The 56,400-nt window shown below is 64.7% G+C and carries 42 protein-coding genes and 2 rRNA genes (1 of these 44 running past the window's edge); 26 read left to right on the top strand and 18 right to left on the bottom strand.

All coding sequences use genetic code 11. The features are described from left to right. Together QM707_RS10545 and rrf are read left to right on the top strand one after the other, a co-directional pair. Window positions 1–2,827 (top strand): 23S ribosomal RNA (locus QM707_RS10545); the annotation flags it as partial. Window positions 2,828–2,997: 170 nt separating this feature from the next. Continuing rightward, a 5S ribosomal RNA gene (rrf, locus tag QM707_RS10540) occupies window positions 2,998–3,110 on the top strand. A gap of 367 nt (window positions 3,111–3,477) precedes the next feature. Here the strand turns inward: rrf and QM707_RS10535 are convergent. Next, a complete protein-coding gene (locus tag QM707_RS10535; RefSeq protein ID WP_415001804.1) occupies window positions 3,478–4,416 on the bottom strand; it encodes a carbohydrate kinase family protein in 939 nt (312 codons plus the stop codon). A 175-nt stretch (window positions 4,417–4,591) separates the two neighbouring features. On the opposite strand from QM707_RS10535, the gene QM707_RS10530 reads away from it, so the two are divergent. From QM707_RS10530 to QM707_RS10495, 8 genes are all read left to right on the top strand, one after another. After that, the gene (locus QM707_RS10530; RefSeq protein ID WP_415001803.1) at window positions 4,592–5,629 is read left to right on the top strand and encodes a rod shape-determining protein; all 1,038 of its coding nucleotides are present in this window, start codon (window positions 4,592–4,594) and stop codon (window positions 5,627–5,629) included. A 109-nt stretch (window positions 5,630–5,738) separates the two neighbouring features. Continuing rightward, a complete protein-coding gene (gene mreC / locus QM707_RS10525; RefSeq protein WP_415001802.1) occupies window positions 5,739–6,680 on the top strand; it encodes a rod shape-determining protein MreC in 942 nt (313 codons plus the stop codon). After that, the gene (gene mreD, locus QM707_RS10520) at window positions 6,677–7,156 is read left to right on the top strand and encodes a rod shape-determining protein MreD (protein WP_415001801.1); all 480 of its coding nucleotides are present in this window, start codon (window positions 6,677–6,679) and stop codon (window positions 7,154–7,156) included. Before mreC ends, mreD begins: the two co-directional genes overlap by 4 nt. 9 nt (window positions 7,157–7,165) lie before the next feature. After that, the gene (gene mrdA / locus QM707_RS10515) at window positions 7,166–9,091 is read left to right on the top strand and encodes a penicillin-binding protein 2 (RefSeq protein WP_415001800.1); all 1,926 of its coding nucleotides are present in this window, start codon (window positions 7,166–7,168) and stop codon (window positions 9,089–9,091) included. Continuing rightward, entirely contained in the window at window positions 9,088–10,185 is a 1,098-nt protein-coding gene (gene rodA, locus QM707_RS10510) for a rod shape-determining protein RodA (RefSeq protein WP_415001799.1), read from the top strand. The genes mrdA and rodA overlap by 4 nt, the downstream gene beginning before the upstream one ends. 67 nt (window positions 10,186–10,252) lie before the next feature. Continuing rightward, a complete protein-coding gene (gene mltB, locus QM707_RS10505; protein ID WP_415001798.1) occupies window positions 10,253–11,359 on the top strand; it encodes a lytic murein transglycosylase B in 1,107 nt (368 codons plus the stop codon). After that, the gene (locus QM707_RS10500; protein ID WP_415001797.1) at window positions 11,359–12,345 is read left to right on the top strand and encodes a septal ring lytic transglycosylase RlpA family protein; all 987 of its coding nucleotides are present in this window, start codon (window positions 11,359–11,361) and stop codon (window positions 12,343–12,345) included. Before mltB ends, QM707_RS10500 begins: the two co-directional genes overlap by 1 nt. A gap of 58 nt (window positions 12,346–12,403) precedes the next feature. Continuing rightward, a complete protein-coding gene (locus tag QM707_RS10495) occupies window positions 12,404–13,627 on the top strand; it encodes a D-alanyl-D-alanine carboxypeptidase family protein (protein ID WP_415001796.1) in 1,224 nt (407 codons plus the stop codon). Window positions 13,628–13,696: 69 nt separating this feature from the next. On the opposite strand, the gene QM707_RS10490 is transcribed toward QM707_RS10495, so the two are convergent. From QM707_RS10490 to QM707_RS10460, 7 genes are all read right to left on the bottom strand, one after another. Further along, window positions 13,697–14,752 (bottom strand): NADP-dependent oxidoreductase, encoded by a 1,056-nt coding sequence (locus QM707_RS10490; protein WP_415001795.1) that lies wholly within the window; start codon window positions 14,750–14,752, stop codon window positions 13,697–13,699. Window positions 14,753–14,777: 25 nt separating this feature from the next. Next, entirely contained in the window at window positions 14,778–16,211 is a 1,434-nt protein-coding gene (locus tag QM707_RS10485) for a DUF1501 domain-containing protein (RefSeq protein WP_415001794.1), read from the bottom strand. An 8-nt stretch (window positions 16,212–16,219) separates the two neighbouring features. After that, a complete protein-coding gene (locus QM707_RS10480) occupies window positions 16,220–17,923 on the bottom strand; it encodes a DUF1800 domain-containing protein (RefSeq protein WP_415001793.1) in 1,704 nt (567 codons plus the stop codon). Between the two features lie 163 nt (window positions 17,924–18,086). Continuing rightward, window positions 18,087–19,202: a hypothetical protein gene (locus QM707_RS10475; protein ID WP_415001792.1), complete on the bottom strand. Its 1,116-nt coding sequence runs from the start codon at window positions 19,200–19,202 to the stop codon at window positions 18,087–18,089. A 150-nt stretch (window positions 19,203–19,352) separates the two neighbouring features. After that, window positions 19,353–21,527: a putative bifunctional diguanylate cyclase/phosphodiesterase gene (locus tag QM707_RS10470; protein WP_415001791.1), complete on the bottom strand. Its 2,175-nt coding sequence runs from the start codon at window positions 21,525–21,527 to the stop codon at window positions 19,353–19,355. A 21-nt stretch (window positions 21,528–21,548) separates the two neighbouring features. Next, window positions 21,549–22,340 carry a substrate-binding periplasmic protein gene (locus tag QM707_RS10465; RefSeq protein WP_415001790.1) on the bottom strand — a complete coding sequence of 264 codons (792 nt, stop codon included), beginning with the start codon at window positions 22,338–22,340 and terminating at the stop codon, window positions 21,549–21,551. 126 nt (window positions 22,341–22,466) lie between these two features. Next, window positions 22,467–24,674 carry a M3 family metallopeptidase gene (locus tag QM707_RS10460; protein ID WP_415001838.1) on the bottom strand — a complete coding sequence of 736 codons (2,208 nt, stop codon included), beginning with the start codon at window positions 24,672–24,674 and terminating at the stop codon, window positions 22,467–22,469. A gap of 212 nt (window positions 24,675–24,886) precedes the next feature. On the opposite strand from QM707_RS10460, the gene QM707_RS10455 reads away from it, so the two are divergent. The 5 genes from QM707_RS10455 to QM707_RS10435 all read left to right on the top strand — a co-directional run bounded on the left by QM707_RS10455 (window position 24,887) and on the right by QM707_RS10435 (window position 30,050). Continuing rightward, on the top strand, window positions 24,887–25,159 hold the full coding sequence (locus QM707_RS10455; RefSeq protein ID WP_415001789.1) for a DUF493 family protein: 273 nt from the start codon (window positions 24,887–24,889) through the stop codon (window positions 25,157–25,159). Further along, window positions 25,147–25,830 (top strand): lipoyl(octanoyl) transferase LipB, encoded by a 684-nt coding sequence (gene lipB, locus QM707_RS10450; protein ID WP_415001788.1) that lies wholly within the window; start codon window positions 25,147–25,149, stop codon window positions 25,828–25,830. Before QM707_RS10455 ends, lipB begins: the two co-directional genes overlap by 13 nt. Before the next feature lie 7 nt (window positions 25,831–25,837). Further along, a complete protein-coding gene (gene lipA, locus QM707_RS10445) occupies window positions 25,838–26,848 on the top strand; it encodes a lipoyl synthase (RefSeq protein ID WP_415001787.1) in 1,011 nt (336 codons plus the stop codon). Window positions 26,849–26,939: 91 nt separating this feature from the next. Further along, entirely contained in the window at window positions 26,940–29,111 is a 2,172-nt protein-coding gene (locus tag QM707_RS10440; RefSeq protein ID WP_415001837.1) for a carboxy terminal-processing peptidase, read from the top strand. Between the two features lie 96 nt (window positions 29,112–29,207). After that, window positions 29,208–30,050, top strand: coding sequence for a methylated-DNA--[protein]-cysteine S-methyltransferase (locus QM707_RS10435; protein WP_415001786.1), 843 nt, complete (start codon window positions 29,208–29,210; stop codon window positions 30,048–30,050). A gap of 3 nt (window positions 30,051–30,053) precedes the next feature. On the opposite strand, the gene QM707_RS10430 is transcribed toward QM707_RS10435, so the two are convergent. Further along, a complete protein-coding gene (locus tag QM707_RS10430) occupies window positions 30,054–30,548 on the bottom strand; it encodes an Lrp/AsnC family transcriptional regulator (protein ID WP_415001785.1) in 495 nt (164 codons plus the stop codon). A gap of 112 nt (window positions 30,549–30,660) precedes the next feature. Here QM707_RS10430 and QM707_RS10425 point away from each other — a divergent pair, with 112 nt between their 5' ends. Continuing rightward, on the top strand, window positions 30,661–31,182 hold the full coding sequence (locus QM707_RS10425) for a DinB family protein (protein ID WP_415001784.1): 522 nt from the start codon (window positions 30,661–30,663) through the stop codon (window positions 31,180–31,182). A gap of 34 nt (window positions 31,183–31,216) precedes the next feature. Further along, window positions 31,217–32,113, top strand: a complete 897-nt coding sequence (gene yedA, locus QM707_RS10420) for a drug/metabolite exporter YedA (protein WP_415001783.1) — start codon at window positions 31,217–31,219, stop codon at window positions 32,111–32,113. A 54-nt stretch (window positions 32,114–32,167) separates the two neighbouring features. On the opposite strand, the gene QM707_RS10415 is transcribed toward yedA, so the two are convergent. From QM707_RS10415 to QM707_RS10385, 7 genes are all read right to left on the bottom strand, one after another. Next, a complete protein-coding gene (locus QM707_RS10415; RefSeq protein ID WP_415001782.1) occupies window positions 32,168–33,349 on the bottom strand; it encodes an ABC transporter permease in 1,182 nt (393 codons plus the stop codon). 10 nt (window positions 33,350–33,359) lie between these two features. Beyond that, window positions 33,360–34,520 (bottom strand): ABC transporter permease, encoded by a 1,161-nt coding sequence (locus QM707_RS10410; protein WP_415001781.1) that lies wholly within the window; start codon window positions 34,518–34,520, stop codon window positions 33,360–33,362. A 28-nt stretch (window positions 34,521–34,548) separates the two neighbouring features. Next, the gene (locus QM707_RS10405; RefSeq protein WP_415001780.1) at window positions 34,549–35,241 is read right to left on the bottom strand and encodes an ABC transporter ATP-binding protein; all 693 of its coding nucleotides are present in this window, start codon (window positions 35,239–35,241) and stop codon (window positions 34,549–34,551) included. A gap of 56 nt (window positions 35,242–35,297) precedes the next feature. Then, window positions 35,298–36,536, bottom strand: coding sequence for an efflux RND transporter periplasmic adaptor subunit (locus tag QM707_RS10400; RefSeq protein WP_415001779.1), 1,239 nt, complete (start codon window positions 36,534–36,536; stop codon window positions 35,298–35,300). A 188-nt stretch (window positions 36,537–36,724) separates the two neighbouring features. Continuing rightward, window positions 36,725–38,119 carry a leucyl aminopeptidase family protein gene (locus QM707_RS10395; protein WP_415001778.1) on the bottom strand — a complete coding sequence of 465 codons (1,395 nt, stop codon included), beginning with the start codon at window positions 38,117–38,119 and terminating at the stop codon, window positions 36,725–36,727. Next, window positions 38,116–38,829, bottom strand: coding sequence for an HAD family hydrolase (locus tag QM707_RS10390; RefSeq protein WP_415001777.1), 714 nt, complete (start codon window positions 38,827–38,829; stop codon window positions 38,116–38,118). Before QM707_RS10390 ends, QM707_RS10395 begins: the two co-directional genes overlap by 4 nt. 36 nt (window positions 38,830–38,865) lie before the next feature. Beyond that, complete coding sequence (locus tag QM707_RS10385; RefSeq protein WP_415001776.1) at window positions 38,866–39,990, bottom strand: AI-2E family transporter; 1,125 nt, start codon at window positions 39,988–39,990, stop codon at window positions 38,866–38,868. Window positions 39,991–40,109: 119 nt separating this feature from the next. On the opposite strand from QM707_RS10385, the gene QM707_RS10380 reads away from it, so the two are divergent. Genes QM707_RS10380 through QM707_RS10370 form a run of 3 tightly spaced genes read left to right on the top strand, consistent with a single transcriptional unit; the run spans window position 40,110 to window position 44,493 of the window. Next, window positions 40,110–40,730: a hypothetical protein gene (locus tag QM707_RS10380; protein ID WP_415001775.1), complete on the top strand. Its 621-nt coding sequence runs from the start codon at window positions 40,110–40,112 to the stop codon at window positions 40,728–40,730. Then, window positions 40,682–42,442, top strand: a complete 1,761-nt coding sequence (locus QM707_RS10375; RefSeq protein ID WP_415001774.1) for a di-heme-cytochrome C peroxidase — start codon at window positions 40,682–40,684, stop codon at window positions 42,440–42,442. Before QM707_RS10380 ends, QM707_RS10375 begins: the two co-directional genes overlap by 49 nt. After that, a complete protein-coding gene (locus QM707_RS10370) occupies window positions 42,439–44,493 on the top strand; it encodes a patatin-like phospholipase family protein (RefSeq protein ID WP_415001773.1) in 2,055 nt (684 codons plus the stop codon). The genes QM707_RS10375 and QM707_RS10370 overlap by 4 nt, the downstream gene beginning before the upstream one ends. Before the next feature lie 27 nt (window positions 44,494–44,520). Here QM707_RS10370 and QM707_RS10365 read toward each other — a convergent pair whose 3' ends face one another. Further along, on the bottom strand, window positions 44,521–46,182 hold the full coding sequence (locus tag QM707_RS10365) for a di-heme-cytochrome C peroxidase (RefSeq protein ID WP_415001772.1): 1,662 nt from the start codon (window positions 46,180–46,182) through the stop codon (window positions 44,521–44,523). A 120-nt stretch (window positions 46,183–46,302) separates the two neighbouring features. On the opposite strand from QM707_RS10365, the gene QM707_RS10360 reads away from it, so the two are divergent. Beyond that, complete coding sequence (locus QM707_RS10360) at window positions 46,303–47,994, top strand: 7TM diverse intracellular signaling domain-containing protein (RefSeq protein WP_415001771.1); 1,692 nt, start codon at window positions 46,303–46,305, stop codon at window positions 47,992–47,994. A gap of 27 nt (window positions 47,995–48,021) precedes the next feature. On the opposite strand, the gene QM707_RS10355 is transcribed toward QM707_RS10360, so the two are convergent. Then, window positions 48,022–49,464: a Do family serine endopeptidase gene (locus tag QM707_RS10355; protein WP_415001770.1), complete on the bottom strand. Its 1,443-nt coding sequence runs from the start codon at window positions 49,462–49,464 to the stop codon at window positions 48,022–48,024. A 454-nt stretch (window positions 49,465–49,918) separates the two neighbouring features. On the opposite strand from QM707_RS10355, the gene QM707_RS10350 reads away from it, so the two are divergent. The 5 genes from QM707_RS10350 to QM707_RS10330 all read left to right on the top strand — a co-directional run. Beyond that, window positions 49,919–52,081, top strand: a complete 2,163-nt coding sequence (locus QM707_RS10350) for an adenosylcobalamin-dependent ribonucleoside-diphosphate reductase (protein WP_415001769.1) — start codon at window positions 49,919–49,921, stop codon at window positions 52,079–52,081. 169 nt (window positions 52,082–52,250) lie between these two features. Then, window positions 52,251–52,694: a hypothetical protein gene (locus QM707_RS10345; protein ID WP_415001768.1), complete on the top strand. Its 444-nt coding sequence runs from the start codon at window positions 52,251–52,253 to the stop codon at window positions 52,692–52,694. A 301-nt stretch (window positions 52,695–52,995) separates the two neighbouring features. Then, window positions 52,996–53,805: an NrdJb gene (locus QM707_RS10340; protein ID WP_415001767.1), complete on the top strand. Its 810-nt coding sequence runs from the start codon at window positions 52,996–52,998 to the stop codon at window positions 53,803–53,805. A 304-nt stretch (window positions 53,806–54,109) separates the two neighbouring features. Beyond that, window positions 54,110–55,669, top strand: a complete 1,560-nt coding sequence (locus QM707_RS10335; protein WP_415001766.1) for a DUF262 domain-containing protein — start codon at window positions 54,110–54,112, stop codon at window positions 55,667–55,669. Between the two features lie 149 nt (window positions 55,670–55,818). Beyond that, a protein-coding gene (locus tag QM707_RS10330; protein WP_415001765.1) for a hypothetical protein crosses the window boundary here: on the top strand, window positions 55,819–56,400 show its 5' portion. It continues 441 nt past the right edge of the window; the window shows 582 of its 1,023 coding nt (coding positions 1–582); the start codon lies at window positions 55,819–55,821; its stop codon lies off the right edge, out of view.

Raw genomic sequence — 56,400 nt, 5'->3', positions numbered from 1 at the left:
GAAGGACGTGGCAGCCTGCGAAAAGCTCCGGGGAGTCGGCAACAGACATTGATCCGGAGATGTCCGAATGGGGAAACCCACCTCGCCGAGAGGTATCCCGTACTGAATACATAGGTGCGGGAGGCGAACGCGGTGAACTGAAATATCTAAGTAACCGTAAGAAAAGAAATCAACCGAGATTCCCCCAGTAGTGACGAGCGAACGGGGAGCAGCCCTTAAGTCATTGTGGTTTTAGCAAAGCGGTCTGGAAAGGCCGGCCATAGACGGTGATAGCCCGGTATGCGAAAGGGCCACGATGATGAAAATGAGTAAGGCCGGGCACGAGAAACCCTGTCTAACATGGGAGGACCATCTTCCAAGGCTAAATACTCCTGACCGACCGATAGTGAACCAGTACCGTGAGGGAAAGGCGAAAAGAACCGCGGAGAGCGGAGTGAAATAGACCCTGAAACCGTGTGCGTACAAGCAGTGGGAGCCGCAAGGGTGACTGCGTACCTTTTGTATAATGGGTCAGCGACTTATTGTCTGTGGCGAGCTTAACCGTCTAGGGGAGGCGAAGGGAAACCGAGTCTGAATAGGGCGAATAGTCGCAGGCAATAGACCCGAAACCGGGTGATCTAGCCATGCCCAGGGTGAAGGTGCGGTAACACGCACTGGAGGCCCGAACCCACTCCTGTTGCAAAAGTAGGGGATGAGGTGTGGCTAGGAGTGAAAAGCTAATCGAACCCGGAGATAGCTGGTTCTCCTCGAAAGCTATTTAGGTAGCGCCTTATGTGAATCCTCTCGGGGGTAGAGCACTGTTATGGCTAGCGGGGCATTGCGCCTTAGCAAACCATTGCAAACTCCGAATACCGAGACGGAATGCATAGGAGACACACGGCGGGTGCTAACGTCCGTCGTGAAAAGGGAAACAACCCAGACCTACAGCTAAGGTCCCCAAATCATGGCTCAGTGGAAAACGATGTGGGAAGGCATAGACAGCCAGGAGGTTGGCTTAGAAGCAGCCATCCTTTAAAGAAAGCGTAATAGCTAACTGGTCGAGTCGGCCTGCGCGGAAGATTTAACGGGGCTAAGCCATGTACCGAAGCTTAGGGTGCATACACGTTGTGTATGCGCGGTAGAGGAGCGTTCCGTAAGCCTGCGAAGGTGGATTGAGAAGTCTGCTGGAGGTATCGGAAGTGCGAATGCTGACATGAGTAACGATAATGCGGGTGAAAAGCCCGCACGCCGAAAGCCCAAGGTTTCCTTGCGCAACGTTAATCGACGCAGGGTGAGTCGGCCCTAAGGCGAGACCGAAAGGTGTAGTCGATGGGAAGCTGGTTAATATTCCAGCACCTCGCGTGACTGCGATGGGGGGACGGAGAAGGTTAGGTGTACCGGCTGTTGGTTGCCGGGGAAAGGCGGTAGGCATGAGGCGTAGGCAAATCCGCGTCTCTTTATGCCGAGCACCGAGACGAGCCCTATCGGGCGAAGTCACTGATACCACGCTTCCAGGAAAAGCCTCTAAGCTTCAGGTCACGCAGACCGTACCGAAAACCGACACAGGTGGGCAGGATGAGAATTCTCAGGCGCTTGAGAGAACTTGGGTGAAGGAACTAGGCAACATGGCACCGTAACTTCGGGAGAAGGTGCGCCGATCTTGGTGGCAACGTGCGTTGCTCGGCTGAGATCGGCCTCAGAAACCAGGCCGCTGCGACTGTTTATCAAAAACACAGCACTCTGCAAACACGAAAGTGGACGTATAGGGTGTGACGCCTGCCCGGTGCTGGAAGGTTAATTGATGGGGTTAGCCGCAAGGCGAAGCTCTTGATCGAAGCCCCAGTAAACGGCGGCCGTAACTATAACGGTCCTAAGGTAGCGAAATTCCTTGTCGGGTAAGTTCCGACCTGCACGAATGGCGTAACGACAGCGGCGCTGTCTCCACCCAAGGCTCAGTGAAATTGAAATCGCTGTGAAGATGCAGCGTTCCCGCGGCAAGACGGAAAGACCCCGTGAACCTTTACTATAGCTTTACATTGAACGTTGAGTTCGTCTGTGTAGGATAGGTGGGAGCCTATGAAGCGTTGGCGCTAGCTGGCGTGGAGGCAACCTTGAAATACCACCCTGATGTGCTTGACGTTCTAACCTGGGTCCGTAATCCGGATCGGGGACCATGTATGGTGGGTAGTTTGACTGGGGCGGTCTCCTCCCAAAGAGTAACGGAGGAGCACGAAGGTACGCTCAGCGCGGTCGGACATCGCGCACTGTGTGCAATGGCATAAGCGTGCTTGACTGCAAGAGCGACGGCTCAAGCAGGTACGAAAGTAGGTCATAGTGATCCGGTGGTTCTGTATGGAAGGGCCATCGCTCAACGGATAAAAGGTACTCCGGGGATAACAGGCTGATACCGCCCAAGAGTTCATATCGACGGCGGTGTTTGGCACCTCGATGTCGGCTCATCACATCCTGGGGCTGTAGTCGGTCCCAAGGGTATGGCTGTTCGCCATTTAAAGTGGTACGCGAGCTGGGTTCAGAACGTCGTGAGACAGTTCGGTCCCTATCTGTCGTGGGCGTTGGAGATTTGAGAGGGGCTGCTCCTAGTACGAGAGGACCGGAGTGGACGAACCTCTGGTGTTCCGGTTGTCGTGCCAACGGCACAGCCGGGTAGCTATGTTCGGAAGCGATAACCGCTGAAAGCATCTAAGCGGGAAGCGCGCCTCAAGATGAGATCTCCCGGGACACAAGTCCCCTAAAGGAACGATCAAGACTAGGTCGTTGATAGGCGCGGTGTGTAAGCAGGGCAACCTGTTGAGCTAACGCGTACTAATGATCCGTGTGGCTTGACCATATAACCTCAAGTTGCCTTACCTCGACGTCACGTCGATGACAAACGAAACAATCGCTCGCTACTGACCCAATCCAATTTGCTGATGCGATACAATCGCATCAACACCAAACGTGAGAGCGTGCGCGACTCGATCAATGCACCGATCGGAACCGCGACCCTCCAACCGTCTCCCTGGTGACCATAGCGTTGTGGAACCACCCGATCCCATCCCGAACTCGGAAGTGAAACGCAACCGCGCCGATGGTAGTGTGCACAAGCATGCAAGAGTAGGTCATCGCCAGGGGCTTTTTTAAAGACAAACCCACCTCGAAAGAGGTGGGTTTTGTCTTTAAAGGCTTCGGCTTTTGCTGTTGTTGCGTAGGCGCCGTAGTCGCATTACGTGCACCGCAAGCAAACCCTTGTCGCTCAACGACAAGCTGCCTCGCAGACATGGGTCATCGCCAGGGGCTTTATCCAAAACGCCAGTCGAGCCATCGGCTGGCGTCTTGCTTTGGCGCGTAGCGCGTCGGCCACAGGTCGGGACAGGCGCGTCATCCCAAACACCCGCCTTGAACCCAGCGCGTGCGCCTCTTTGCCGACATCAAAAGCCCGCGCTTGCGCCGGCTGCTTCGCTCGGAAGCCCCCACCCTGGACCGCGATCGGTGGTGGGCCTATCGCAGCGCGTATCCGAACTGCTGCCGGAACTGTTCCGCGAACTCGTCGTAGCTGAAGCGCTGGTTCTGCGGGCCCAAGTGTTCGATCTTCAGCGCCCCCATCAGCGAGGCGATCCGGCCGGTCGTAGCCATGTCCATGCCATTCATCCAGCCGAAGATCAGGCCGGCGCGATAGGCATCGCCGCAACCGGTCGGGTCGACCACGCGCATCGCCGTCGCCGCCGGAATCTGCAGCATGCCCTTGCGCGTGTGCACCTCGGAACCCTTCGGCCCGCGGGTGATCAGGTAAGCCTGCACACGCTCGGAAATCTGCTTTTCGCTCAGGCCGGTGCGTTCCTGCAGCAGGCTCGACTCGTAATCGTTGACGGTGACGTAGGTGGCCTGTTCGATCATCTGCGTCAGTTCCTTGCCGTTGTACAAGGGCATGGCCTGGCCGGGGTCGAAGATGAAGGGAATGCCGGCGCCGGCGAACTCTTCGGAGTTCTGCAACATGGCCTCGTAGCCGTCCGGGCCGACGATGCCGAACGCGACGTCCTTCACGTCCTTCACGTGGTTCTCGTACGACCGCATCATCGCGCCGGGATGGAAGGCGGTGATCTGGTTGTCGTCGAGATCGGTCGTGATGAAGGCCTGAGCGGTGTAAAGGTCGGCGATTTCCTTGACGTGGTCGAGCGGGATGCCGATCGCCTGGAAATGTTCGCGGTAGGGGCCGAAATCCTGGCCGACCGTGGCCATCGGCATCGGATTGCCGCCCAGCAGCTTGAGGTTATAGGCGATGTTGCCGGCGCAGCCGCCGAATTCCCGGCGCATGCGGGGCACCAGGAAGGAGACATTGAGGATGTGCACCTTGTCCGGGAGGATGTGGTTCTTGAACTGGTCGGGGAACACCATGATGGTGTCGTAGGCCAGGGAGCCGCAGATCAGGGCGGAAGGCATCGTGGATCCTCGGAATGGGGTACGGCGATTGCTGCACGAAACGTGAATGGTAGCGCAAAGCGGGCGAGGGGCAGTGCGCACCAGCACTGGAAATCGGCGATATTCCTTGCCCATGGGAGGGGGCGTTGATACCCTAGTCAACCTCCCGAAACCCCCTATTTTCAAGGCTTCCCTGATGTTCAAGAAGCTCCGCGGCCTGTTCTCGAACGATCTGTCGATCGACCTCGGTACTGCTAATACCCTCATCTACGTCCGCGGCCAGGGCATCGTCCTCAACGAACCCTCCGTCGTGGCCGTTCGGCACAACAACGGCATCCGTGAAGTCGCCGCCGTCGGCGCCGAAGCCAAGCGCATGCTCGGCCGTACGCCCGGCAACATCACCACGCACCGGCCGATGAAGGACGGCGTGATCGCCGATTTCACCCATACCGAGGAAATGCTCAAGCAGTTCATCCGCAAGGTGCATACCTCGCGTTTCCTGCGCCCGAGCCCGCGCGTGCTGATCTGCGTGCCCTGCGGTTCGACCCAGGTCGAGCGCCGCGCGATCAAGGAATCGGCCGAAGAGGCCGGCGCCCGCGAGGTCTACCTCATCGAGGAGCCGATGGCGGCGGCCATCGGCGCCGGCATCCCGGTCGATGAAGCCCGCGGCTCGATGGTCATCGACATCGGCGGCGGTACCTCCGAGGTCGCGGTGATCTCGCTCAACGGCATCGTCTATTCGCAGTCGGTGCGCATCGGCGGCGACCGCTTCGACGAAGCGATCATCAACTACGTGCGCCGCAGCCATGGCACGCTGATCGGCGAAACCACGGCCGAACGCATCAAGCTCGAGATCGGCAACGCGTTCCCGCAGTCCGGCGTGCGCGAGATGGAAGTCTCCGGCCGCAACCTCGCCGAGGGCGTGCCGCGCATGATCGCCATCAACACGACCGAAGTGCTCGAGGCCTTGCACGAGCCGCTCGCCGGCATCGTCAGCGCGGTCAAGCATGCGTTGGAGCAGACTCCCCCCGAACTCTGCGCCGACGTCGCCGAACGCGGCATCGTGTTGACCGGTGGTGGCGCGCTGTTGCGCGACCTCGACAAGCTGATCTCGGAGGAGACCGGCTTGCACGTGCATGTCGCGGACGACCCGCTGACCTGCGTGGCGCGCGGCGGCGGTCGTGCGCTCGAGTTGATCGACATGCACGGCCACGGATTCTTCTCCGCGGAGTAAAGCGATGATGCCGGAAGGAACCAGGAGGGTTTCTTTCCGGCAGGCGACACACGGCAATTCCCCCCTATCGCCGGGAAGCAGTTCCCGGCCTCATGCCGAGTCCTAGCGCGTGGCCTATCCCGCCTCGTCCGCCTCCCGCAACAGCGACAACGTCCTGTCGACGCTGCCCTTGCTGGCCTACGTCGCGCTCGCCATCGGCCTGATGGTTTTCGACCATCGCAGCGGTTACGGTGCGATGGTCCGGCAACGCCTCTCCGTGCTCGGCGAACCCTTCCGATGGGTGGCGGCCGCGCCGGCGCGATTGTTCTCCTCGTCCCGGGACAACTTGGCGTCGCGCGATCGCCTGCAGGCCGAGAACACGAAGATGCGCAACGATCTGGCGCTTGCCTCGGCGCGGCTCAATCGCCTCGACGCGGTGTCGGCGGAGAACCTGCGTCTGCGGCAGATGCTGGGCGGTTTGCGCGGATACCGATTGAAGATGAAGCTGGTCGGCATCCTCGACGTCGACCTCGATCCCTATCGGCAGCGCATCGTGCTCGATGCCGGCAGTCGCGATGGCGTCGAAGTCGGGCAGGCGTTGATCGATTCCGGCGGCGTGCTCGGGCAGGTGATAGAAGTCAGCGGGCATCGCGCGGTCGCCCTGTTGCTGACCGATCCCGATCACGCCATTCCGGTGCAAGTGGCGCGCTCGGGCCTGAGGACGACCGCCTTCGGCAACGGTCAACGCGATCGGCTGAGCTTGCCCAGCATTCCGCAAAGCGCCGACGTCAAACCGGGCGATGTGTTGGTGACGTCGGGCATCGGCGGGCGCTTCCCGGCCGGTTTCCCCGTCGGCGTCATCACGGCGCTGCATCCCGACAGCACGAGCCTGTTCGTCATCGCCGATGCGCGACCTGCCGCGCATCTCGATCGCGGCATGGAGGTGCTGCTGGTGAGCAACCTGCCGATGGACCTGGATGTCGGTCCACCCGCGCCCAGGCGTCCGCCGACCGAGGCGGAGACGCCGGCGACGGATGCCGAGGCATCGCCGGCACAGGGAGGTGCGCGATGATCCGTGCGCCTTCGCGCTGGTTGTTGTTCGGTACCCTGTTGTTCGCGATCGTGTTCGCCCTGATCCCGATGCCGGTTTCCTTCTCGGCCATGCGGCCTTACCTGCTCGGCATTTTCTTTGCCTACTGGATACTGGAGTCGCCGGCGTTGCTCGGATTGGGATCGGCCTTCCTGATCGGATTGCTCGCCGACCTTGCGCTGGCGACGCCGCTGGGCGAGCAGGCGATGCGACTGGTGGTGATGGTCTATCTCGTACAACGCTTCCGGGCGCGACTGCGCTTCTTCCCGCTCTGGCAACAGGCCATCGCTGTCGGGTTGCTGCTGTTCAACGATCGCGTGATCGCAACGGTGCTGCATCTGGCCATGGGCCTGCCGCTGCCGCCTTGGGGTGCGTGGCTGTCGCCCGTCGTCGGCATGTTCCTCTGGCCGTGGATCTTCATGCTGCTCGACCTGGCGCGACTGCGCGCCCGCAACTGAGTTCCCGCGATGCTGCCGGCGAGCCGTCGAAAACCGATGAAGAACCCGGCCGCCGAGGCCGACCAGTTCCAGCGGCGCGCCGCTGTCGGTTTCCTCGGTATCGCTGCGGTGATGTTCGGTCTTTGCCTCGGCTATTTCCGATTGCAGGTCTGGCAGCACGAGGAATACAAGACACGCTCCGAAGCCAATCGCATCAAGCTGCGTCCGGTCGTACCGGCGCGAGGTTTGATCTACGACCGCAATGGGCGCTTGCTCGCGGACAATATCCCGGCCTACCGGCTGGAAATCGTTCCCGATCAGGTGGACGACGTCGATGCGACGGTGCAGTTGCTGGCGCGCCGCGTGAGCCTGAGCAAGGAGGACCTCGAACAGTTCAGGCTCGCTCGGCGCGCGACACGGGGGTTCCGGCCGCTGACGCTGAAGTTGCGCTTGAGCGAGGAGGAGCGCGCCCGCCTGGCGGTGGATCGCCATTTGTTTCCCGGCGTCGATGTCGTGCCCTACCTGACCCGGCGCTACCCGCTGGAGAGCGCTCTGGCGCATGTGATCGGCTATGTCGGCCGGGTCGACGCACAGGACCTTGAGCGACTCGGCGACAGCAAGTACTCGGCGCTCACCCATGTTGGGAAATCCGGCATCGAACGCTACTACGAAGATTCGCTGCGTGGCGAAATCGGATACGAGCAGGTCGAGCAGAACGTCGAAGGCCGCAGCCTGGGCGTGGTGGGCCGGGTTCCGGCGAAACCGGCTCCGGACCTGCAACTGAGCATCGATGCCGATCTGCAGCGCGCGGCGGAAAGCGCGTTCGGCGACATGGACGGGTCGGCGGTGGCGGTGGATCCGCGAACCGGCGAAGTACTGGCGATGGTGAGCTTGCCGAGTTTCGATGCCAACCTTTTCGTCAACGGCATTTCGCACAAGGACTATCGCACCCTGACCGAAAACCCGTCGCGTCCGCTGTTCGATCGCAACCTGCACGGCGGCGGCCCACCGGGGTCGACGGTGAAACCTTTCGTCGGGCTCGCCGGCCTCGAGTCGGGCATGCGCACGCCCGAGGACAAGATACTGTCCACGGGCGAGTTCCATCTGCCGGGCGTCGCGCGGGGATTCCGCGATTCGCACGCTGGCGGCCACGGTTGGGTAGACCTGCGCGAGTCGATCGCGCAATCGGTCAACACCTACTACTACAAGCTCGCCATCGACATGGGCATCGGCAAGTTCGACGAATACATGTCGCGATACGGCTTCGGCAAGCCCACCGGCATCGATCTGCGCGGCGAGAGTTCGGGCGTGCTGCCTTCGCCGGAATGGAAGTTGAAGCGCTTCAAGCAACCCTGGTATCCGGGCGAAACGGTGAACTCGGGCATCGGCCAGGGCTACTGGGTGGTGACGCCGCTGCAGCTGGCGGAAGCGACGGCATCGATCGCCAATGGCGGTCTGCGCCGGCCGCTGCACTTGGCCAAGGCCCGGCGACACGGATTCAACGAAGCCTGGACGCCCTTGCCCATGCCGGCGTCGCAGCGCATCGCCGCCAACGGCCCGAACATGAAGGCGGTACAGGAGGGCATGGTCGGAACGATCTATGGCTCGCACGGCACCGCCCGCGCCATCGGCGTCGGCGCGCCTTACCTGATCGCCGGCAAGACCGGCACGGCGCAACGCGTCAGCCGCAAGGGCAATGTCAGCGTCAATCCGCATCAGTTGCCTCTGCACCTTCGCCACCGCGCTCTGTTCATCGGTTATGCGCCGGCCGACAATCCCACCATCGCCGTCGCAGTCGTCGTCGAACACGGCGGATTCGGCTCCAGCACCGCTGCACCGATCGCTCGCAAGATCATGGACGCCTGGCTGTTGCCGAAGATCGCGACTTCCCCCGCGCTGATTCCGCAGTCGGCGCCAGCGCCCGCCGCGCCGACTGCGCCGGAGACCGTCCGATGATCGGCTGGTTGCGCGATTGGTTGCTCGACTTCGTCGACAAGGTCGATTGGCCGCTGTTGTTCGCGTTGGTTGGGGTCATGGTGGCGAGCCTGGTGGTGCAGTCCAGCGCGGGTGGCGGCGAGACCCGCGTCGTCGTCGCGCAGGCCGCGCGTTTCGGCGCCGGCATTTTCGCCATGCTGATGATTTCGCGCATTCCGCCTTCGCGCCTGCGCCGCTGGACGCCGCTGGTCTTCGTTCTCACGCTGGCCTTGCTGCCGATGGTGTTCGCTTTCGGCTCCGGGCGCAGCGCGCGACTGTGGATCAACCTGGGCCTCTTCTATCTGCAGCCGGGCGAACTGTTGAAGCTCAGCGTGCCGATGATGGTCGCCTGGTACCTGCATCGCAGCATCCTGCCGCCGCGTTGGGGCACCTTGGCGGTGTGCGCCATGATCATCGGCATTCCCGTCGGGCTGATCATCCTGCAGCCCGATCTCGGTACCGGCATGCTCGTTGCCGCGTCCGGCGCGTTCACCGTCTTCCTCGCCGGCATCGCCTGGTGGCGCATCGGATTGTTCGCAGGCCTCGGCCTGGGTTCGTTGCCGGTCGCCTGGTTGTTCCTGATGGACTACCAGAAGAACCGCATCCTGACTTTCCTGAATCCGGAATCCGATCCGCTCGGTACCGGTTGGAACATCATCCAATCGAAGATCGCGATCGGTTCCGGCGGATGGTTCGGCAAGGGCTGGGGACAGGGCAGCCAGGCGCACCTGGATTTCCTGCCGGAGCACACGACCGATTTCGCTTTTTCGGTGTTGGCCGAAGAATGGGGATGGGTCGGCGTGACCGTACTGTTCGCGCTCTACCTGTTCATCGTCGGCCGCAGCCTGTGGATCGCCGCCAATGCGCGTGATGGTTATTCGCGCCTGCTGGCCGGTGCCCTGGCGATGACGTTCTCCGTCTACGTGATCGTCAACGGGGCGATGATCGCCGGCCTCTTGCCCGTGGTCGGCGTGCCGATGCCCTTGCTCAGCTATGGCGGCACATCGGCCGTTTCGCTGCTCGCCGGCTTCGGCATGGTGATGTCGGTGCATGCGCATCGCAAGCTGATGTCGTGACGCGGGCGCTCCGCCAGTGCCTCGAACCGCCGTGCTACATTGTTCCCGCCCCAAGCACAGGATCGCCATGCGCTCCCGACTGATTCCGTTCTCCCTTTGCTTCGCCACCGCGTTGGCGGCCTGTTCCACCCCGGTCAAACCGGCGACGCCGCAGGCGACGAACAACACCGTTCCGATGCGCGTCCCGGCGCCATCGCCGGCGCAGGGCACGACGGTCGCTGCGCCCGTGGTGATTCCGGCGGTCGAAGCACCGATTCCTGTACTCGCGGCCGATCGTCGCGCCGTGTTCGTCGCCGAGACCGCGAAGGCCTATGGCCTGGACCCGAAAGAGATAGAGGCCGGGCTCGCGCAGGCGATCTACAAGCAGAGCATCATCAACGCCATCACGCGACCGGCGGAAGGCAAGCCGTGGAAGGACTATCGGCCGATCTTCCTGACCGAGGCTCGCATTCGCGGTGGCCGCAAGTTCCTCGCCGAACATCGCGAGGAATTGATGAAGGTGCAGGCCGACACCGGCGTGCCGGCCGAGATGATCGTCGCGATCATCGGCGTCGAGACCCAGTACGGCGGCAACACCGGAAGCTACCGCGTGCTCGACGCGCTCTATACGCTGGGTTTCTTCTATCCCAAGCGCGAGGAATTCTTCCGCAGCGAGCTCGGCCATTTCTTCGCGTTGACCAAGCAGGAACGTCTGGATATCGGCGCGTTGAAAGGCAGTTACGCCGGCGCCATGGGCTGGGGCCAGTTCATGCCGTCCAGCTATCGCAACTACGCGAAGGACGGCGACGGCGACGGGCGCCGCGACCTGTTCAATTCGCCGCGCGACATCTTCGCGTCGATCGCCAACTATTTCATCGGTTATGGCTGGCGCAAAGGCGAACCGGTCGCCGTGCCGGCCAAAGCCGATCCGGGCGCGGCGCCGTGGGTGCCGGAGAACTACGAAGCGAAATACGCATTGGATGAAATCGCGGCGCGCGGTTATCGCCCGGTCGACAACGCGGCTCCTGCCTTGCCGGCGACGCTGCTGAATTACGAGGGCCCGACCGGTCCGGAGTACTGGATCGGTTACCAGAACTTCTACGTCATCACGCGTTACAACCGTTCGCCGATGTATGCGTTGGCGGTTTACCAGTTGTCGCGCGAAATCGCCGCGGACCCTGTCGCTTCGCCCTGATGCGCTTTGTCGTGGCGCTGCTGCTGTGCGCGGGCCTGGCGGCTTGCGGTCATGCGCCGAAGCGGACGGGGCCGGCGCCGGTCTCGTCTGCGCCCGCAATCCGACCCGCGCCGTCGACATCGAAAGCGATCGGCGCGAACGAAGAGCGCGCCGCGATCAATCATTGCCTGCCGACGCGCCAGCATGACGAGCGCGATTACACAGCGGGCGGCCTGTACGCGCCGGGCGTGGCGGATGCCGGGCCGGCAGGCGAAGTCGATATCAGCGGCGTGGCGGAACCGGTGCCGCGCGACGAACCCAAGTCGCGTTATGGCAATCGTTCGCCCTACACCGTGTTGGGCAAGAACTACTACGTGCGCGAATCGGCCAGGGGATATTCCGAGCGCGGCGTGGCCTCCTGGTATGGCGCCAAGTTCAACGGCCGTAGTACGTCGAGCGGCGAGATCTACGACATGTGCGCATTCACCGCCGCGCACAAGACGCTGCCCTTGCCGAGTTTCGTGCGCGTCACCAATCTTGACAATGGGCGCAGCCTCATCGTTCGCGTGAACGATCGCGGCCCTTTCCACGCCGGTCGCGTGATCGACCTGAGTTATGCCGCCGCCGTCCGCCTGGGCGTCGATCGCACCGGCACCGCGCGGGTCGAACTGCGTGCGATCACCGGCGACGGCGAGACCGAGGCGCCGGCAACGGCTTCGACATCGCTCACCAACGCGTCCGCGCGAGCCGCGGTCCGGCAAGACGCCGGCGATGCGGAACGACGTTGGTTGCAGCTCGGCAGTTTCGCCGAGAAGGACAATGCGCAGCGACTGGTCGATCGCCTGGACGATGCCGGCATCGAGGACGCCGACATCGATCGGGCCGAGGTGGGCGGTCGCGATGTCTGGCGCGTGCGCATCGGTCCGCTGAGCCTGTCGGAAATCGAGTCCCTGGCGGAAAGAATCCGCCAGCTGGGCCTGCCCAGCCCGCGAGTATTCAGCGAATAGGCACTACAATCCGCTTCTGTTTTCGGGCGGCGCGCCGTCCTTCCCTCTGGAGTTCCGCATGCGTTTCCCCCGACTGATGTTCGCCGCGTTCGCCACCGCCGCCATGACGGCCGCGATCGCGCAAGTCCCTGTTCCCCAACCCGGTACTCCTGCCGCGCCCGCCGCCGTGCCGGTGCCGCCGGCGCCCGTGCCGGTGGGCGCCAAGGCCTGGTTGCTGATGGACTACGGCACCGGCCAGGTACTCGCCGGCGAGAACTACGACGAACGACGCGAACCGGCCAGCATCACCAAGGTGATGACCGCCTATGTCGCCGCGGCCGAGATGAAGGCGGGCAAGATCAAGCCCGACGATCTCGTGACCATCAGCGAGCGCGCCTGGCGCGAGGGTGGCGCCGGCACGGATGGCAGCTTCAGCGGCTTCGAGCTCAACAGCCGCGTCAAGCTCAGCGAACTCGAAAAGGGCATGGCCGTGCAATCGGGCAACGATGCCGCGATCGCCATCGCCGAACATGTCGCCGGCAGCCAGGAGGCTTTCGCCGCGCTGATGAACAGCTACGCGCAGCGCATCGGCATGAAGAACAGCCACTTCGTCAATGCGCATGGTCTCAGCGCCGAAGGGCACTACACCACCGCCTACGACCTGGCCCTGCTCGGCCGCGCCCTGATCCGCGATTTCCCGCAGACCTATGCCTACAACAGCATCAAGGAAATGACGGTCGGCAGCATCCCGCAGCACAACCGCAACACCCTGTTGTGGCGCGAGGGCAGCGGCATCGACGGCATCAAGACCGGGCACACGAGCAATGCCGGCTACTGCCTGCTGGCTTCGGCCAAGCGCGGCGAGCAGCGTTTCGTGTCGATCGTGATGGGGATCGACAGCAAGTCGCAGTCCGAAGGTTTCCGTCTGCGCGAAACCGGCAACCTCAATCTGCTCGAATGGGGCTTCCGCTTCTTCGAGTCCCACCAGCTGTACGCCGGCGGCGCCAAGATCGCCACGCAGAAGGTCTGGAAGGGTTCGGAGGAAACGGTGAATCTCGGTCTCGCCCAGCCCTTGCAGATCGCCGTGCCGCGCGGCCGCTACAACGAGCTGAAGCCGGCGATGGACGTGCCCAAGACCCTGATCGCGCCAATCAAGAAGGGCCAGGCCATCGGCAAGGTGCGCGTGAGCCTGGACGGCAAGGTATTGGCGGAGCGCCCGCTCGTCGCGCTCGATGCCGTCGAAGAAGCGGGTTTCTTCGGCAGGCTCTGGGACGAATTCTGGATGTGGTGGGAGTCGGACTGATCCTGGACGTTTCGCGCAACACGCAACGGGCCGGCGCAAGCCGGCCCGTTGCTTTCCTTCCCTGGAATCTCAGGCGAGAGCGACGCGCAGTACGACTTTTCCGCGCGCCCGTCCCTGTTGCAGGTACTCGCAGGCGGCCACCAGTTGTTCGAATTCGAACACGCGATCGATCAGCGGGCGTATCTCGCCGGACTCGATCAGGGGTACCAGCGCCTCGAGCCGCGGTCCGTCCGATTCGGTAAGGAAACGGAAGTAGCGCACCTGCTTGTTCTTCGCTGCGGCATGGACCTCGCGCGCCATCGCCTGCATGCCCCAGCGCACGAGGAAGTTCGGCGCCTTCGCCGCCATTTCCCGATCCGGCGGGCCGGCCACGCTGACCAGCACGCCGCCGCGTTTGATAACATTGAACGAGCCCAGCGTGTGTTCGCCGCCGAGCGTATCGAACACCATGTCGTAGCGATCCAGGCGATGGCGATAATCTTCGCGGTCGTAGGCGATGACCTCCTGCGCGCCGAGAGAAAAGGCCAGCGCGCGGTTGCGTTCGCTGCACGTGGTATGCACCGTCAATCCCAGGTGGCGCGCGTACTGCAGGGCGAAGCTGCCCAAGCCGCCGACGCCGGCATGGACCAGGATGCTCTGGCCGGGCTGGGCATGGGCACGATCTTCCAGTGCCTGCATCGTGGTCAATGCGACCAGTGGCAAGGAAGCGGCCTGGCTCGCGTCGAGGTTGCGCGGCGCGTGCGCGACGAAGGCCTGCGGTTGCATCGTGATTTCCGCGAAGGCGCCGAGGGTGTCGCGACTGCCGCGCACGAAGACGCGGTCGCCAGGTGAGAAACGCGTCGCGCCGGGGCCGCACGCGATCACCGTGCCGGCGGCGTCGAAGCCCGGCGTCGCCGGAAAACGCAGTTTCTGCAATCGGCGCAACTGGCCCGCCAGCAGTTTGTAGTCGATCGGGTTCAGCGCGGCCGCTTCGACCCGGATGGCGACCTCGGCGCCGACAGGCGCGCGATACGCCAGCTCGCCCAGTTGCAGCGCTTCGGCGGCGCTGCCGTAGCGCGTCGCCTGCCAGGCACGATAAGTGTCCAGCTTGGCGGCTTGCACCGCCGGTTCCCTGGAGTCGGCCATATGTATTCCCCTTGCGGCAGGCATATCAGCTCATGAAACCGAGGTCGGGGTGGGCGAAACGTCCCAGGTTCGGAACCACCAGAGGCAGGTCGCTGGACGCGACGCCGAACCATTTCGCCAGCGTGCCGGCGTACTCGTCCACCGAGGTGGAGGGCAACAACTGTCCCTGTTGTTCGACCGTATCGGGCCCGGTGATCGACAGATTCGGGAATCGTCCGTACAGGTCGCCGCCGCGCACCGCGCCGCCCATGACGAAATGGTGCGAACCCCAGCCGTGGTCGGAGCCGGTGCCGTTGCTCTTGAGCGTTCGTCCGAAGTCCGACCCGGTGAAGGTGGTGACGCTGTTCTGTACTCCCATGCGCTCCGTCGCCTGGTAGAACGCGGCGAAGTTGTCGGCGATGACGCGCAAACGATCGGCATGGTCGTCGAGGCTGTCGTGGTTGTCGAAGCCGCCGAGGCCGATGAAATAAACCTGTCGGCGGTGGCCGAACTGCGCGCGCACGTCGATCATGCGCGCGACCATGTGCATCTGTTCCTGGACGCGCATGTAGTCCTCCACCAGGCCGGGATTCAGATCGGCCGGCACGCTGCCGAACAGGTCGGAGAAATCGCGCGCGCCCGCCAATGCGGTCTGCATCAGCTCCTGCGCCGCCAGCGTACGATTGAAAATGGCCGATGCCTGACGCTGCAGCATGTTGGCGCGTGCGATCTGGTTGAGCTGCACGGCGGCATCGCGTCGGCGGTTGTCCCAGAACGACCAGAACTCCGAGGCGCCGGTCTCCGAGTTGACCGGGTAGGGCAAGGCATAGTCGCCGACCTGCCAGACATTGTTGCCCGAGAGCGAAACGCACATCGATACGGCACTGGCGTTGTTGGCGGCGGCGAGCAGGTCGGCCATGCGTCCGCCCCAACCGGTGCGGGCCGAGTAGCTGGGAACGCCCAGTTGCCAGAACCGCTGGTGATCGGAGTGCGAGAACAACTGCGGCGGCAGTTCAATCGTTCGGTTCTCGTATTGGCTGCGCGTCGTCGGATAGGACAACACGCCGACGTTGGGAACGACCGCGACCTTGCCGCCGTCGTACAGGGACTTGAGTTTCGACATTTCCTTGGGCAGGCCGATCTGGCGACCGTCGTTGAGCGAAGGCGCGATCAGGGGCAACAGGTCGTTGCGCAGGCGCGTGATGCCGAGCGGACGCGACAGCGAGCCTTCGCGGCCCAACACATAGTTGTCGTAGCCGGCCTGGTCGTAAGGGATCAGCGTATTGCCGTTGTCGTTGCCGCCGAACAGGAAAAAGCATACGAGGGCGCGGTAGTCGGTCGGTATCGCGCTGCCCACCGCACTGGCGGCCGCGAAAGATTGCAGGCTGACGCCGAAGTTGCCGAGCGCGCCCAATCCGGCGACGCTGGCGGCAGACAAGAGGAAGCGACGGCGGGAACGAAGCAGGGGGGGCTTGTTCATGTCTGGCCTCATCTCTGGATCTTGTAGTCGGGAGCGATCTCGAACAGCATCAATGCCATCTTCACCCGCTCCCTGCGCTCATTCGCCGGGACGCGATTGACCGCGTCGATGATGATCGTGCGCGCCTGCGGCGACAGCGTCTTGTAGGTCAGCAGCAGATCGAACTTGTCGACCAGGGTGGTGGCGTTGCCGGCCAGCGCCTCGAACGGCGCGTAGTTGTGGCGGTAGCCGGTGATGCCGTCGAACTCGGTCTGTACCCAGTACTCCATGAAGTTGTAGCCATCGACTTCGGTGGCTTCGTGCAGGATCTGGAACTCCGGACCGACCACGCCGTTCTGCGTCATTTCGCCCGGCGCCGAATAGAAGGGGCTGTAGAAGTTGAACACGCTCGGAGAGCTTTGCGGACGCTGCGCGAAAGCCTCCTGCATCCACCAGGGGTTGTAGTTGAAGCGACTGGCGCTGGGCGGAACGGTGAACAGGCGGAAGTATTGCGCCAGCATCACCACCGGCTCGCGCAGTTTGCCGTCCGCAGGGCCTTGCGCGAGGTTGATGTCGCGGGCTTCGGCATCGAGCAGGATCGCCTTCAGCACGGCCTTCATGTCGCCGCGCACGCCGCGGCCGTTGTTGTTGAAGACGGCGGTGACTCTTGCGATGTACTGCGGCGAAGGATTGCTCTTGACCAGCCGCTGGATTAGCTGGCGACCGATGAAGGGCCCCACGTTGGGATGATTGGCCAGCGTATCGAGCGCGGCTTTCAAGTCCGACTTGGCCGTACCGCCCGCCGGGATCACTTTGCCGCCGAGGATGCGTTTTTCCGTCTTGGAATGGTAGGCCTCCAGCGGCGTCATCGGTTTGGTGACGTCGTCGTACTCCATGTAGTAGCCGGCACGCGCGGCGTCGAAGCAGTACCAGTATTCGGTCGTCGGATTGCAACCGTTGTAGCTCCATCCGGTCAGCACCTTGGCCAGGCCGCGGATGTCTTCCTGCGTATAGGTCGGAATCGGGCGACCGGCGCTATCGAGCACCCGACTGCCATCGGGGTTGAGCTGCCAGAGGCCGATGCTGAAAAGCTGCATCACCTCGCGCGCGTAGTTCTCGTCCGGCAGCCGGCCGGTCGCCGGGTCCTCCTTGAGATTCCCGATATGCGACAGCCATAGCCCCATCGCCGGCGACAGGGTGACGCCCTCGAGCAACTGGCGATACGTGCCGAAGGCATTGCTGCCGAGCATGTCGTAGTAGGCGGAGTTGCGGATGCTGTCCACATCGCCGACGACGAAGATCTGACTGAGGGCCCAGGTCGTGCGTTGGCGCAACTGGTCCGGTCCGGTGATGGCCTGTTTCCAGAACGACTCGATCGCATACTGGTTGGTGAAATCGTCGACGTCGATGCCCTGGTCCTTCAGCCAGAGCACATGCGAATAGTGCGAGCTTCGCGGCATCGCGAACTGGTTGTTGAGCCAGCTGTCGTAGGTGGTCGCCGTAAGCGAGGTGATCTCCGCTTCGGTGGGTCCGAAGCTGGCTTGCGACAGGAAGCGGGAGGCCTGTTCTGGCGTGGGTTTGCCGCCGGGCGTCGGCGTGGGAGGCCGCGGTCGCAAGGCCTCGGCGCCCGCGACCGATTCTTCGGCGCCTCGCTCCGTTGCGGTGCAGCCAGCCAGACACGTGACCAGTAGCGCCGACAGAAAAGCGGCTCGATGCAAACCGAAGGCATGCATGGGGGCTCCTTCACGGCGCCCGCTCGGGGGAGCGGGCTGGCGCTGGACGGGGGGAGGAAGCTACGCCGTGCCGTGCGTCACTAATATGCCCCTATGGCGGGCGGAATGTGTGACGACCATCACAATTGCGGCGCGTTACCGCGACGCAGACGATTTCGGACGCTCAGGGCGCGGGCTTGCCGGCGCTTTGGCCATCCGCTGCTTCGCCGCTGGCGGAAGTTTGCGCGCGATCGAACTCGGCCAGCGGGCTCTCGGCGGGGCAGGTGCGATCCGGGAAACCGAAGTCCTTGCGCAGGTCCAGGCCGCAATCGTTCAAGCCCCCGAGCTGGTCTTGCGAACCCCGGCAACGGCGGTCGAAGGCGAGCACGAAGGCATCGCGACGATTGACGAAATCCTCGCCGCATTTGCGCATCAGGCGCAGTCGGTCGAGATCGTCCTGGGCCGGATTGGCGCCATCGAGTCCATAACGCTTGAGCTCGTCGGCGGTCAGCAGGCGCAGGCTGCGATTGGGTACGGCCATCATCAGGTCGGCCACCGCCACGGCGGCGCCGTTGCGTTCGAGATAGGCGCGCACGCGATCGTAAACGACGCGCAACTCGGCATTGAGCTCGGCACGCGTGCTGGCGGTGGAGCTCATGCGAATGATGCGGTGGATGCCGACGCGCCCGGCGATGCGACGGGTGTCGCCGGCGCTGAGGATGAACACGCAGGCGCTGTGGCACTGCGAACCTTCGCGCACCCAGATCGTCCAGCGCGACTCGGCGATGAAGTCGCCGGCGCGGATGGCGTCTTCCACCTGGCCGCCGGTCGAATCGATGTCGAGCACGCGCTTGTCGATGTCCAGCTCGTCCGCCAGGCGCGTGACGCGTTCGATCAGCGCGGTGAAATCGGCGCCGATGTGGCCGTGGTAACGAAGGCGCAGCACGCCGGGCTCGCGACAGGTCTGCAAGGCGGCGGTCAGGGCCTTGCGATCGAGCGAAGCCAGCGGCGCGCCGTCGCCCTTGGTCTCATAGTCCAGCTCGCAGCTGAGCCAGGCCTGATCTTCCTCCGGCAGCGTCATCGGCGACCAGTCGATACGCGCGTTCTGGCGCGAAACCGCGGCGTAGGGGGCGCTCCCGTTCCTGACCGGCGCGGTGCTGATGGCGCCGCCTTCGAGCGTGTCCGATTCGACGATCTGGGTCGGCGTCTTCTTCTTGGGCGGCGGCGGTGGCTCGGGCTGGCAAGCGGTCAGCGCCAGCACGGCGAGCAGGGCAGGAGCGAAATGGCGAAGGCGGATCATCGGCGAGGGCGGCAGGACGACAACGAAGGCGCGACCGGCGGTCGCGCGATTCTTGCAGCATACCGGCTTGCCGCCATCCCTGCGCTCGCGACCACCCCGGAGGTTGCACGATGTTCAGTCGCTGCGCGCGTCCCTGCGCTCGCGTTGCGCCTAGCCTGCCGAAGACGAAGCCGCGGGATCGCCGCCGATCGCGCCGGAACCCTTCGCCGTGCGCTGCAGGTACAGGTGCCGGAAGGATTCCGGATCGACAGGGCGTCCTAACAGATAACCCTGGAACAGATCGCAGCCGAGCCCGCGCAGGAACTGCGCCTGCGCGTCGGTCTCCACGCCCTCGGCGACGACGACGAGGCCGAAGCGGCGACCGATGGCGATGATGGCTTCGACGATGGCGGCGCTGTTGTCTTCCTGCTTGAGGTCGCGGATGAAGCTCTGGTCGATCTTCAAGCCATCCATCGGCAGGCGCTTGAGATAGGCCATCGAGGAGTAGCCGGTGCCGAAATCGTCGATGTAGACGCGCAGCCCATGCTGGCGCAGCGCGTCCATCGTCCTGATGGTCTGCTCCAGATCGCCCAGGACCACGCCTTCGGTGATTTCCAGCGCCAGTTGGCGCGGATCGACGCCATGCCTGCGGCAGGCGCGCAAGATGTTGTCGACGAAGTCCGCACGACCGAACTGGTGCGGACTGATGTTGACCGACACGTAATGCGATACCCGCATCAGGCCGGCATCGGTCCAGGCGCGGATCTGCGCGGCGGCGCGATCGATCACCCAGTCGCCCAATCGGACGATCAGGCCACTTTCTTCGCAAATCGGGATGAACTCGCCCGGCGGAACCATGCCACGGGTCGGATGCTTCCAACGGATCAGCGCTTCGGCACCGCAAAGTGCGGCGTCGCTGTCGAACAGGGGCTGGTATTCGAGGGTGAACGCGGCCTCGGCCAACGCGGCGCGCAGCTCCAGCTCCATTTCATGACGGGCCGCCAGGGTCGCATGCAGATTGGCCTGGAAGAAGCGCACGCTGTTGCGTCCTCCGGTCTTGGCGTGGTGCATGGCGACATCGGCCTGCTTGAGCAGGCTTTCGATCTCGTCGCCGTCGGCAGGGAACAACGCGACGCCGACGCTGGCGGTCAGGTGATGCGTTTGTCCATCGATCTCGATGGGGGCGGCGATCTGCGCGCGGATCTGTTCGGCCGCCGATAGCGCGGCGGCGGCGGCCTGGTCGGCGCTTTCGCTGGTGCTGCAGAGCACGACCACGAACTCGTCGCCGCCCAGGCGCGCCACCAGGTCCACTTCGCGCATGTTCCGGGCCAGGCGACGCGATACTTCGACCAGCAATGCGTCGCTCAGCGAATGGCCGCGGGCATCGTTCAAGGCCTTGAAATGGTCGAGATCGACGTAGAGCAGGGAACCATGCGTATGCGTGCGCGCCGAAACCGAGAGTTCGTGCCGGATGCGGTCGAACAGCAATCGGCGATTGGGCAGGTCGGTGAGCGCGTCGTGCGTGGCGAGGCGTTCGGCGGTGGCTTCGGCCCGCCTTCTTGCGACGATATCGCGTTCGAGTTCGGCATTGCTTTCCGACAGGTCGCGGTAGGCGCGCTCCAGGTTGCGACGCATGCCTTCCAGCGCCGCCACCACCTGGTCCAGTTCGTCGCCGCCATGGCCGCCGCGCCGCCGCAAGTGGAACTCGGAGGCGGGCGCACGTACGTCGTACGTGCCGGCGATCCGCGCCAGTGCGACCAGGTGCCGGGTCACCATGTAGTGCACCAGCAGCAGGACGAACAACGAGATCAGGAAGGTCTCGACCGCCTGCGTGCCGAGGATCCAAAGGGCGCGATCGTACAGGCGCGCAAGCACCGCATCGCGCGACGCTTCGACGCGCAGCACGCCGATGCGTCTTTGCTTCCCGAAGTCCGAATAGACGACCGGCAGCTCCCAGTGCAGCGGGGCGTCGGCGTCGGGCCGGCCGATCGCGATATGGATCGGCGCGTCCGCGGCGCCCGCATCGGTCTCCCGGATGGAAACGGCTTCGATATCGGGCAGGGTGTGGATGCCCTCCAGTTGCCGGCGCAAGAGTTCGCTGTCGACGTCCCACAGGCTGCGGGCGATGCTGTCCAGGCGGCTGCGCCGAAGTTCGTCGATGCGTTGTTCGATCGTCGCGATGTCGCGTCGGTACTCGAGCGCGAGCTGCACCGATGCCAGCAACAGGGTCACCAAGGTGCTGAACAGGACGATGTACAGGAGCAGGCGGCCGGCGATTCCAAGCCGCCAGGGTCGGCCGGACGTGGGCTCGCTGTTCTCGTCGTCGCGGTCGCGTTCGGCGCTCAAGCATTCCTCGTTGGTCAGGACTTACGGTTTCTTCTCCGAGCCGGCGACTCGGCGTCCACCGGTGTAGGCCGATATCCAGCGCTGCATCCTGCCGGCATCGACGGCTTCCTGCAGCACGGGCCGCCATTGCTGCGAACGCCTGGCGAATTCCGGACTGAAGGCGCAGTACACCGGATTCTCCGGCGCCCACAGCGCATCGATGCGGATATCCGCCGGAAGCCCGCCGTTCTCGACAGCGAACAGGGAAGCGAGATCGTCGTTGAGGAAGGCATCGATCCGGCCGCGTTCGAGCTTGGCGATGTTGGAGGCGAACGACGGCGCGTCGGCGCGAAGCACGCGCCTGTCGGCGAAGTAGGGCGCGAGTTCCGGATAGTGGTAGTTGAGCAGCGTCCCGACGCGTTTGCCGTAAAGCGACCGCGGGCCGGTGACAGGCGCCGAATCCGGCGGACTCACGATGACCTGCCGGATATGGAAGAGGATCGGCGACCAGCGCAGACGCTTGGGTTCGCGCACCCAGTCGGGCGCGAGAAAACAGGCCGCGTCCACCCTGCCTTCGCGCAGCCAGGGCTCGACCCGCGCGCGCGGCAGATTGATGTAGACCGGTTTCAGGCCGAGCCGCGCGGAAAGATGATCCATGATGTCGCGGGCGAGCCCGCCGCGCAGGCGCATCTTTTCGTCGTACAGCACGAAGGGTTGGCCGTTGGCGTCGTTCGCCGCGACTCGCAGCACATCCGGCGTTCGCGCCTGCGCCATCGCCGATCCGGCGATCGGAGCGCTGAGCATGGCCAGCAAGGCGGCAAGCAGGGGGCGCATGAAGCTAGCTTGCGCGTAAGCGTCGTTCGGGCGCAATGGGGTCGGACGATGCGCTGCAGCATCGCGACCCCGGAAAAACAAACGGCCGCCCTGCGGCGGCCGTTTGTTGCAACGAGGTTTCGAAACCTATTTCTTCGTGCCGCCGTCCAAACCACGGCGCTTGAGCAGCGGTTCGACGTTCGGATCGCGTCCGGCGAAGTCGCGGAAGAGCTTCATCGCGTCGGCGCTGCCGCCGCGCGAAAGCAGGGTCGCACGGAAGTGGTCGCCGTTCTCGCGCTTCAGGCCGCCGTTCTGCTTGAACCATTCGACGCTGTCGGCGTCGAGCACTTCGCTCCAGATGTAGGCGTAATAGCCGGCGGCGTAGCCGCCCATGATGTGGCTGAAGTAGGGCGTGCGATAGCGCGGCGGCACGGCCGGGAAATCGATGCCGTCCTTGGCCAGCGCCTGCGCTTCGAACGCCATCACGCCGGATGCGCCGGGCACCTGGCTCGCCGGCAACTGGTGCCAGCGCTGATCGAGCATGGCCGCGCCCAGGTATTCGGTGGTCGTGAAGCCCTGGTTGAACTTGGAACTGGCCAGCACTTTGTCCAGAAGTTCCTTCGGCATCGGCGCGCCGGTCTGGTAGTGCTTGGCGTAGTTGGCCAGCACCGACGGCCAATCGGCCCACATCTCGTTGACCTGCGACGGGTATTCGACGAAGTCGCGCGGCACGCTGGTGCCGGTGAAATACGGATACTTCACGTTCGAGAACATGCCGTGCAGGGCATGGCCGAATTCGTGGAACATCGTCGTGACCTCATCCCAGGTCAGCAGCGTCGGCTGGCCGTCGGCGGGCTTCGGGATGTTGAGGTGGTTCGCGACCACCGGCAGGAAGCCGGTCATCGCCGACTGGTCGACGTAGGTGTTCATCCAGGCGCCGCCGCGCTTGGAATCGCGCGCGTACATGTCGGAAATGAAGATCGCCAGCTGCTTGCCGTCGCGGTCGAACACGTCGAACACGCGCACGTCCGGGTGGTACACCGGCAGGTCCTTGCGCTCCTTGAAGCTCAGGCCGTACAGCTGGTTGGCGGCGTAGAAGACGCCGTCCTGCTGCACGTGATCGAGTTCCAGGTAGGGCTTGAGCTGCGATTCGTCGAAGTTGTAGCGTTCCTGGCGCACCTTCTCGGTGTAATAGGCCCAGTCCCAGGGCTGCAGCGCGAAGCTCGGCTGGCCTTTGGCCTTCTGCTCGCGGTCGATCAGCGCCTGGATGTCGGCGGCTTCCTTGCGCGCATTCGCCACGGCCGCCGGCGCGAGCTTGCCGAGCATCGCGTTGACGGCTTCCGGCGTCTTGGCCGTCTGGTTGCCCAGGCCGTAGGCGGCGTAGTTCGGATAACCGAGCATCTTCGCCTCTTCCGCACGCAGGCTCATCACACGTGAAACGATCGCCGTGTTGTCGTAGGCGTTGCCCCGGCTGCCGCGCGCGAGCGAAGCCGCCATGACGCGTTCGCGCAGCGCGCGGTTGTTGAGATGGGGCAGGATCGCGGGGTTGCTGAAGTTGTTGAGTTTCAGCAGGTACTTGCCCTTCATTCCGGCGGCGCGGTCCTGCGCGGCCTGCGCCTTGGCGAGCGCCTTGCGCGTCTGGTCGGTCGAGCCGGCGCGGTCGGCTTCCTGCGCCGCGGCGAGCGCCTTGGCGGCAGCCGCGATCGCATTCTCGGCGGCCTTGGCGGCGGTGGCGATCTGGTCTTCCGACAAGCCATCGAGTTCGGCTTTGTCATCGACGATGACGGCGGAGTCGTTGACCTCGGCCAGCACGTTCTGGCTGAACTGCGTGCCCAGCTCGGCCAATTCGGCATTCATCTGCTTGAGCTTGGCCTGGTCGGCGGCCGACAGCAGCGCGCCCGAGCGGACGAAATTGTCGTAATACTTTTCGACCAGGCGCAGGTCTTCGGCGTCGTAACCGGCCGTCGCGCGTGCGTCGTACAGGGCCTTGATCCGTGCGAACAGCTTCGGGTCGAGACTGATGGCGTCCTGGTGCGCGGCGAACCTGGCCGAGTAGTCGGACTGGATCTTGTCGCGCGCCGGGTTGGTGTCGGTGCCGACGAGATTGAAGAACACCGACAGCGCACGACCCAGCGTGAACCCGGACTTCTCCATCGCGACGATGGTGTTGTCGAAAGTCGGCTTGGCCGGGTTGTCGGCGATGGCCTTCACTTCGGCGAGTTGTTCTTTCATGCCGTAGTCGAAGGCGGGCGCGAAATCGCTGTCCTTGATCTTGTCGAACGCCGGGTAGTGCAGCGGCAGCGTGCTGTCGGCGAAGAACGGATTGCTGGCGGGCAGGGTCGAGGTCGGTGACATGGCGGCGGACTGGGCGAAAACGGGGCCGGAAAAGGCGATGCCGGCGGCGATGAGCAGGACGAGAGGCTTCTTGGACATGATGGTTCCGTTCAGGGTCGGAGGAAGGGCAGGGCCCAACCTTCCGACGCTAACCCCGGGGGCTGGCGCCGGCATGTGCCGAAAGGCGGGACGGGCGGGTTGGGAATCGCCCGCATCGCCCCGATAATGTAGCGATGAAAAAGACCGCCGACGACCAGGGCTTTCAGTTCCCCGGGGTATTCGAAATCAGCGCGATGGGGGCGGCCGACGCCGGCCTGGAAGCCGCCGTGCCGGCCCTGCTGGCCGAAGCCGGCCTGACGGTCGTGGCCGAAACCGTGCGCACTCGTCCTTCGAGCGCTGGCCGCTACATCTCGGTCGCCGTCAGCTTCCGTGCCGAGTCGCGTGAGGACTACGAGGCGGCGCACAACGCGCTGCGCGCGCATCCGGAGATCAAGTGGACGCTCTAGCGTCCGCGCCCTGGACGATCCGCGAGCTTGGGCGCCAGCCGTTCGGGCGCGTCTGGGCCGCGATGGAGGCCTATACCGACCAGCGCGGCGACGCCGGCGACGATGAGCTGTGGCTGGTCGAGCACGATCCGATCTTCACGCTCGGCCAGGCCGGCAAGCCCGAACACGTGCTGGCTGCCGGCGATATCCCGGTCGTGCGCACGAATCGCGGCGGCCAGGTGACCTATCACGGACCGGGGCAGATCGTGGCCTATCCCCTCGTCGATCTGCGGCGACGCGGCCTGGGCGTGCGCGAGTTCGTCAATCGCATCGAGCAGGCCCTGATCGAGACGATGGCGACCTGGAACCTGCGGGCGGAACGACGGGAAGGCGCGCCGGGGGTCTATGTCGGCGGCGAGAAGGTCGGTGCGCTCGGGCTGCGCGTGCGGCATGGCTGCAGTTTCCATGGCCTCGCGTTCAATATCGGCATGGACCTCGAGCCCTTCCATCGCATCAATCCCTGCGGTTACGCCGGCTTGCAGGTGACCTCGCTGCTAGAATTGGGCGGCCCCGGCGATCCCGACCAGGTCAAGCCGGTGCTGGTGGAGGCGCTGTCGCGCCAACTTGGCCTGCATCCCCGCCCTGCGCTTGAATTGCCTGGTCTGCTGGACGCCGTTCCCCTCTCCGCCTGAGCCGCCGATGTCTTCGACCGAATCCGCCCCCAAGAGCATTCCCCTCGCGGTGATTCCGTCGCTGCAGGAAGGCGCGAAACAGTTGGGCGAGGACAAGATCGCGCGCAGCCCGGTCAAGTTCGACGAATCGGCGCCGGTGCTGCGCAAGCCCAGCTGGATCCGCGTGCGGATTCCGGCCGGCAATGCGGTGCAGAAACTGAAGTCCAAGCTGCGCGAGAACCGCCTCGTCACCGTCTGCGAGGAAGCGAGCTGCCCGAACATCCACGAGTGCTTCAGCCACGGCACCGCCACCTTCATGATCCTCGGCGAGGTCTGCACGCGGCGCTGCTCGTTCTGCGACGTCGCCCATGGCCGGCCGAAACCGCCCGACATGCAGGAGCCGTTCAACCTCGCGCGCACGATCGCCGACATGCAACTGCGCTACGTGGTGATCACCTCGGTCGATCGCGACGACCTGCGCGATGGCGGCGCGGCGCATTTCGCCGCCTGCATCCGCGAGACGCGGGCGCTGTCGCCGAGCATCCGCATCGAGATCCTGACGCCCGACTTCCGCGGCAAGGGCCGCATGGAGCGTGCGCTGGAAGTGCTGCACGACGATCCGCCGGACGTGTTCAACCACAATCTCGAGACCGTGCCCGACCTGTACCCGAACGTGCGTCCCGGCGCCGACTACCGCTGGTCGCTGGACCTGCTCAAGCGGTTCAAGGCGCAGCACCCGGGCGTGCCGACCAAGTCGGGCATCATGCTCGGCCTGGGCGAAACGAAGGAACAGGTGCTCGCCACGTTGCGCGACCTGCGCGAACACGACGTCGACATGATCACGATCGGCCAATACCTGCAGCCGACTCCGCACCACCACCCGGTGATCCGTTACTGGACCCCGGAAGAGTTCGAGGAACTTCGCGTGCTCGGCGAGGGTCTGGGCTTCACCCATGTCGCCTCGGGGCCCATGGTGCGCTCGTCCTACCATGCCGACCGAATGGCGGCTGAAGCCGGATTCGTCGAAGCCGGCGCCTGAAGGCGCCGGACAGTACCATCGGCACAGGCTTCCGCACGATTCCGGGCGCAAGCTCGAACCCAGGATTCACGGTCAGAGGACCGACCCCATGATGAACAACAAGCTGATCGCCCTGACCGCCATCCTGCCGCTGACGCTGGCCCTGGCTGCCAGCAACGCGCCGGCGCCCGCCACCGCCGCACCGGCGGCGCAGCCGATGGCCGCCACCGATGCGCAGGGCGCGGCCGCGCGCCTGGTCTACGGCCTGCTGTCCGACAGCCGTTATGCCTATCGTTCGGCGACGCTGGACGACAAGTTGTCGGCCGATATTTTCCGTCGCTACCTGGAATCGCTCGACGGCGAGAAACTGTTCTTCACCCAGGCCGACATCCGTCGTTTCGAACCTTATCGCAGCACGCTCGACGATTCGATCAAGAGCCAGAACCTGCGCGCGCCCTACGACATCTTCGGCACCTACGTGCAGCGCGTCGACCAGCGCATCGCCTACGCGCGCGGCCTGCTGGCCAAGCCGATGGACCTGTCGGCGAAGGAAAGCTGGGCCTACGATCGCGAACACGCCGCCTGGGCGGCCGACGGCAACGAGCTCAACGAGATCTGGCGCAAGTACGTCAAGAACGACGTGTTGCGCCTCAAACTCGCCGGCCGCAGCCAGGAAGAGATCCGCAAGACGCTCGACAAGCGCTACGCGCAGCTCGCCAGCCGCGTGCACGAACTGCGCGGCGACGACGTGTTCGAGAACTTCATGAACGCGTACGCGATGTCGATCGACCCGCACACCAGCTACATGAGCCCGCGCAGCGCCGAAAACTTCAACATGACGATGCGCCTGTCGCTCGAAGGCATCGGCGCGGTGCTGCAGCGGCAGGAAGAGTTCGTCGTGATCCGCACGATCGTTCCCGGCGGCCCGGCCGGCAAGTCCGGCAAGGTGCAGGTCGGCGATCGCGTGGTCGCGGTCGGCCAGGGCGACAGCGGCCCGATGACCGATGTGGTCGGCTGGCGCATCGACGATGTCGTCGACCTGATCCGCGGCAAGAAGGGCACCAAGGTCCGCATCGACATCATTCCGGCCGACGCCGGCACCGACGGTGCGCACAAACTCGTTTCCCTCGTGCGCGACAAGGTCAAGCTCGAGGAGCAGGCCGCCAGCAAGAAGATCATCGATGCCGGCGGTCGCCGCATCGGCGTGATCGAACTGCCGGGCTTCTATCTCGATTTCGAAGCCGCGCGTCGCGGCGATCCGGACGCGCGTTCGGCCACTACCGACGTCGCCCGACTGCTCGGCGAGCTGCGCGCGGCCAAGGTCGACGGCGTGGTCATGGACCTGCGCGACAACGGCGGCGGTTCGCTGATCGAAGCGGTCGAACTCGCCGGCCTGTTCGTCGACCGGGGTCCGGTCGTGCAGGTGCGCGAGTCCGGCGGTCGCGTCAGCGTCGAGCGCGACAAGGACCCGGGCGTAGCCTGGGACGGCCCGCTCGCCGTGCTGGTCAATCGCAGTTCGGCGTCGGCCTCGGAGATTTTCGCGGCCGCCATCCAGGATTACGGCCGCGGCATCATCATCGGCGAACCGACCTTCGGCAAGGGCACGGTGCAGAACCTGATCGACCTCGATCGCTGGCCCGGTCGCCAGGACGAGAAGTTCGGCCAGGTGAAGCTGACGATCGCGCAGTTCTTCCGCGTCGACGGCAGCACCACGCAGTTCGCCGGCGTCGTGCCCGACATCCAGTTCCCGGTGACGGTGGACGCCAGCGAGTTCGGCGAGAGCACCTACGACAACGCCTTGCCGGCGAGCAAGATCGCCGCCGCCAACCACGTCAACCTCGGCAACTTCGGGCCGATGCTGCCGCGCCTCGGCGCGCAACACGACGCGCGCGTGGCCAAGGACCAGGAATACCAGTGGCTGGTCGAGGATGTGGCCCGCTTCCGCACCGAGCGCGAGAAGAAGACCATCTCGCTCAATGAAGCCGATCGTCGAGCCGAACGCGATCGCAACGAAGCGCGGCGCAAGCAGCGCGACACGCAGCGCAAGGCCATGGGTCTGGCGACCGTGGCCGGCAACGACGATCGCGACGATGGCCTGCAGGCGAACGAGCGTTCGGTCAGCAAGCAGGTGGCGCAGGAAGAAGCCGCGAAGTCGCGTCCCGATCCGCTGCTGCGCGAAAGCGCCTACGTCCTGTCCGACGCGATCGGACTGCTCAGCGGCAACCCGCAGCTGGCCGCTCAGGTCATGCCGGTCACGAAGCGCGCCCTGGTCTGGAGCAACTGAGCCGGTCGCCGGCCGGCGTCATCTATGGCTGCCGCCATCGGCGAGTTCCACACGATGCGGATAGCGGGCGGCTGTAACGCCCGCTAGTCTGGCGGCATGAACCGGACCGCCAAACCCGAAAGCATCATCGATCCCCGCCTTGAGCGCGCGCGCCAGCTGCTGGAGGCTGGCGAGCACGGGCTGGAAAGCCTCGGTCGCCGTGTCGGCCTCAGTGCCGGCCACCTGCAACGCAGCTTCCGTGCCGCCTACGGCTTGTCGCCGGCCGAATACCGCGCGCAGGTCAAACTGGGCGAACTCAAGCGTGGACTGCGCGGCAAGAGCGATGTCACGCGCGCGCTCGTCGATGCCGGTTACGGTTCGCCGAGCCGCGTCTACGAAGACGGCGCCGCGCGCCTGGGCATGCCGCCCGGCGCATATCGCAAGGGTGGGGCGGGCATGCGCATCCACTGGGACCTGATCGAAACAGAACTCGGCCGTGCCCTGGTCGCCGCCAGCGAACGCGGCATCTGCGCAGTCGCGCTTGGCGAGGACGAGCAGGCCTTGCTGGAGGAATTGCGCGGCGAGTTCCCGCAAGCCGAACTCGCGCGCGTGCAGGACGGTCGCGACGAGTTCCTGGCGCCGCGCGTTCGCGCGGTCGCCGATGCCTTGAAGGGTTTGTCTGCACGCGTTCCGCTGGAACTGATCGGCACGGCCTTCCAGCAGCGCGTCTGGCAGGCATTGATGAAGATCCCGCGTGGCGAAACGCGCAGTTACGCCGAACTCGCCGACCAGCTCGGCCTGCCGCGTGCGGCCCGCGCCGTGGCTCGCGCCTGCGCGCAGAATCGCCTGGCCGTGATGGTGCCCTGCCATCGCATCATTCGCGGCGACGGATCGCTCGGCGGTTATCGCTGGGGCCTGCCGTTGAAGGAAAAAGTCCTGCGCAGCGAAGCCGGTGCGTGAGACTCAGCGTTTTCGCCGCGTGCCGGGGCGCGTCGGCAGCGAGAGCCCGATCTTGATCGGTTCGAACACCAGACGCGTCTCGTAGCGTTTCACCGTGCCCTCGTCGACGAACAGGCGCTCGGCGATTTCCCGGTAGTGGGCGACGTTGCGCGCCGCGATGATCACCAGGTAGTCCCATTGTCCGGCGACCGCATAACACTGCTGCACTTCGGGCGTGGCGCGCATGCGCGCGCGGAAGGCGGAATGGAGACGGAAGGTGTCGCGCTCCATCGTCACCCAGACGGCGGCGAGCGTGACCGCCGGCAGCAGTTCGCCGTCGAGAACGGCGACCTGGCGCAGCAATCCGCTTTCCCGATAGCGCTTGATGCGCCGTTGTACCGCGCTGGCCGACAAGCCGATCGCATCGCCGAGCGTGGTCAGCGTGGTATCGGCGTCGCGCTGCAGCAGTTCGAGCAGGCGATGGTCGAAATCGTCGAGCTGGAGGGGTTTTCCGGCCACGCAAAAATATTGCGTTCTGGCGCATGTTTTTTCAAGCGCCGTTCGCGAGGCAGGCATAGGATGCTGTCCTGCGGTCGCGTCCGGGCCGCCAGGAATCCCAGAGGATTCGCCCGTGAGCATCGAAACCACGCTATCCGCGCTCGCCGCGTTCCCGCCGCTGTTGGCGACGCAGTACGCCCAGGTTCCCGTCGCCTATTCGACTTGGTCGCCGCCGCACTGGGAAGGCATGCCCAGCGAACATTTCACGCCCCTCGGGCAGTTGTTGCACGTGCGCGACATCGAGCGCGACGGTTATCACGTCCGCATCGGCCGGACCCTGACGGAGAACGGGCCGGTCCTGGCCGACATCGACAGCTACGCGTTGGCCGAGGAACGGGACTATGCCGCCGCGACCGCTGCCGATGCGGAAGCGGCCTTGGCGGATTTCGCCGTCGCGCGCGCCCGTACCGTGAAGATGCTGTCGCGGGCGAGCGTCGCCGACCTGGCGCGGGCGGCCGAATTCGAAGGCTATGGCCCGACGACCCTGCGCGGCCTCGCGCATCTGCTGTGCAGCCACGACCAGCAGCACCTGGCTGGCCTGCATTGGTTGCTCGCACGCATCGCCGTGCAGCGCGACTTCGTCGCCGGCGAATGACGCCCTCCCCAAACTTCCAGCGAAACTCCACGCCATGAACGCGATCAGCACCGAGTCTTCACCCGCCACCCGCGGCACGACGGCGCTCGTGCTCGCGCTAGGTGCCGTCTACCTGATCTGGGGCTCGACCTACTACGGTATTCGCGTCGGCCTGGAGGGCTATCCGCCTTTCCTGATGGGGGGCTTGCGCTTCATCTTCGCCGGAATCCTGTTCTATGCCTTCCTGCGCTGGCGCGGCCACGCCGCACCGACGCGCGCGCAGTGGAAGAACGCGGCGGTCATGGGCGTGCTGATGCTGCTGTTCGGTAACGGGCTGGTGAACTTTGCGGAGAAGACCGTCTCGTCGGGCCTGGCCGCGATCGCCGTCGCGTCGATGCCGCTGTGGGCCGGCATGTTCAGCGCGCTGAAGGGCCGGCATCCGAACCGGCTCGAATGGCTGGGCCTGGGCATCGGTTTCGCCGGCGTCGTCTGGCTGAACTTCGGCAGCGGCATGGCCGCCAGCCTGCCGGGCATGATCGCCCTGCTGCTGGCGCCGTTGAGCTGGGCGTTCGGGTCGGTCTGGAGCCGCGACCGCGACCTGCCGGCGCCGTTCATGAGCACGGCGGCGCAGATGATCTGCGGCGGCATCGCGATGAACATCGTCGGGCTCGCGCTGGGCGAACGCATCACGGCGGTACCGCCCCTGCATGCGACGCTGGCGGTGGTCTATCTCGGCCTGTTCGGTTCGATCGTGGCTTTCTCGGCCTACGTCTGGCTGCTGCAGAACGTACGGCCGGCGCTCGCCACCAGTTATGCCTACGTCAATCCGCCCATCGCGGTATTGCTCGGCGTCTGGCTGCTCGACGAAAAAGTCGATGCGCACGTGATCGGCGCGATGGCGGTCATCCTGGTCGGCGTGGTGCTGATCACGCGGGCAAGACTGCGCAGTTGAGAAAGAAGAAGGCCCGGCATTGCCGGGCCTTCCATCCAACCGTCGACGCGAAGATCAGGCCGTGCGTAGCGCCGTCGTCACCGGCAGGCGGGCGGCGCGGATCGCCGGCAGCAGGCCGCCGATGAAACCGATCACCAGCGCGATGACCAGGCCGGTGATCACCAGGCCGGTATCGACCTTGAAGGCGAACACGACCTGGGTGAAGCTCTGGCCCAGCGTCGACACCGACAGGTTGTCGAACATCGCCCAGGCGATCAGCGCGCCGAGCACGCCGCCGGCGAAGGCCAGCGCCAGTGCTTCGATCATCACCGAGACCAGCACCGGCCCGCCGCCGAAACCGATCGCGCGCAGCGTGGCGATTTCCTTGCCGCGCGCCGCGACCGCCGCGTACATCGTATTGAGCGCCGCGAAGATCGCGCCGAGACCCATGATCAAGGTCACCACGCCGGCCAGGCCCATGATCATTCCGCGGAACTGCTTGGTCTGCGAGCTGTAATAGGCCTGCTCCTGCAGCACTTCGACGGTCAGGCGCGGATCGGAGGTCAATGCGTCCTTCAGCGTCTGCAGCGATTCGGGCGATTCCAGGCCGACGCGCACGGCGCTGAAACCATTGCCGCGATTGAAGGCCGATTGCGCGCTGCCGGCATCGGCCCACAGTTCGCTGTCGTTGGCGTCGCCGGCTTCGAACTTGCCGACCACCTTCCATTCCGAACCGCGCATGCGCAGCGTCTGGCCGACCTCGACGCCATCGAACTGCCGCGTCACGCCGGCGCCGACGATAATCTCGCGCAAGCCCGGCTTGAACGAGCGGCCCTCGACGATCTTCAGCTGCGGGCGCAGCGCGAACGAAGGCTGTTCCACGCCGCGCAGGGTCACGTTGGCGCCATTGACCTTCTCGCCCTTCTTGAACAGTTCGGTGATGACGATCAGTTCGCCCGAGGCGAGCGGCTTGCCGTCGGCACCCTTGCGGATGCCAGGGCCTTGTTTGATCAGCGTGGCCGTGTCGCCGCCGAAACCGGAATTGAGTTCCGCACCGGAATTGCCGCGCAGGATGATGGCGTTGTCGGTGCGGCCGGTGTCCTTCAGCGTGGCCTGGAAACCCTGGGCCATCGCCAGCAAGGCGACGAAGACGGCGACGACGCCGGCGAGGCCGATGACGATGACGAGCGACGAGGCCCAGCGCTCCGGCACCGACTTAAGGTTGATCGAGGAGATGGCGAGAATCTGACTGAACATGGTCTTCTCCTTATCGGCCGGCGAGCGCGTCGACGATCTTCAAGCGACGGGCACGTAGCGCGGGCAACAGTCCGACGGCCAGGCTGAGCAGCACGATCGCCACCAGGCCCGCCATCCAGACGCGCCAGTCGATCGCCAGCGGCAGCATCGCGCCGGCGAACTTCTGCACCAGGGCGCCGAGCGCGGTGGCGATGGCGAGGCCGACCAGGCCGCCGATCGCGCAGAGCGCGAACGTTTCGGCCAGTACGAAGCCGAGCACGCTGCCGTCGGAGAAACCGAGCGTCTTCAGCACGGCGAGTTCCGGAATGCGCTCGCGCACGCTCTGCGCCATCGTGTTGCCGACGACTAGCAGAAGGGTGAAGAACACCGCGAACAGGATCCAGCGCACGATCAGGCCGATGTCGCCGAGCTGCTTGACGAAGCCGACCTGGAAATCCTTCTCGGTCTGCGTCTTGGTCTCGTCGGCCGAATTCTCGTAGCGCTTGTCCACGGCCGTCGCGACCGACTGCGCCAGTTCGGGCTTGTCGAGCTTGAGCACGAAGATGCCGCCGAGGCCGCCGCCGAACAGCGAGGCTTCGGAGAAATAGGCGTGGTTGATGTACATGCCGCCGGCGGTGTTGCGCTGCCACTCCTCGTCCTTGCCGTCGTAGATGCCGACGAGGTCGAAGGTCCAGTCCTTGCTGCCGTTCTTCTGCGGGAAGATGTTCGACTGCATCGGGATCTTGTCGCCGACCTTCCAGCCGTACTTCTTGGACAGTTCGCGGCCGGCGATCATGCCGGTACGGGTATCGGTGAAGGCCTTCCAGTTTTCTTCCGGCATCACCCATTCCGGATAGACCGCGTGCAAGCGCTGCGGATCGACGGCGAAGGCGAAGATCTGCGGATCGTCGCGGAACACCGCGCCGAACCACTGCTGGTACATCACATGCTGCACGCCGGGCGTGGCGTCCATCTCGGGCACCATGCGCATCGGCAGCGACTGCGTGAAGGATACGCGCGACTGCGTGACCAAGCGGGTGGCGCCGACGAAATCGGCGCCCGCGCTGAACACCATGTTGAGGGACTGCAGCAGGCCGAACAGCACGAAAGCCATCACCACCGATAGCAGGGTCAGGACGGTGCGGGTCTTCTTGCGGAACAGGTTGGCGATGACGAATCCGGTCTTGGTCATGGATCGTTCCTCCGCGGCGCGGCGCGCATCAGGCCTGCGCCTGTTCGGCCAGGCGGCCCTTGTCGAGATGCAGGGTGCGCTTGGCGTATTCGGCCGCGAGCGGATCGTGCGTGACCATCACGATGGTCTTGCCGTGGTCGCGGTTCAATACCTGCAGCAGCTTCAGGATTTCGTCGGCCGTCTTGCGGTCGAGATCGCCGGTCGGTTCGTCGCAGACCAGCAGTTGCGGATCGGAAACGATGGCGCGGGCGATGGCGACGCGCTGTTCCTGGCCGCCGGAGAGTTCGCGCGGCTTGTGCTTGGCGCGATCGGCGAGGCCGACCACCGTCAGGGCGATTTCGACGCTCTTCTTGCGCTGGGCCGAGGACAGCTTGGTCAGCAACAGCGGCAGCTCGACGTTGCCCTCGGCCGTCAGCACCGGCATCAGGTTGTAGAACTGGAAGACGAAGCCGACGTTGTTGCTGCGCCAGCGCGCCAGCTGGCCGGCGCTCATGCGATCGATGCGCTCGCCGCCGACGCTGATCTCGCCCGAGCTCGGCGTGTCGAGACCGCCGATCAGGTTCAGCAGGGTGGTCTTGCCCGAACCCGACGGGCCCATCAGGGCGACGAAGTCGCCGCGCGGGACGTCGATGGAAAGGCCGTGCAGCACCTCGACCTTCTGCTTGCCGCGCTCGTAGGACTTGGTGACGTTGCTGACCTTGATCATGCTTTCTTCGCTCATCGCGGGCCTCTCGGGTTGCGCAGTGCGCTGTCGATTGAATCGGAATGTGTTCTGGGTTACTTCGTTTCGGCCAGGCGCACTTCGTCGCCTTCCTTCAGCGTATCGGGTGCTTCGACGATGACCTGTTCGCCGCCGTTGAGGCCGGCCAGCACCTGACGCTGGTCGCCGACCGTGCCGCCGGCCTTGATCGCGCGACGTTCGGCCTTGCCGTCCTTCATGACGAAAACGATGTCCTGCGTGCCGTCCTTGCGCACGGCCGTCACCGGTACCTGCACGCGCGGCGCGCTGACCTGCGGCGCCGATGCGGGCGTCGTCTCGAGGAAACTCACGCGCACGCCCATGTCGGGCACGATGCGCGGGTCCTTCTGGTTCAGGGCGATGCGCACCTTGACCGTCGCCTTGCTGCGATCGGCGGTCGGCACGATGGCGATGACTTCGGCCGGGATCTTCCAGTCCGGATAGGCGTTCAGCACGGCTTCGACCGGCATCTTCGGCTGCACGCGGCCGATGTAGGCCTCGTTGACGTCGACCTGTACTTCCAGCGAATCCATGTCCACCAGGGTGCCGATGCCGGTGCGGATCGAACCGCCGCCACCGGAGATCGGCGAAATCATTTCGCCTGGCTGCGCGGCCTTGGCCACGATCACGCCGGTGAAGGGCGCGCGGATGACGGTGTTGTCGACGCCAAGCGCCGAGATCTCGACGCCGTCGCGCGCGACCTTCACGGCACGTTCCAGGCTTTGCAGGCGCGAGGCGCGCGAAGTGCGATCGGCTTCGGCCGCATCCAGCGCTGACTGCGCGACCAGCTTCTTCGCGGCGAGTTCGCGCTGGCGAACCAGGGTGCGATCGGCCAGCACCAGCTGCGCGCGCGCCTCGGCCAGTTGGGACTGTGCCGAAGCCAGTTGCGACTGCGCCAGCTCGCGCTGCGCATCGGCATCGGCGGCGTCCAGGCGCGCCAGCACTTCGCCTTCTTCGACGCGCTGCCCTTCCTCGATGAAGACTTCCTTGACCTTGCCGGTGATCTTCGACGACACGGTCGCGATGCGGCGCGCGGTCACATAACCGGAAGCATCCAGCACCGAGGCGCTGCCGCCGCCCGAGCCCTGCACAGCCGTCGCGGTCGCTGTCTTCACTTCGATCGCCTCTTCGCGCCCGAAGAAGAAGTAAGAAGCCACGATCGCGACGAGGGCCACGGTGGCCACGGCGACCCAGAGCCAAGGCCGGCCTTCCGGCGCCTGCTGCTTGGCGCTGCGGTCGATGCGGAGTTCGTTCAGGAGCTCGTTCGGGTGGGACATGGGGTTTCCGGTTCGGCGCGACGCAACAGGGGCGGAAGTATTTCACGGCGCGGCGACAGAGTCGCCACGACTGGCGCATTGTCCTTGCTGACGCCGTGGCGACAAGGTGCCGGAAGGCACTTTTTCTCGCCAGGGCAGGCCGTCATGCGGCCCGGCTGACGAATGTCATGCGTCGTCCACGCGATGCTTCAGGCCGTGAAGCGCGCCTTCAGCAGGGCGAAGGCGGCGCGCAAGCCCTGCGCCTCGCCGCCCGCGGGCTTGCCGGGGCGTTCGCTATCGTTCCATGCGTATTGGTCCAGGTGCGCCCAGGCCTGGCCTTCGGGGACGAAGCGTTCGAGGTAAAGCGCGGCCGTGATCGAACCGGCGTGACGCGAGGGACCGGCATTGGCCAGGTCGGCGATATTCGACTTCAGCATGCTCAAGTAGGGGCGCCACAAGGGCATGCGCCAGAGACGGTCGCGTTGCCGTTCGCCGGCCTGCAGGAATTGATTCGCCAGGGCGTCGTCGTTGCTGTACAGCGCCGGCACATCCGGGCCCAGGGCGATGCGCGCCGCACCGGTCAGCGTGGCGAAATCGAGGATCAGGGCCGGCTTCTTCTCCGCCGCATAGGCCAATGCATCGCACAACACCAGGCGGCCTTCGGCGTCGGTGTTGTCGATCTCCACGCTATGGCCCAGGCGCGTGACGATGACTTCGCCGGGACGGAAGGCATTGCCGGCGATGGAATTCTCCACCGCGGGCACCAGCACCGTGAGACGAACCGGCAGGCGCCGCGCCATCACCAGCTGCGCCAGCGCCAGCGCATGCGCGCCGCCGCCCATGTCCTTCTTCATGTTGCGCATGCCGTCGGCGGTCTTGATGTCCAGGCCGCCGGTGTCGAAGCACACGCCCTTGCCGACGATGGCGACATGCGGATGCGCTTCGTCGCCCCAGTTCAATTCGATCAGTCGCGGGGCGCGATGGCTCGCGCGGCCGACGGCATGGATGGTCGGGAAATTCTGCGCCAGCAGCTCGTCGCCGACGACGCTGCCGAACTGTGCGCCGTAGGCATGCGCCAGGCGCAGCGCGACGGCCTCGAGCTCCACCGGGCCCATGTGTTCGGTCGGCGTGTTCACGAGGTCGCGCACCAGGGTGCTGGCGCGCAGCAGGGCGAAGGCCTCGCTCTGTTCCGCATCGGCGCTTTCCAGCGCCAGTCGCGCCAGCGGCTTGCTTTGCTTGAGATAGCGGTCGAAGCGATAGCCGCCCAAACCCCAGCCGAGCAGGGCCAGGGCCGGATCGACGACCACGGGCGAATCCGCCGCCAGGCGATAGGTGTCGACTGGAAGCAGTTGCGGCAGATGCGACAGCGACAGCGGATCGTCGGCATCGCCGATGCCGACGACGACGAAGGCCGCTCGGCCGTCGGCGGAAGGTACGGTGAGGAAGCTTCCTGCGGCACCGGCGAAGCCGTGCGATTCGAGCCAGACGCGCGTGCGCTGGTCCTGCGATTCGCGCCAGGCCGGGAACGTGCCGCGGTCGAGCACGAGCAGCGGAACGGCCTGTGCGACGTCGGAGGCGGGGGCGAAACAGGCGGGCAGGCTCATGCGGATTCCCTGTGCGGATGATGCGCGTCCAGCCAGTCGGCGAGCGCGGCGAGCGTAGTGAAACTCAGGTCCGGAGCCGGCAGGTTTTCCGGCCAGGTTTCGTTGCGGCGGTTGATCCAGCAGGTGCGCAGGCCAGCGCCTTGCGCGCCGGCGATGTCCAGCCACGGATCGTCGCCGACATGCAGCACGTCGGCGGCATCGAGGCCGAGTTGCCGGCAGGTCGAATGGAAGATCGGCGCATCGGGCTTGGCATGGCCTTCGTTGCGCGCCGAGACGAAAACGACGAAGCGATGCGCGATGCCGATGCGGGCGAGGTCGGCGTTGCCATTGGTCAACGCCGCGATCGGCCAGCGACTGGCGAGGCGATCGAGCGCGTCGAGCGCATCGGGATAGAACTCGATGCGGTTGCGCGCGTCGTAGAAGGCATCGAACGCCGCGTCGACGTGCGCCTCGTCGTCGCCGGAATCGCGCAGCGCATGCGCCAGCGACAGGCGGCGTTGCAGGGTGAAATCGTGCGCGTGTTGCGGATGCTCGTTGGCGATGCGGTCGCGCAATGCGCGCATCTCGGCGATCGGGTACTTGTCCGCGGTACGCGGGCAACGTTCGCGCAGGAAAGCGTCGAGCGCCGCTTCCGCGCGTTCGATCGCCGGCCAGATCGGCCAGAGGGTGTCGTCAAGGTCGAGACTGAGGGCGCGCGGAGCGGGAATCACCGGCCTATTCTAACGCGGGCGCCGTGGCGACGCCGTTTATTCGATGACTTTCGCCCAGCCCTGCCAGCCATCCACGCGTTCGGCGACGATCTTGAAGCAGACCAGCATCGGCACCGCCAGCAACAGGCCGGCGATGCCCCAGAGCCAGCCCCAGAGCATCAGCCAAAGCAACAGCACCAGCGGCGAGATCGACATGCGGCGACCCAGCACGATCGGCGTGATCAGTTGCGATTCGAGCGCATGCAGGCCGAGGAAGACCAGGGCCGGCGCCAACATGCGACCCGGTTCGTCGAAGGTGACGGCGCCGACCAGGGCCAGGGCCAGCACCCCGGTCAGCGGGCCGATGTAAGGCGCGAAATTCAGCAAGGCGGCGGCCGTGCCCCAGAGCAGGGCATCGCCCAGGTTCAGGCCCAGCCACCACAGGGCGCCGGTCAGCAGCAGGCCGAGCACGATATTGATCAGACTGATGGTCAATACATAGATCGAAACCTCGGTCTCGATCGCACGCAGAATGTCGCTGGTGAGGTGCTTCTGTTGCCGGTCCGGCAACAGGCCGATGGCCTGGCGTTGCAGGCCTTCGCCATAGACGAGGAAAAAATACGTCAGCAGTACGATGGCGCCGATGCTGGTCAGCAGGCGCGGTGTGTGCGCGATGACGCTCCACAGGTTCGGCGCATGCGGTTTGTCGATGTCGGCCAGGGCTGGCGGCGCCGGTGCGGCGCCCGCCGCTTTCGCCAGCGAGACGGCGGCCTGGTTCGCCTTGTCGACCTGACGTATCAGGTTCTTGAACTTCGGCGCGACTTCCTGCAACTGCGTCGGCGCCTGCCGGACCCAATCGGTCGCCGGCGCGATCAGCAAGGTCGACATCCAGACGCCCAGCGCGAGCGCGCCGATCACGACCGCCATCGCGCCGAGCCAGCGCGGCATCCACATCTTCCTCAGGCGCGAGACCAGCGGGTTCGCGACCAGGGCGAAGAACATCGCCAGCATGATCGGCACCAGGAGTTCGCCGGCCGCCCAGCAGGCCGCCAACACCGCGAGCAGGGCGATGATGCGCAAGGACAGGCTGGCTTTCGAGGCCGGCGCATCGTGCGTCGGTTCCGATGCCGGCGTCGTTTCGTCGGGGGCGGGTGTGTGATCCATCGCACAAGGATAGAGCATGCGACTGTGGACTCGGCGTCGAAGTCGCCGGTCCGTTGAGCGGAAAGTCAGCCGGCGTTCTCCATCGCACGCAAGGGTGCTAGCGTAGCGGCCGGGGAAAGACTGGATCGGGGGATCGGATGTCCGAAGCGACGCAAGCCGCCACGCCGCGGCCGGGAAGGATCGCGCGTTTTCTTGCCATGCCCACGGGCGCCTTGCTCAAGCGGCTGCTGATCGCGGCCCTCGTGCTGGTCGTGCTCGCGGTCACGGCCTTCGCCGCGTTCGTGCTGTGGCCGGTCAGCTCGATCCCGCCGGAAGAACCCATCGACGAATACGTCTATCTCGACCAGGGCTGGGGCAAGGGCGCCGACAGCGTCGACCGCCAGACCTACTACTACACGCCGCAGGGCACCACGGTGCCGCAGGGCGCGTTGATGACGCCGGTGCGCTACAGCTGGTTCGTCAACCTCGAGCTGCCTTTCAGCGAGCAGCGTTTCGTCGATCCCGACCACATGCGGCGCTATCGCTTCATCGTCGATCCGCATCCGACGCCGGCCAATCCCGATCAGTTGCCGGTCGGGTTCACCAAGCACTACGAGCCGGCGCTGGGCGAGAACGTGCTCGACATCACCTGCGCCGCCTGCCACACCGGCGAGATACACGCGCAAAAAACGGCAAGCGCATCGCCATCCGCATCGATGGCGGCCAGGCCATGCATGCGTTCACGAGCATGGAGCGCGGCGCCTTCGGGCCGACGCTGATCGCCTCCATGACGCAGACGCTGTTCGATCCGTTCAAGTTCAATCGTTTCGCCCGCCGGGTGATCGGACCGCGTTATCCGGAAGGCAAGTCGCAATTGCGCGACGCCTTCCGCGCCTCGCTGCTTTCCCTGCTCAAGCAGGGCCAGAACAATCCGCTGCGCCAGCTCTATCCGGTGCGCGAAGGTTTCGGCCGCACCGACGCGCTCGGCCGCATCGCCAACACCGTCTTCGGCGATCACCTGGTGTCGAAGAACTATCAGGACGCGACCGCGCCGGTCAGCTACCCGTATCTGTGGAATATCTGGAAGTTCGACTGGGTGCAGTACAACGGTTCGGTGCGGCAGCCGCTGGCGCGCAACATCGGCGAGGCGCTCGGCGTCGGCGCGGTGCTGCGCCTCACCGACACCTATGGCAACCCCTTGCCGCCGGATCGGCGTTTCGACACCTCGGTCAACATCGCCAACCTCGATCGCATCGAACGCGACCTGCAACGCCTGCAGCCGCCGCCGTGGCCCGAGGAATTGCTCGGCAAGGTCGATCGCGCGCTGGCCGCGCAAGGCAAGGAACTGTTCGATACGCACTGCCAGATGTGCCACGGCCCGCACGTCGCCGACGCCGCCCTGCAGCAGAGCGGTGCGCCCTTGAAGGCTTCGCCGGCCGAACAGTGGAAGATCGAGGTCGTGCCGCTGGCGCATATCGGTACCGACCCGGCGGCGGCGACGGCCTTCGTCGAACGCCGCTTCGATCTGTCGGCGACCGGCATCACGCGACAGGAAATCCACGCCGCGTTCTCGCCGTTGTTCACGCGCGACCTGGCGCGCGATGCGCGTTACCGTTTGATCAGCGTCATTGCCGGGCGCGAAGCCGCCGGCCAGCCGCTGGGCCGCTTGCCCGAGCTCGCATTGGCCTATCCCGATCCCGACGCCGACCCCGTGCCTAGCCTGCCGAAGCAGGCCTTCGCCGATATCGCGGCCGAACTCGAGGCGCTCGGTATCGATTCGGAGCGCGGCAAGACGCAGGCGCCGGAGGAAGGTTTCGAGTGCAACCTGGCCTGCCAGCAGCAATGGCTGTCCTGGGACGTGCACGGCGCCGCCGACAGCATTCAGCGCCAGATCGCCGCGCTCGATACGCGCAAGCTCAGCGAAGGCGAGGGCCTGAACTTGCTGGGCCTGATGGTGAAGGCCAAGTACTACCGCGACGAGAACATCGACTATCCGACCCAGCAATGCCTGGAAGGTTTCGGCGCGCTCGATCTGCCGCAGCAGATCGCCGGTTACAAGCCGCGCCCCTTGCAGGGCGTCTGGGCCACGCCGCCCTTCCTGCACAACGGTTCGGTGCCCAGCGTGTACGAGATGCTGCTGCCGCCGGAAAAACGCAGCGTGCGTTTCTTCGTCGGTCGCCGCGATTACGACGCCAAGCACTTGGGCTTCTACACGACGCCGGCCGACCCGGACGAAAAGGACGGCTTCTGGCTGGACACCACCGACGCCGGCAATCGCAACACCGGTCATGGTTTCGTCGCCAGCCCGAAGCAGTGGCAGGCGCACATGGCCGATCCCGTGAAGAATCCCTTGCCGCCCGGCGTGATCGGCCCGCAGTTCAGCGACGAGCAGCGCTTTGCGATCGTCGAATACCTGAAGATCCACCAGGATCTGCCCGGCACGCCGGCCGATTTCCGTAGCCCCGATTGCAAACTCGGAGCTTCGCGATGAGCGACGCCGAAGCGGCCGCGAAATACACCCGCGACTTCGATCGGGTTCGCGACGAGGAGCAGCAATGGCTGCGCGCGCGCCGCGAAGCCGAATCGTTGCCCGCACCGGACAAGGATGAAGTCGGGCTGGCGTTTTCCGGCGGCGGCATCCGCTCCGCCGTGTTCAATCTCGGCGTGCTCGAGGCGCTGGAGTCGGTCGGCCTGATGCGTCGCGTCGACTACCTGAGCTCGGTCTCGGGCGGCGGCTACATCGCCTGTGCGTATACCTGGCTGCGCGCGCAATTGCCGCGCGGCGCCGGCCCGACTTTCGCCGCGCCGCTGGCCACGGCGCATGGCACCGCGCTCGACTGGTTGCGTCGGCATGTGCAGTACCTGATCGCGCAGAAAGGGTTCTCGATCATGACGCTGCTGGCGTCGATCCTGGCGGCGGTTTTCCTCAATGTGCTGGTGCTGACGGCGCCCTTGATCGCGGTCACCGACATCATGACGTTGCAGTTCCTGCACCTGGAATGGCCGCAGCTGCATGCGCTCTGGCCCTTGCCGCCGGCGCACGACGGCTACCTGCTGCTGTGCATCGCGTCGATGGCCTGTTTTGCCTTCTGGCCGCTGCTGGCGATGTATTTCGCGATGGTCGCCACGCGTTACGGTCTGCATTCGCCGGAAAAAGTCGATCGCATGCGCATCGCGCTCGGCGCCCTGCTGACGATCGGCTCGATCCTGATGGTGATCGGTTCGATCCCGGTCACCGCGCATTGGATCGACATGGCCCTGGCGCGTTGGGCGCCATCCTTCCTGCAAGGCGATGGCGCCTCGCTGACCTCGGTCGGCGCCGTGGTTTCGGGTCTGGCGGCGTTCTGGCGCGGGCAGTCGAAAGGCACGATGAACGGCCAGCGCCTGGCGCGCGTCGCGCTCGCCCTGCTGGTGTACGGCATCTTCGTGCTGTCCTATGCGATCGCCGAACAGATCGACACCTTGCGCTCGCAGTCCTTCCTGATCCTGCTGGCGATCTCGTTGCTGCTCGGCACCTGGTGCAGCCTGAACGCGGTCTCGATCCACAGCTATTACCGCGATCGCCTGCGCCAGGCGATGATGCCCATCGTCGCCGAGAAACCCGATGCGAACCCGGGCAACTTCCGTTGTTCGGACGTGATGCCTTCCGGCGGTGCGCCCTTCCATCTCATTTGCAGCACCTTGAACACGAAGACCTCGCCGGACGAACGCCGCCGCGCGCGCGAAGGCGCCTGCTTCGCCTTCACGCCGCTGCGTTTCGGCAGTACCGCCACCGGCTGGGGCGATGCGCGGACCAACGAGGATTCGGACGCACGCGTCGCCACCGCGACGGCGATCGCCGGCGCCGCGGTGGATCCGGATTCGCCGCAGACGAAGAACCGTTCGCTGACCTTCCTGATGGCGCTGTTGAACCTGCGCCTCGGGTACTGGGCGATCAATCCGAATCCCGAGGCCAGGCGCGCCTGGCCGCTACCGGGATGGTGGACGAAGATATTCCGCGAGTTGCTGGGCACGCGCCTGGATGAACGCTGGCGCGACATCCATCTGTCCGACGGCGGCCAGTTCGAGAACCTCGGCGTGTACGAACTGATCCGCCGTCGCCTGCCCTACATCATCTCGATCGACGCCGGTTCCGACCCCACGGCAAGTTACGCCGACCTCGGCAACATGATCGAGAAGGTGCGCGTCGATTTCGGTGCGCAGGTGAGGTTGAACCTGCGCGAAGACGAGGCCGTGCGCCCCTGGCGCTTCGGCGAGATCCTGTACGCCGACGGCAGCCGCGGCCAGCTGCTGTATTTCAAGGCCTGCATGCATGGCGCGGTCAGCGCCGACGTGCTCGCCTACCAGCGCAAGAGTCCGAGTTTCCCGAACGAACCGACGACGAACCAGTTCTTCACCGAAGCGCAGTTCGAGGCCTATCGCTGGCTGGCGCGCGAAACGGTGCTGGCGGCTCTGCAGGACCAGCGTTACGCCGGCATCGGGGAATGGTTCGATGCCTTGCGCAGGCTGGGCAACGAATCGCAAGCCGTGTCGCCGGCCTGAGGCCGGCCGCAGGTTCGTACAGCAGGCCTACAAGGTCTTCAGGTACTCGAGTAGCTCGTCGCGCTGCGCGGCGTCGAGCGCGGCGCCGTACAGATGGCCGGTGTTGCGATTGCCCGGCAGGCTCGTGTCGAAGACGAAACGCCCCGGCCCTTCGCCTTCGCTGACGTAACCCACGCGTTTCGGATCGAACATCCGGTTGCCGACGACGAACCGCGCCGGGCGCTGCGCCTCGGGCAGCATCAGGTCGGCCAGCGTCGGCACCGAACCGTTGTGCAGATACGGTGCGCTGGCCCAGATGCCGTCCAGCGGGCGTGCCTTGTAGTAGTCCGGATGCTGGTTGATGCCGGCCTTGATAGTCTTGTGCCAACTGGTGATCGCATCCTTCGCCGCGGAGAAAGGATGGCGCAGCGTCGCGCCCATCGCCGCATGCACGACCACATCGATGCTGCGCGCTTCGTTGCCGAATACGGGGCCGGCCAGCACCGCCTGCTTGCGGCCCTTGAGCATGCCGGTCTTCACCTTGCCGGCGAGGAAGTTGTTAACCATGCGCGGGTCGGTGCCTATCTCGTCGACGTCCACCATCACCGTCTTCAACTGGCGCTTGCCGTCGTCGCGTGCCGACAGCGCGTGGCAGGCCTGGCATTGTTTCGCGTACAGGGCCTGGCCGCGTTGCGCTTTCGCCGCATCGATCGCACCGAAAGCCGCCGGCCATTGCGGCGACTTGAGCTGGTAGTAGCGATCCTGCAGGGCGCCGAGTTCGGAAAAATCCACGCTCGAGTCGTAACCTAGGCCGCTGCGCTTGCGCAGGTCCACGCTGCCGTACACCGCCAGCGCCGTCGTGACGTTCTGCAGCAGCGGGCCGGGGCCGGCGTTCGGCGCCGAGCCGTTCCATTGCACCAGGTCCAGGTGCGAGGCCGACCACAGCGCGGGGAAACTCACCGGCGCGTTCGGTTCGCGCGCATTCTCCGGCAGGCCGATGCCGTTGACGGCGATGGCATTGAAGATCTGGCCGAAGGCATCGAGCCGGCCATGGCCGTAGTCGAGCCCGGATTCGTTGACGCGATGCAGGGCGTCGAGCGATTGCGCGATCGACACCATCTGGTTCTGCAGATCCTGCCGCGCCTTGCCCTGGCTGGCGCCGAGCGTGCGCGCGAAGCGATCGAATTTCGCCGGATCGGCGATGGTCGCGCTGAGGCTGCTGATCACGCCCGCTTCGAAGTTGGTGAAATCGATCAGGCCCGGCGCGCCGTCGACGCGATACTTCACATCGCCGTAGTGGATTTCGCCGGTGTGACATGCCGCACACCCGAGGCCGACCCAATACTGCCCCTTGGCGTCCTTGCTGCGGGTGAAGCCGACCGGATAACCGCCCGGGTTGTGGTCCGAGGTCGGTGCCGGCAGGAAACCGAGCTCGACCATGTGTTTTTCGCTGGCAAAGGCATCGGTCGAACCGGGCAGCTCCAGCGCGGCGAGCCAGCGATATGGCATCAGTTGCGAACCGAAGCTGCTGAACCAGGCCGCTTCGCGCGCCGTGTCGGACCAGCCCTGCGGCGTGGATACGAGGCGTTTTTCGGCGACGGGGGCGGGCTTCGCCGGTGTCGGTGCCGGTTCCGGTGCGTTGCGTCCGCAGGCGGCAAGCAACATCAGCGGCAACAGGGCCGCCCCCCAAGGTGACCGGATCGTGTTCATCGCTTTCCCCTTCGCGTGCGCCGACAATTTCATACCCGGCAGGCTTGTGGCAAGCTGCGCTGTGCACGCGATCACATGGGAAGCGCTCTCGGGCGCCGATGCCGTGCCGGATCATCCGCAATGTTGGGGAAAGGGCTGCCGGTGAGGACATCGTTGTTTCGCTGCTGCGCCCCGATCCTAGTGCTGCTCGCGCTGCTGTTCGCGACGGGCGCGCAGGCGGCCGCGCCATCGCTGCGCATCGACGAGGCCTTCTCCCAGGCCAGCCTGTCCGGCGTCATCGCGCTCCACGAAGACGCGAGCGGCCAGCAGGACTTCGCCGCCGTTCGCGCGCAGACCTTCATGCCGGCGAGCGAGAGCGGCACCAATTTCGGCTTCAGTCGTTCGGCCTGGTGGGTGCGCGTGCAACTGGTCAACGCCGGCGATCGCGACCGCGAAGTGCTGCTGCGCCAGGACTATCCGCTGATCGATCATCTCGATGTCTGGACGCAGGACGGATCCGGGCGCTGGCAGGCCGTGCGCACCGGCGACCTGCGGCCGTTCTCGACCCGGCCCATCGCCCATCGCGATTTCGTCTTCCCGGTGCGCCTGGCCAAGGGCGAAACCAAGACGGTCTATCTGCGTTACCAGACCTCCGGTGCGCTGAACATCGGCCTGAGCCTGGCCAGTCCGCACCAGCTGATCGAAAACATCAGCCTGGAACAACTCGCCTACGGCGCCTACTTCGGCGGCTTCGGCGTGCTGTTCTTCTACAACCTCTTTATCTTCCTGACGGTGCGCGACCGCGCCTTCTTCTATTACCTGCTGTACGCCCTGAGCTACGGCCTGTACTTCGGCGTGCACAACGGCCTGAGCTTCCAGTTCCTGTGGCCGGACAGTCCGATCTGGGGCAACCAGGCCCTGTTGGTGCTGCTGGCGTTCTCGCTGATCTTCGGCACGATGTTCGCGCGGCATTTCCTCAATTCGATGCAGCATTCGCCCCGGCTCGACCGGCTCGCGGTCGGCGTGCAATGGCTGTCGCTGGCGGGATTGTTCGCGTCCTTCTTCCTGCCCTACAGCAGCCTGATCCAGCCGATGGCCTACCTGACCATCGTCTGCGTCGCGGTGATCGTCGCGCTAGGCGCGGTCGGCCTGGTGCAGCGTTATCGCCCGGCCGGCATCTTCATGCTGGCCTGGGCCGCGCTCCTGGCCAGCGTGCTGGTGTACATGGTGAAGACCTTTGGCCTGTTGCCGCATAACGCCTTCACCCAGAACGCCTTCCAGGCCGGCGCCCTGCTCGAGATGGTGCTGCTGTCGCTGGCCCTGGCCGCGCGCGTGAACGAGCTGCAACGCCAGACCCTGACCGATGCGCTGACCTCGCTGTCGAACCGCCGCTATTTCGATCGCCAGCTCGAGCTGTCCTTCGCGCATTCGCGCGAGACCGGCGTGGCCCTGCTGATCCTCGACATCGACCACTTCAAGCGCATCAACGATCGCCACGGCCATGCCAAGGGCGACGAGATCCTCGTGGCGATGGGCCAGCTGCTGCGCGCCGAAGCGCCCGCCGGCGCCATCGTCTGCCGTTACGGCGGCGAGGAGTTCGCGATCATCGTCGCCACCAGCGACGGCGCGCACGCCGTCTCGGTGGCCGAACACATCCGCGGCGCGGTGCAGCGGCGTTTCGCCCAGGACCTCGAAGTGACGGTGTCCATCGGCGTGGCCAGCACGACCGCGCAGAGCTTCAACAGCGAGATGGAATTCTTCAAGGCCGCCGACGACGCGCTGTATCGCGCCAAGCAGAACGGCCGCAACCGCGTCGAAGTCGCGACGGTCTGAACCGTCGCGAACCTCGTCCTTCGCGCCTCAGCGCATCTCCAGTTCGCCGCGCGAACCGCCGCGCTGCAACACCAGGGCAAGGCGCTGCGGCTTGGCGCCGAGCTGGGCGCGGAAATCGTTCAAGTCCGATACCTGCCGGCGATTGATCGCCAAGACCAGATCGCCGTTGTCCAGGTCGTTCCGCGCCGCGCGCGAATTCGCCGCGACCTTGCTGACCACGACGCCGCGCAAGCCCTGCTGGCGATAACGCTCGGGCAGTTCCGAGAACGTCGCGCCGGTCAGGCGCGGGTCGAGCGTGCCGCCGTCGATTTCCTTGGCCTGCGCCTTCAGGGTCGCGTTGAGCACGATGGGCTTGCCGTTGCGCACCACGCCCAGGTGCACGGCCTGGCCGACCGGCAGCAGGCCTTCGATGTTGTGCAGTTCCTGCGCGCTGGCGACGCGCTGGCTGTTGACCGAGACGATCAGGTCGCCCGGTTGCAGGCCGGCGGCTTCGGCCGGCGTGCCGCGATACACGCGCGCGACCAGGGCGCCGCGCGCGGTGCCGAGATCGAACTGCTTGGCCAGGTCCGGCGTCACGTCGCGCGAATCCAGGCCGAGCGAGCCGCGGCGCACTTCGCCATAGGCCATCAGCTGGCGCATCACTTCGCGCGCGAGGTTGCTCGGAATGGCGAAGCCCAGGCCGATGTTGCCGGCGTTGCTGCCGCGCGGGTTGAAGCTGGCGGCGTTGATGCCGACCAGCTCGCCGCGCAGATTCACCAGGGCGCCGCCGGAGTTGCCCGGATTGATCGAGGCATCGGTCTGGATGAAGTTCTGGTAGCCCAGGCCGGTCAGGCCGCTACGACCGACGGCGGAAACGATGCCGCTGGTGACCGTCTGGCCCAGGCCGAAGGGATTGCCGACCGCGACGACGTAGTCGCCCACGCGCAATTGCTGCGAGTCGGCCAGCGACAGCGCATTGAGGTTGGTGGCGTTGATGCGGATCACCGCGACGTCGGTATCGGCATCGGCGCCGACCGGCTGCGCTTCGAAGGTGCGGCCGTCGCTGAGCGTGACCGAGACCGCGTCGGCGCCCTCGACCACATGGCTGTTGGTCAGGATCAGGCCGCGGGTGGCATCGACGATGACGCCCGAGCCCAGCGACTGCTGCACGCGCTCCTGCGGGAAGCGGCCGCCGCCGAAGAACTCGGCGATCGGGTTGTTCACCCGCACGACCTGCTTCGTATAGATGTTGACCACCGCCGGGGTGACCCGCTCCAGCATCGGGGCCAGGGAGGGCATGGGGGCGCCGACCGGGGTCGGTGTCGGGGTCGGCTCGGCCATGGCCTTGGCGGGCAGGGCGGCATCGACCGTGCTTTGGGCCAGGGCGGCGAGGGGGCGGGGGTTGGACGGCGTCGGGGCCAGGTAATGGGCCGTCGCGCCGCCGACCAGGGCCGCGCAGAACAGGCAGGAAACCAGGGGCAGGGTGCGCATGGACAGGCTGCTCGGGTGAGTTGGTTCAGGTTCGAGCCTAACAAATGGAGCTGAAGAGGCCCTGTGCAAGAGGTTTGAAAAGAAATTTTTGTTGCAGAAAGCCGGTTTTGGACCCTTGCAAAATCAGCAAGTTCCATCTCGAACCCGCAGCGGAATCGAAGGTTTCCGAATGGTTGACAGCCCCCCTGTCCCGGCGTAGTTTTGACCCCCGGCTTCCACACAACATCTTGGGTGGGTAGCCGGGGGGAGGCCCCAAGTTTTGGGGTCCGGTAGGGCTTTCTGTCGAGCCTGCACGACGCCATGGGCGATACGGCATGGGTTTGAACCAGAGGTTCAAGTGACGCTTCGGGGCCTGCCCCGCGAGTGCGTTCGCCTGTCTCTGCCGTTCCCCCGGACGGAATAAACAAAACAACAAGTAGCCGGCTACCCGGCACCCATGGAGGAAGCGGGAACAATGAGCAGCGTTCGCCTGGAAGCGGTCAAGAATGATGTGGGCGGGGTGTCGGCGCAGGGCATTGCGATGCAGCCCGCGTCCTACGACATCTGGGACAAGAAGTACCGCCTGAAGACCAAGAAGGGCGACCCCGTCGATGCCACGATCGACCATACCTACCAGCGCGTGGCCAAGGCCCTGGCCGACGCCGAGCCGACCGCCGAGAAGCAGAAGTACTGGTACGAGCGCTTCCTGTGGGCGCTGCGCCGCGGCGCCATCCCGGCCGGCCGCATCACCTCCAATGCCGGTGCGCTCGAGCACAAGCCCGCCACCAGCACGATCAACTGCACCGTCTCGGGCACGATTCCCGATTCGATGGACGGCATCCTCGACAAGGTGCACGAGGCCGGCCTCACGCTGAAAGCCGGCTGCGGCATCGGCTACGAATTCTCGACGCTGCGTCCGCGCGGCGCCTATGTCAGCGGCGCCGGCGCGTATACGTCGGGCCCGCTGAGCTTCATGGATATCTACGACAAGATGTGTTTCACCGTCAGCTCGGCCGGCGGACGCCGCGGCGCGCAGATGGGCACGTTCGACGTCTCGCACCCGGACGTGAAGGAATTCATCGGCGCCAAGCGCGAAGACGGCCGCCTGCGCCAGTTCAACCTGTCCCTGCTCGTCACCGACGAGTTCATGCACGCGGTCGAGACCGACGGCGACTGGCCGCTGGTGTTCCCGGTGAACATCAAGGAAAAGGACGAGATCGACACCAGCGACCCGACCCAGGTCGTCTGGCGCGAATGGCCGACCAGCACGAACTACGTCTCGCGCGAAGACGGCCTCGTCGCCTGCAAGATCTACGGCCACATCCGCGCGCAGCAGCTGTGGAACCGCATCATGGCGAGCACCTACGATTTCGCCGAGCCCGGTTTCATCCTGATCGACCGCGTCAACGAGATGAACAACAACTGGTGGTGCGAGAACATCCGCGCGACCAACCCCTGCGGCGAGCAGCCGCTGCCGCCCTACGGCGCCTGCCTGCTCGGCTCGATCAACCTGACCACCTTCGTGCGCGACCCCTTCACCGACCAGGCCAAGTTCGACTGGGAGGAATACAAGGAAGTCGTGCGCGTGTTCACCCGCATGCTCGACAACGTCGTCGAAGTGAACGGCCTGCCGCTGGAACAGCAGCGCGCCGAGATCCTGCGCAAGCGTCGCCACGGCATGGGCTTCCTCGGCCTCGGCAGCACGCTGACGATGCTGAAGATGAAGTACGGCGGTAGCGAGAGCTGCGAGTTCACCGAAGCCGTGTCGCGCGAGATGGCGATCGCCGGTTGGGAAGTGGCCGCCTCGCTGGCCCAGGAAAAGGGCCCGGCCCCGATCATGGACGAGGACTTCACCGTCACCGCCGCCATGCTGCGCCAGCGCCCGGAAATGGCGAAGGACGGCTGGGAACTCGGCCAGACCATCAAGGGCCGCGTGCTGCACGCGCGTTATTCGCGTTACATGCAGCGCGTCGCCACCGTCGCGCCGGAACTGGTCGAAGCCATCGCCGAACACGGTGCCCGCTTCACCCACCACAGCTCGATCGCGCCCACCGGCACGATTTCGCTGAGCCTCGCCAACAACGCCAGCAACGGCATCGAGCCCAGCTTCGCCCATCACTACAGCCGCAACGTGATCCGCGAAGGCAAGAAGACCAAGGAAAAGGTCGAGGTGTACAGCTACGAGCTGCTCGCCTACCGCACCCTGGTCAATGCCGACGCGATGCCCTACGCGACCGAAGACAAGGCCAAGCTGCCGGACTACTTCATCGCCGCCGACGACATCACGCCGAAGGCGCACGTGGACATCCAGGCCGCCTCGCAGAAGTGGATCGACTCGTCGATCTCCAAGACCGCGAACGTGCCCACCGATTTCCCGTACGAGGAATTCAAGGACATCTACCTTTACGCCCACAAGCAGGGCCTGAAGGGTTGCACGACCTTCCGCTTCAACCCGGCCGCCTTCCAGGGCGTGCTGGTGAAGGAAACCGACCTGGAAAACACCATGTACCGCTTCGAACTCGAAGACGGCACCGTGGTGGAAGTGAAGGGCAACGAGGAGATCGAGTACGACGGCGAAATGCACACCGCCGCCAATCTCTTCGATGCGCTGAAAGAAGGGTACTACGGCAAATTTTGATGGGATTCGCCGCGATCCTCTTGAAGGGTCACGGTAAATTCTGAACACGTTCAGCAGGACTGCGCGAAAACATCGTTGTGGTCCTGACCGCCTCGGCGCTTTCTTCGCGTAGAAGAATCCAACGAGTCGGCAACATCGCAACACCATCCATCCGCAAGGGAGCAACACAATGAGCAACGGCAATGGCGTCACCAAGACCCTGTCCAGCGCGATGGACAGCGTCAGCGAAAAAGCCAGCGAGATCGGCAACGCGATCGCGCGCAAGGCCAGCCCGGTCGTCAAGGCGGTCAAGAAGCGCACTGCGGCCGCCCGCAAGGCGGTGGAAAAGAAAGTGAAGGCCGCCGAGAAATCGCGCGCCGCGAAAGCCGTGAAATCGGCCGTCGCCAGCGCCGAGAAGAAAGCCGGCGCCGTCGTGAAGGCGGTCAAGTCCAAGGTCGGCGCCGCGAAGAAGGCGACGAAGAAGGCCGTGAAGAAAGCCGCGCCGAAGAAAGCCGCCCGCAAGGCCGCGCCGAAGAAAGCAGCGAAGAAGGCCGCCCCGCGCAAGGCCGCCAAGAAAGCGGCGAAGAAAGCCGCTCCGCGCAAGGCCGCCAAGAAGGCCGCCCGCCGCCGTTAATGCTTCTGTAGGAGCGATGGCAATCGCGACCGTTTCACCGCGCCGCGTCATCGCAACTCAAACCGCCTCACCGTTTTAGTGTCACCCGCAACACCATAAAAAGCTGTCCCGATTGTTGAACCCGTCCTCCCCCGCTTCGGCGGGGGAGGCTCCGGCACCGAAACACCGCTTTACCGCCACACCCCGAACACGTGTCATCCGTCCATCGCCTTCGAGGGTGGTGCTGGACGAAGCCCATCCCCCAAGCACGCGGCCCCGGAAGGACCGCGGCGAACAAAAAGAAATTCAGGAGTTTTGGCCGATGGCCATCAAGATTACGAAGAAGATCAAGGGCTACAGCGTCCAGAAGCCCGAAGACAAGGCGAAGGAAACCCAGGCCGCCCCCGCGACCGATCTGCCCCTGTCCGACGAGATGGTCGAGCGCGAATCCGCCTCGAACATCATCCAGATGCACGAAAAGGTCGAGCGCCCCGAAGCCCTGGTCGGCGCCACCTACAAGATCAAGTCGCCGCTGGTCGAACACGCCATGTACGTGACGATCAACGACATCGTGTTGAACCCGGGCACGCCGCATGAGCTGCGCCGTCCGTTCGAGGTTTTCATCAACTCGAAGAACATGGACCACTTCCAGTGGGTCGTGGCCATCACCCGCATCATGAGCGCCGTGTTCCGCAAGGGCGGCGACGTCACCTTCCTGGTCGACGAGCTGAAGGCCGTGTTCGATCCGCGCGGCGGTTACTTCAAGGCCGGCGGCGTCTACATGCCGTCCATCGTCGCCGAGATCGGTTCGGTCATCGAAGAACACCTGAAGTTCATCGGCATGATCGTCGACCCGGAACTCAGCGACGCCCAGCGCGCCCTGATCGCCGAGAAGCGTGCGGCCTACGAGAACAAGTCAAAAAAAAAGACTGATTCCAACCAGTTGAGCGGCGACCTCGCCGGTGCCGGTGCCGAAGGCGCGTCTCGCGCCGACGAGGCGGCATCCGAAGCCGGCGAGGCCGTCTCTTTTCCCGCATCGGCCAGCATGTGCCACAAGTGCAACACCAAGGCCCTCGTCCTGATGGACGGCTGCCAGACCTGCTTGAATTGCGGGTATAGCAAGTGCGGCTAAGTCGCTGATTGCGGTTACATCGCTGCATAAAGGAATGGCGGCCGAAGGGCCGCCATTTTCTTTGGTGTCATTGGGCAGTCGTTTGGTCTTGGTTCGCGCATGGGTCCAGAAATTGTTGCGGCGCAATGTGAGAAATTTACGCTGTTTCCCATTTTTTGGGTGGCTCTATGCAACTTCTTGCGAACCATTGGAATGCGCAGCCAAAGGCGTGCACACTGAGTTGCAAAAAAAAAGCCAGAAAGTAGACGCCTTGGCTAGATGTTAGAAAAGGTTTCAATCCAAGCGATTGTCTCAGGAGGCAAGGGTGCAAACCTATACGATTCGGCAATTGGTCGAGCAGATTCATAGAGGACAAGTTCGAATTCCTGCCTTTCAACGAGGCTTCGTATGGGATCCCGATCACGTGGCATATCTCATGGACAGCATTTACAAGAGATTCCCGTTCGGCTCACTGCTTTTCTGGAGGACGCGCGAGCAGCTAAAGGCCGACAGAAAGCTAGGCCCATTCTTGCTGCCAGACCCGCAAGCGGACTATCCAATCGACTACGTCCTTGACGGGCAACAACGGGTTACTTCTCTCTTTGGAACCTTTCAAACAGAGATTCAGCCGGAAAACTGGGACGGGTGGAAGCAGGTTTACTTCGATTTCGAAGCCAATGCATCACCACAGGAGCCTCAGTTTCAGGCATTGGCAGATGGTGAGGCGGACCCCGCCCGCTATTTCCCGCTTCGCGTATTGTTTGACACTGTGGAGTTTCGGCGGGCCACGGAGGGAATGGGTCAGAACAGACTTCGCATTGTCGATGATTTGCAGACCCGCTTTCGCGAAGCTCAGATCCCGGTGCAACTCTCCGATCTTGAGAACAAGGCTGCCGTCGCCATCATCTTCGAGAGAATCAATCGCCAGGGTGTGCCACTGGACACACTTCAATTGCTGTCGGCGTGGACATGGAGTGATGATTTCCAACTCCAAACAGAGTTCGATGCTCTAAAAGATGAACTAAGTCCGTTCGGGTTCCACGCGGTTGGGGAGGATACGAATCTAGTACTGCGCTGTTGCTCCGCAGTAGTGGCTGGTGATGCGAGCCCAGAGGCGCTCATGGCACTAACTGGCGAACAGATTCGCGAGCATTTCCCTGCAATCATTAACGGCTTGAAAGGAAGTATAGATTTCCTTAGATCAAACTTGTCAGTAGAGGCGCTGTGGAACTTGCCTTACTCCACTGTTCTTGTACCCCTCACGGTCTATTTCGCAACCGAGCGCCGCGAAGCAGTTCCTTTGCCTGATGCGCATCGAAGGGTATTGCTAAGGTGGTTTTGGCAGAGTTGCTTCTCGCGTCGGTATAGCAGCGGTGTCCTAAGAAGCTTGAAAGAAGATATAGAGTCAGTCGCCATTCTTCGGCGCTCGGGAGATACACGGCTTGCATCTGATGAATATCTTGTTCACAGCGACTTCTTTCTAAGTAATCAGTTTAATCTTGGGTCAGTCAACAGTAAAACGCACGTGCTGATGCTGGCGCAAAAGAAACCAAGAAGCTTCATTTCTGGAGCCCCCGTGGATCTGCGTGAGCCACTACGTTTCGGGAATCGTGCAGAGTTTCATCACCTTATGCCACGCGCATTCCTTGGGATGGAACAGAATCAGAACTGTTTGGCCAATATCTGCATCCTGTCTCGCCAAGAGAACAGAACGCTTGGGGGTGACGCCCCAAGCATCTATAGGGCAAGAATGCCGCCAGACGTGGCAGCCATTCTGGAGGCGTCTTTCTGTCCGCACACACTATTCTTGGATGAGTTCTACGCCTTTTCTGTGGAGCGAGCCAGGAAGCTTGCGGAGTATGCAACAGAACTGTGTTCTGCATGACCAGCACGAAAAAAAGGTCAGAGAACATTTCCGCTTCAAACGGAATAGTTCTCTGATCCCTTGTCCGCGGTCTCTTGTCTTCCATCCAGCTGACCTGCAAACGCGTGTAGTTTCCTGGCGCCAATGGACCGAACGACTTTCCCCGTCTCATGAAAAACCTGATTCGTCGATGGTTTGGCTCCGGTAGTGCGCAGTCCAAGATGGCCGGTTCCATTCCGGCATCCATCGCAGAGTTCGACGGCAAGGCGCTTGATATCGCAGTTGCAGCCACATGGCACGAACGGATCCCGCATCCTGAATGGCGCGAGGTCCAGGCGTGGGTCGAGAGCTTCGAGGAAGAAAGTCGCGCCGCCGCCTTGCTCGCTTGCACGCGTGCTTGGCTGGGGATGCTCGCGCAGACGTTGGGGCCGGGCTACCGGGTGTTCGAATCCGGCGCTGCCTTGGTGCTGAGTGAGAGACCGGACAATGAAGCCAGGGCAATGCTGGACTTCGTCGAAAACTCGCGGCGACGGGTGCGCCGCGTGCTCGAGGATCTGGCAAGCGAGGAAGTCGCCAAGGAAGTCCTGCTGTCGTTTTCCGATCGAGAGACCTATTCGCGTTACGCGGCCAGGTACTGCCCGGATATCGACGAGACGATGGTCAGTGCGGGAATGTTCCTGCATGCCGATAGAAGCCACTTTATCGTGCACGGTGATGAGCTGTGGCGGATGGAGCCCACCATCGTCCACGAG

Source organism: Arenimonas sp., assembly GCF_047602345.1.
Classification (GTDB): Bacteria; Pseudomonadota; Gammaproteobacteria; order Xanthomonadales; family Xanthomonadaceae; genus Arenimonas.
Note: the sequence above shows the minus strand (reverse complement) of the source record. Positions and strands in the feature narration are given on the sequence as shown.

Bases quoted from the DNA above. Each gene is read 5' to 3' on its own strand.
- QM707_RS10370 (WP_415001773.1), top strand. From the start codon at position 42,439: ATGAGCGACGCCGAAGCGGCCGCGAAATACACCCGCGACTTCGATCGG.
- QM707_RS10455 (WP_415001789.1), top strand. From the start codon at position 24,887: ATGAAAAAGACCGCCGACGACCAGGGCTTTCAGTTCCCCGGGGTATTC.
- mrdA (WP_415001800.1), top strand. From the start codon at position 7,166: ATGCTGCCGGCGAGCCGTCGAAAACCGATGAAGAACCCGGCCGCCGAG.
- QM707_RS10465 (WP_415001790.1), bottom strand. From the start codon at position 22,340: ATGCGCCCCCTGCTTGCCGCCTTGCTGGCCATGCTCAGCGCTCCGATC.
- QM707_RS10350 (WP_415001769.1), top strand. From the start codon at position 49,919: ATGAGCAGCGTTCGCCTGGAAGCGGTCAAGAATGATGTGGGCGGGGTG.
- QM707_RS10380 (WP_415001775.1), top strand. From the start codon at position 40,110: ATGTCCGAAGCGACGCAAGCCGCCACGCCGCGGCCGGGAAGGATCGCG.
- QM707_RS10410 (WP_415001781.1), bottom strand. From the start codon at position 34,520: ATGACCAAGACCGGATTCGTCATCGCCAACCTGTTCCGCAAGAAGACC.
- QM707_RS10360 (WP_415001771.1), top strand. From the start codon at position 46,303: ATGTTGGGGAAAGGGCTGCCGGTGAGGACATCGTTGTTTCGCTGCTGC.
- yedA (WP_415001783.1), top strand. From the start codon at position 31,217: ATGAACGCGATCAGCACCGAGTCTTCACCCGCCACCCGCGGCACGACG.
- mreD (WP_415001801.1), top strand. From the start codon at position 6,677: ATGATCCGTGCGCCTTCGCGCTGGTTGTTGTTCGGTACCCTGTTGTTC.
- QM707_RS10535 (WP_415001804.1), bottom strand. From the start codon at position 4,416: ATGCCTTCCGCCCTGATCTGCGGCTCCCTGGCCTACGACACCATCATG.
- QM707_RS10365 (WP_415001772.1), bottom strand. From the start codon at position 46,182: ATGAACACGATCCGGTCACCTTGGGGGGCGGCCCTGTTGCCGCTGATG.
- QM707_RS10530 (WP_415001803.1), top strand. From the start codon at position 4,592: ATGTTCAAGAAGCTCCGCGGCCTGTTCTCGAACGATCTGTCGATCGAC.
- QM707_RS10490 (WP_415001795.1), bottom strand. From the start codon at position 14,752: ATGGCCGACTCCAGGGAACCGGCGGTGCAAGCCGCCAAGCTGGACACT.
- mltB (WP_415001798.1), top strand. From the start codon at position 10,253: ATGCGCTCCCGACTGATTCCGTTCTCCCTTTGCTTCGCCACCGCGTTG.
- QM707_RS10400 (WP_415001779.1), bottom strand. From the start codon at position 36,536: ATGTCCCACCCGAACGAGCTCCTGAACGAACTCCGCATCGACCGCAGC.
- QM707_RS10385 (WP_415001776.1), bottom strand. From the start codon at position 39,990: ATGCTCTATCCTTGTGCGATGGATCACACACCCGCCCCCGACGAAACG.
- QM707_RS10495 (WP_415001796.1), top strand. From the start codon at position 12,404: ATGCGTTTCCCCCGACTGATGTTCGCCGCGTTCGCCACCGCCGCCATG.
- QM707_RS10500 (WP_415001797.1), top strand. From the start codon at position 11,359: ATGCGCTTTGTCGTGGCGCTGCTGCTGTGCGCGGGCCTGGCGGCTTGC.
- QM707_RS10345 (WP_415001768.1), top strand. From the start codon at position 52,251: ATGAGCAACGGCAATGGCGTCACCAAGACCCTGTCCAGCGCGATGGAC.
- QM707_RS10480 (WP_415001793.1), bottom strand. From the start codon at position 17,923: ATGCATGCCTTCGGTTTGCATCGAGCCGCTTTTCTGTCGGCGCTACTG.
- QM707_RS10405 (WP_415001780.1), bottom strand. From the start codon at position 35,241: ATGAGCGAAGAAAGCATGATCAAGGTCAGCAACGTCACCAAGTCCTAC.
- QM707_RS10460 (WP_415001838.1), bottom strand. From the start codon at position 24,674: ATGTCACCGACCTCGACCCTGCCCGCCAGCAATCCGTTCTTCGCCGAC.
- QM707_RS10440 (WP_415001837.1), top strand. From the start codon at position 26,940: ATGAACAACAAGCTGATCGCCCTGACCGCCATCCTGCCGCTGACGCTG.
- QM707_RS10375 (WP_415001774.1), top strand. From the start codon at position 40,682: ATGCATGCGTTCACGAGCATGGAGCGCGGCGCCTTCGGGCCGACGCTG.
- QM707_RS10435 (WP_415001786.1), top strand. From the start codon at position 29,208: ATGAACCGGACCGCCAAACCCGAAAGCATCATCGATCCCCGCCTTGAG.
- QM707_RS10475 (WP_415001792.1), bottom strand. From the start codon at position 19,202: ATGATCCGCCTTCGCCATTTCGCTCCTGCCCTGCTCGCCGTGCTGGCG.
- rodA (WP_415001799.1), top strand. From the start codon at position 9,088: ATGATCGGCTGGTTGCGCGATTGGTTGCTCGACTTCGTCGACAAGGTC.
- QM707_RS10340 (WP_415001767.1), top strand. From the start codon at position 52,996: ATGGCCATCAAGATTACGAAGAAGATCAAGGGCTACAGCGTCCAGAAG.
- QM707_RS10485 (WP_415001794.1), bottom strand. From the start codon at position 16,211: ATGAACAAGCCCCCCCTGCTTCGTTCCCGCCGTCGCTTCCTCTTGTCT.
- QM707_RS10355 (WP_415001770.1), bottom strand. From the start codon at position 49,464: ATGCGCACCCTGCCCCTGGTTTCCTGCCTGTTCTGCGCGGCCCTGGTC.
- QM707_RS10415 (WP_415001782.1), bottom strand. From the start codon at position 33,349: ATGTTCAGTCAGATTCTCGCCATCTCCTCGATCAACCTTAAGTCGGTG.
- lipA (WP_415001787.1), top strand. From the start codon at position 25,838: ATGTCTTCGACCGAATCCGCCCCCAAGAGCATTCCCCTCGCGGTGATT.
- QM707_RS10395 (WP_415001778.1), bottom strand. From the start codon at position 38,119: ATGAGCCTGCCCGCCTGTTTCGCCCCCGCCTCCGACGTCGCACAGGCC.